Source organism: Spirochaetota bacterium, from assembly GCA_004297825.1.
In the GTDB taxonomy this organism is placed as follows: domain Bacteria; phylum Spirochaetota; class UBA4802; order UBA4802; family UBA5368; genus FW300-bin19.
On the sequence record SCSX01000084.1, the window covers coordinates 1 to 57,671 of the forward strand.

Sequence of the window (57,671 nt, forward strand, 5' to 3'; positions counted from 1 at the left end):
GGCGAGTATCTCAACCCCTACATCGAGAAGGTCGGGAAAAAGATCCTGATCATGTTCGACCTGAGCGAATGCACCTACCTGGACTCCACCTCGATCGGATTCATCGTGTCGCTTGCGCGCAAATGCGAGAAGTTTTCCCCCGAGCGCGTCGAGATCGTAAACCCGTCCCCCAAGAGCGAGGAGGCCCTCTCGAAGCTCTGCTGCCTGGACACGTTCGGGATCGTTCACGGCGCGAAGCTGCCCGGAATCCCCCTCTTCGAGCTTGAACCATCGGCGCAGGGATTCGGCAGCAGGAAGAACGTCGAGCTCATGTTCCGGGCGCATAAAAGTCTGAGCGAGCTGAGCGACTCCAACAGGGAGGCCTTCGCGGAGCTCCTCGCGGAACTCAAGGCGGTCCTGGATCGGGGGACCATGAGATGAATTTCACGGGAGCGTCAAAGGGCAGGGGGACGGATGCATGGCGCGTTCGCTGATACTCCACGGCAGGGTCCAAGGCGTGCTGTGCCGGCACTACTGCAGCCAGTACGGAAAGCTGATGGGACTTCACGGATCCGCCTCTAATCTGGAGGACGGAACGGTGCAGGTGCTGCTCGCGACTGAGGACGCGAAAAGGGCCGGGGAATACGCGCGGGCACTCGTCGATAACCCTTCGGGCGTGCGGTTTTTCGGAAAAATTGAGCGCGTGGAGATGGAGCCTTATTCGGGACCCATGGGCGGGGATTATACGTTTTAGGTCCCGCGCCCCTCAGCCTGAGAGCACGGGTTTGGGCATCTTGAGGCGCCTGCCGCGGATACGCCTGAACGCGCCCATGAGCCGCATGGAATCGAGCGATAGGAAATTGTAGTACGGGGTCCCCGCGATCCAGGCGTGAAATTCATTTAGATGTGCCTCGAACTGCCGGTCGAAGGACGCCCTCGATCCGCCGTGCGCCGCCTTCACCCTCGCCATGCGCCGTATGTCCCCGTCGAATCCCGGGCCGATATGATGCAATTCGTGAAAAATGACCCGGAGCTTTTCCTCCGGCGGCAGGTTGAAAAACCTGGGGAAGTAAAAATACACCACGTACAGCTGCTCGCGCGCGCCGCTCATGACGCGCGGCATCGTGTAGACGCGCCCCCGGTAGCGAAGCGTGGACGCCCCACCCTTGAAGCGCATCGGCACCAGCTTGCCGTAAATGGCGCCCCTTCCGCCCGCGCGGTTGGACGACATGCACACGAGCGTGCGCCCCGCGTCGATATGCGCGTACGCGGCGGATCGCGCGGCGATCTCCTGGATGATGCAGGTCAGCACGTCGGTGACGTTGATGGAATCGGCGACCCGCGGCGGGGCGAGGGGAGCGCTCATGGTCAGGGCTTTTTCTCCGCCAGGGAGACCAACTCCTCAGCGTGCTTCACGGAGAGCTCGGTAACCTTTTCGCCGGCGAGCATGCGGGCGACCTCGCGCACCTTTTCGGGGCGGGACAGAAGCTTCACCTGGGTCGTGACACGCCCGTTCGTGTTTTCCTTGAGCACCGAGAAATGGGAGTCCGACATGGCCGCGATCTGGGGCAGGTGCGTGACCACGAGCACCTGGCGTTCGGAGGCGAGGGACTTGAGCTTCCTTCCCACGACCTCGGCGATCTTGCCGCCCACGCCCGCGTCGACCTCGTCGAATATCAGGCTCTCCACGATGTCGGCGGCGAGTATTACCTTTTTAAGCGAGAGCATTATCCGCGACATCTCGCCGCCGGACGCGGCCTTGCGAAGCTGGCGCAAATCCTCGCCCGCGTTCGCCGAGAGCAGGAACTCGATCCGGTCCAGGCCGTGGGGGTAGAGCGCATAACGCTTGTTTTCGGTCTCGATCTCGCCGGTGTCGCTTATCTCCCGTTTGATGGAAATCCTGAACACGGTGCCCGCCATTCCCAGGTCCTTGAGCTCGCGCATGACACCTTCCTCGAGCGTCTGCGCCGCCTTGAGCCTCCTTGCAGAAAGGTCGAGGGCCGCCTCCTTTGCGGCCTTCACCGTCGCGCGGTATTCGGCGTTGAGCTTTTCGATCTGTTCCTCGGAGGACGAGAACGCCTCGAGCTCCCTCTTCGATTTGTCGTTGAAGTCCAGGATCTCGCGGATGGACCCGCCGTATTTTTTCCGGAGGCTCCCTATGAGCGCGAGCCGCTCCTCGACCTCGTTCACGCGCTCGGGCGAGAAGCTGATCGTCTTCTCGAAATCGCGCAGGCTCGCCGCGGCGTCCTCGAGCCCGTACAGCGATTCCTTCACGCTCTCGAGCACCCCGGATATCTTCGCGTCGAAATCCGATATCGAGGACAGGCTCGCGTCCACCTTCTTGAGCGCGGGAATGATCCCCCCGTCGCCCTTGAGGAGCGAAGCCGACGTCGCGAGCTCGCGGAAGAGCTTTTCCGAGTTCTGGAGGAGAATGGACTCGTTCTTGAGCGCCTCGTCCTCGCCGGGAACGAGCTTCGCCGTCTCGATCTCCCGGATCACGAACGAGAGATACTCGACCTTCCGTGCCTTCTCCTTCTCGTCCACCTCGAACGAGCTGATCCTGTCCTTGAGCTCCTGGAGCTTTTTATAGAGACCGCCTATGTTCTCGACGAGCGCGCCGTGGCCGGCGTAGCTGTCCAGGATCTCGCGGTGCTTGGCCACCTTCATGATGTTCTGGTGCTCGTTCTGGCCGTGTATGTCGACCAGGTACTCGCCGATCTCCTGGAGCCGGGAGATCGGGATTTGCGCGGAATTCGCGAAGCAGCGCCCCTTTCCGTTGGTGTAGATCTCGCGGCGCAGCACCAGCGTGTCGTCGTCGCAGTCGATGCCCGATTCGTCCAGGATGGACTTTATCTGCGGCAGCGCGGTCACGTCGAACACGCCTTCGAGCGTGGCCCGTTCGAAGCCGGATCGTATCTGGTCCGTGGTCATCTTGTCGCCCAGGACCCCGGAGAGGGCGTCTATGAGGATGGACTTGCCCGCCCCCGTCTCACCCGTGAGAATGTTGAGCCCCCGGCCGAACTGGATCTTCAGGTCGTCTATGATTACGAAGTTTTTTATGCGGAGCTCATTCAGCATGCGTGTTTCCTACTCGTTCAGGTTCCTGCCCCAGCCCAGCTTCCGGCGGAGTATCTCGTAGAAGTCCCGCTCGGGGTGGGGGATCAGGCTCACTTTAAGATGGGTTCCGTCGATAAGCACCTCGTCGCCGCCCACGATGGAAATCGCCTCCTGCCCGTCAATGGTGAGGAGCAGGTTCTCGAACGGGGAGATGATGCTCGCCTTCAGCGTTGTCGCGGAGGGGATCACCATGGGCCGCGCCGCGAGGGTGTGGGGGCAGATGGGATTTATAATATACACGTTGTCGATCGCGGGGCTCAGGATGGGTCCTCCCGCCGAGAGCGAATAGGCGGTGGAACCGGTCGCGGTGGCGATGATGAGGCCATCCCCGGCATAGCAGTTGAGAAAGCGGTTGTCGAGCTCCAGTTGTATCCGTATGGGACGCGAGAAGGCCCCCTTGGAAATCACCGCGTCGTTCAGGAACGGAGCCGTCTGGATCACGCGGCCTTCGCGCACATGCCTGGCTTGCAGCAGGGCGCGCGTCGCGATCGTGTACCTGCCCTCCAGCACGGGGCCTAGATATTTGAAGGCCTCCTCCTGGGAAAATTCGGTAAGGAAGCCGAGCCTTCCGCGGTTGATCCCGAAGAGCGGCACGTTCCCGGACGCGAAGAGCCGTGCGGCGCGCAGAAAGGTGCCGTCCCCGCCCACCACGACCACGAGCTTCGCGTCCTCGATGAATTCGCGGCCCCCGGCTACGTACCCGGCGAAATCGCGCGCCCTGAGCATGGAAAGCTCGGGCAACAGGGGTTTCGCCCCATGTGCTTCAAGGAAGCCGATCAATTCCCGAAGGAAGGGAAGGGAGGCCTCGTCGTCGGGCCGCAGGTGTATGGATACGGGGATGGTCATGGGACGCTTTTCAGGTACGACCAGCATGATATGTCACATGAGCGCGGCGTCAATTAAAAAACCCCGGTTTTCGTCAGTTCTTTTAGTCATAGCTGCGATACCACGGTCTCTATACGAATCTTCCGTTCAAAGTAAGGACAAAAAACACGGGGCGCAGGGCGGTTTTGCAGGCTTCTCCTACCAGGGCAGGAAGGCGCCGTCGCGGTATATGAGCTCGCCGTCGGCGAGGATCTCCCCGCCCCCGCGCATGTCCGCGATCAGGTCGATATGAACACCGGAGACGTTCTTCCCGCCCGTCTCGGGATAGGACGCGCCTATGGCCATGTGCACTGTCCCGCCTATCTTCTCGTCGAAAAGCATGTTCTTCATGAATCTGGTTATACCGGCATTTGTTCCGATAGCCGCCTCGCCGAAACGACGCGCCCCGGGCACCTCGAAGATGCGGTCCAGGAACTCCCTGCCCTCGCCGGCCTCCCAGCGCACGACCAGCCCGTCGCGCACCTCGAGCTCGACGTCGCGCACCTCCTGTCCCATGACGATCGCGGGAAAGCTGAACATGATCTTCCCGTTGACCGAGTCCTCGACCGGGGAGGTGAACACCTCTCCCGAGGGCATGTTCCTCCGGCCGTCGGAGTTGATCCATGTACGTCCCTTCACCGAAAAACTCACGTCGACGCCGGGCGCGCGGTAGTGGACGAGCCCCGCCCGGTTCAGCCGGTTTACCGCGCGCTCCTGGGCGTCATGGACGGCGCGCCACGCCGCGGCCGGGTCCTCCCGGTCCAGGAAGCACGCCGATTCCACGAACGCGGAAAGCTCATCGAGGGACATGCCCGATTCCTGGGCCTGGGCCTCCGTGGGAAATTCGCACAGGGTCCACCTGAGCGCGCCGGCGGCCGCGCGCCTCATGAACAGATCCTTGACGGGAGCCTGGGCCTCGCTCGCGGCGCGCTTCCTGTCCGGGTCGGCCGCGGCGAGCTCCTTCAAATTGTACGGCGCGCGGATGTTGAGGACGGCGTCATAGCGCTCGGTGACGAGCTGCCGGAGGGGCGATACGCGGGAAAGCTGTTCGGGACCGGCTTCGTCGAAGAATATTTTTTCCATTCCGGCGAGCTCGATCCACGTATCGGGATGGGCCCCCGCGCGCAGGGCGGCGCGGTATACCTCGCGGACGAGCGGCCCGGCGAGCGGGGTCGCATTGATCGCCAGGGCGTCGCCCTTCCCGAGCCCAAGGCAGTAATCGACGAGCAACGAAGCGTATTTTCGGTAATCCATCGCGGCGTGCCTCCCGGAAAAGTTGAACGCGCCCATGAAGGCGCGGAAACGCTTCCGCGCCTTCATGGGCGCGCCCGGTCGATCATTCGACCACGTCTATCACGATGAGGGTGAAATCGTCGTCAAGACGCGTCTGGGCACCTCCCCCCTTCCACGCGGTGACCGTTTCGAGCACGCGTTGGCTGAAATCCCTGCAGCCCATGTGCGCGCTTTCCTCGATGAGCCTGAAAAAGTTAGGGTAGCCGAAAAACTCGCCGGAGGCGTTGCGCGATTCGGGGATGCAGTCCGTGAAAAGTATCACGCGGTCCCCCTCGTCGATTTCGGTGCTCCGCGTCGTGTATTCGGAGGAAACGTCCACACCCAGCGGCCGTTCGTTCTGGCGTTCGTAGCGGACCTTGCGCTCGCGGCGCTTCATGACGATCATGGGGCAGTGGCCGGCGTTGGCATGGAGGATCCGCCTGTTGGCGAGGTCGAGCAGGCTGTAACAGGTGGTCGCGAACTGGCCGTGGGTATACGCCGACATGACGGTATTCATTCCCTTCATGAGCGTCGAAGGATCGCGTACGTCTTCCTTGTAGACCGAGTAGGTGGCCTGGAGCATCGCGCTCACGAAGGCCGCGGGGATACCGTGACCGGTAACGTCGGCGATGAGCACTCCCATCTCGGACGGGCCAAGCACGTTGAAATCGTAAAAGTCGCCACCCACCTCGTGCATGGGGCGGTAGAGCACGCTGGTCTCCAGTCCCTTCATGTAGGGCGCCTTTTCCGGGAGGAGCGTGCTCTGGATCTCCTGGGCCAGGCGCATCTCCCTCTGGAGCATGGAGAGGCGCTGGTGTTCTTTCATGGAGCTCTTTATGGTGATGAGGCTCCTCACGCGCGCGAGCAGCTCGGAGCGGTTGACCGGCTTGGTCAGATAATCGTTGGCGCCCGCCTCGATGCCGGTTACCATATCCTCGGCCTTGCTCTTGGCCGTGAGCATGAGCACGGGAAGCTCGTGGGGCGGATACTTCTGGCGGATTCTCTTGCAGACATCGTAGCCCGATACGAAGGGGAGCATGACGTCCAGGAGGATCAGGTCCGGCGAGAGCCCCTCCTCGAGCAACGCGAGGGCCTGGGGTCCGCTCGTCGCCGTCACCACCTGGTACCCCTCGAGGGTCAGGAAGTTGACGAGCACCTGGATGATGACCGGCTCGTCGTCCACCACGAGGATCTTCCTGCCCGAGCGCGACGCCTTTTCCGAGACCGTGGGATTGATAATCTCGCCATGCACGGACAGGGAGGGCGGCTCGGGAAGCGCGGCGCGCCCGGTTTCGGGCGGCTCGTGGGCGATTTTCTCGAACGAGCGCTTCAGGGTGAAATGGAAGGCCGAGCCCTTTCCCGGCTCGGATTCCGCCCAGATGGCGCCGCCGTGAAGCTCGACAAGCCGCTTGGTGATGGAGAGCCCCAGTCCCATCCCGCCGAACGCCCTGGTATCGGAGCCGTCCGCCTGCTCGAAATACTCGAAGATACCGGCGAGCCGCTCACGGGAAATGCCTATCCCCGTGTCCCGCACGGTGATGATCGTCATCCCCGGCCGCTCCGGGCTCTCCGAGGCCGAGATGGTGATGTCGCCCCGTTCGGTGAACTTGATCGCGTTGCCCACGAGGTTGACGAGCACCTGTTGCAGGCGGTTCCGGTCGCCGTACACGCGCGCGATATCGGGGGGGATCGTGTTGTGGAAGGCGATCTCCTTCTTCCGCCGCAGCGGCTCCAGCACCGAGATCACGAGCTGGCATATGGAATGAATGTTCACGGGTTCCATCGAAAGGATGATATCCTGATGCCTGAGCTGCGAAAAATCCAGGATATCATTCACCAGGTCCGAGAGCCGCCTGCCGCTCGCGGTGACGAGCGAGAGGTTGTGCCGGGCTTCCGGGTTGAGCTCGCCGGCGGAGCCTTCCAGGAGCGATTCGGCGATGCCTGTGATCCCGTAGAGCGGGGTGCGGATTTCGTGGGAGATATTGGCGAGGAATTCGTCCTTGAGCTCGTTCACGCGCCGCAGTTCCCTGTTCATGACCTCGAGACGGGCGATCTGCTGCTTGAGACCCTCGGCAAGATTATTGAAGGTCATCGCGAGGCTGCCTACCTCGTCGTGCGCCGTAACCTTTACCCGGTAGTCAAGGTCCCCTTTCTCGAATCGCTGGACGCCGGAGGTGAGATCCTGGATGGGTTTCGTGATGAGGTACCCGAACAGCAGGGCGAGGGCGCCCGCGAAGGCGATAATGACGACGAGAGAAAGGAGGACAATCGCGCGTATGCGGTATACCGGCTTGAGGGCGATACTGCGCGAAAAAATGAGGCGTCCGATGCAGAGCGAGGGGGTACGCGTGCCCGTTTCCAGGGAGGCATACTCGTAACAGGTGCCCTCGACCCCCGGCAGGGTCGTTTCGTTGGGCACGGGAAGCTTTTTCAAGCGATCAATCTCCGTGTTGTCCAGGCGGCCGGGGGCGACTTCTTTCCCCGCCAGTACGGTTGTCGAATAGCTCGCCAGCACCAGGCCGTGGAACTCCTCCCTTTTCGAGATGAGGATGGCATCCGCGTAGACCAGCCCGTATTCCCGGAGATTTTCGAGCATCGAGAGGGTGTCCTGTATATCGACGCGTGACGCCTCGATATCGCCCCCGTTCAGCAGCAGGGTGTTCGATGCCGACCGGGAGAGGATCCAGCTGTAATATTTGCCCTGCTGGGAAAGCGTGTCCAGGCTCTCGTTTTCCGCCTGGCTGAGTATGAACAGCCCGAAAGGGACGGTGGAAGCGACAATGATGAACACGAAAATGATTATGAGCTTATATTTTATTTTCATGAATAGCGTAAAAATCTTTACATATTCTGATTCAGTATACAGTATTAACCCAGGTGGGCGTTATTTCAACACTTTTATGCCAATAAAGGGCAGGGTTGAGCAACTTTTCTGCTTTACACGCGGGGTTCGATGAACGAAATTATTATAGAACTCGATCCACTCGAAGAGGTTCCACCCATGCAATACAATCTGGTTGAACACGCGGACTTCAATATTCTCGAAGTTGAAGATTACGTGAGTGTTTATAATATCGATGACTTCAAGCGTCTGCTGTTCGATGTCACGGGAGGCAAGCATAAGAACGTCGCCCTCGAACTCCAGATGAACGGCACCCACATGGATTCCAGCGTTATCAGCGCCCTGATATCGGCCCAAAAGAAGATGAAGGCGCTGGGGGGCCAGTTCGTGCTCCTCAACATAGCCGAAGAGCTCAAGAATATCTTTATCCTCGCCGGGCTAAGGGACTTTTTTACCATTTACAACAGCCGAAAGGAGCTCCTCTGATCCCTGGCCGGACTTCCCGCACACCATGATCGTCGCGATTCCCAGGGTCAGAGGCAGAATATCCACCTGGCCGTATCCATGCGCCCTGAGCCTTGCGGCGAGATCAACGGGATCGAAAAACGTTCCTATCGTCCCCGCCAGGTAACGGTAGGCGAGACGTTTCCCGGAAACAATCCCCCCGATGAACGGCAGCACCCTGGTGAGATAGACCGAATATAGTCCGCCCGCGAGCCGCGCGCGCGGCCTGGTAAGCTCCAGGATCACGAACACGCCGCCCGGTTCGAGGACCCGCAGGGTCTCGTCCATAAATGCGTCAAGGTCGGGGATGTTACGTATGCCGAAGGCCACCGTAAGGGCGGAAAACCGCGCATCGGCGAACGGCAGGACACTCGCGTCGGCAATCACGGCGCTTCCGGTGATGTTCCCCTTCGCGATTCCGCGGAGCACCATGGGGAGCGAAAAATCGAGGGAGACGGCCGATGCGCCGGCGCGGGCGAGGAGGCGCGAGACGTCGCCGGTGCCGCAGCAGAGGTCGAGCGCCCTCTTCCCGCGCATATCGCCCAGCAGGCGTACGGCTTTCTTCCTCCAGTGCGTGTCGATCCCGAGTGACAGGATGCGATTCAGCCGGTCGTAGGTGGGGACGATCGCGTCGAACAGGTCCCGGATAAAGCGCTTGCGCTCGCCCGGCGCGCGATCGTGGACTTCGTATTTTAAAAGGCTCAACGATCGAAGCCCCTGATTTCCCGGTAATCGGAGTCCCGTTCCACCGGTATCTTCCCCGCGGCGCGGATTACGTGTATGAGCTCCTCCCGATTGGTCTTCGCGCCCAGGCCGGTCGCCTTCACCACCACCTCCTCGGTGAGCACCCCTCCCATGTCGTTCGCGCCCATCGCCAGCGCGATCTGGGCGAGTTTGAGGCCCTCGGTAAGCCAGCCGGCCTGGATGTTCACGACGTTGTCCAGGTAGATGCGCGCGACGGCCACGGTCTTCAGATAGTCGATGCCGGTCGCCGGGGGGATATGCTCCATGCGGGTGCGGGCCGGCGAGAAGGACCAGGGTATGAAGGCGCGCAGGGCGCCGGTCTCGTCCTGGACCGCGCGCACGGTCTCCAGGTGGGAGATTCGTTCCGCGAGGGTTTCGCCCATCCCGTAGGTCATGGTCGCCGACGACTTCATGCCGTTATGCGCTATTGCACGGATGACGCCGACCCACTCGTCGCGCGTGAGCTTGGCCGGGCTCACCTCCCGCCGGATGCGGTCGATCAGGAGGTCCGATGCGCCCGGCATCGAATCGAGCCCCGCTTCCTTAAGCGCGGCGACGACCTGTTCCGGGGTGCGGTGTTCCTTCCCGGCGATATGGATCACCTCTGCCGGGGAAAAGGAGTGGAGATAGATTCCGGGGAAGCTCCCCTTTACCGCGCGCACCATTTCCACGTAATACGCAAGTGTGTATTCCGGGTGCAGTCCCCCCTGGAGCATCACCTGGGTCCCCCCGGCCGCGGCGAGCTCGCCGACCCTCGTTAAAATATCATCGAGGCTCATCTCGTAGGGCTCGATGGTGCCGGCGCGCGCGTGGTAGGCGCAGAAACGGCACATCGCATCGCAGCGGTTGGTGAAGTTGATGATCCTGTCGTGAATAAAGCCCACGCGCTCCGTGGGAACGGCGTGCCTGCGCCTGCGGTCCGCGGCCAGTCCGAGCGGGAGGATTTCCCATTCGAACAGGCGGAGCGCATCGTCCGCGGAGATCCGTTCTCCTGCGTCGATTTTACGAAGGAGGTTTTGATCGGCTTCGTTCATGGCTTTTATATGCGCACGGTTCGGTCGCGCTGCCGACCCGAGTATCGGCGAAAGCTCATACTCCCCCGGGGCCGGGTTTGCTTCAAGCATTTTTATGGAAGAGAGGTCCATTGGGCCGCTTCCACGAATTTCGCGGGGGGAGGTATAAATTGACGCGTATGTCCGGGCGGGCTATAATTATGGCGCCGGTCCGGACCGGCCCCGGCGGGTGTGCGGGGTTGCGAGCGGCATGGAGGACGAGGTGCGGAGAGCGTCGGGCGGTGAGCCCTTGAAAAAGCTGGTCCTGGTGGTCGAGGACGAGGCCGTGGTCGCCCTGGACATAAAGAACCGCATGGAACGCATGGGCTACCAGGTCCCGGAACCGGTCTCGACCGGGGAGGACGCGGTCCGATGCGCCGATGAGCTTCGCCCGGACCTTATACTCATGGATATACTTCTCGAGGGCCCCATGGACGGCATCCAGGCGGCCTCCCTTATCGGCGCGCGCATGAGCGTACCCGTCCTTTTTCTCACGGCGTCCAACGACGAGCAGACCCTCCGTCGCAGCCTTGCCGTGAACCCGTCGGGCTACCTCCACAAGCCGGTCGAACCCGCGACGCTCCGTTTCACCGTTGAGATGGCCCTCGCCAGGGGAGAGCTCGAATCGCGCCTTCGCGAGAGCGAGGAGCTCTACCGGACAACCATGGAAAATATCTCCGACGCGGTGTTCCTGACCGATGACCGGGGAGCCTTCGTCTTTATCTGTCCCACGGTCCACGTCGTGTTCGGCTACGACTATGGCGAGGTGTCGGGAATGGGCTCCATAGCCGCGCTCATGGGGGACGGGATTAAGCTTCATTTCCCCGGCCGCGAGAATGGCGAGATAACGAACCTGGAATACGAGATTACCGATAAACAGGGCGCGCGCCGCCTGCTGCTCGTCAATATCAAGCCCGTGGCGATCAGGGGGGCGACGATGCTGTTTACCTGCCGCGACGTAACGGAGCGCGCGCGTTCCGAGGAGGCAATGCGTCTGAGCGAGGAGAAATTCCAGCAGTTGCTCGACGAATCCACCGATCCCATTTTCAGCTTCGAGGAGGACGGATCCTACCGCTATGTCAACAGGGCATTCGCCGCGACGGTGGGAATGGATTCCGGGGATATCATCGGCAAACGGATATGGAATATCTTTCCGGGCGAGGAGGGGGACCGGCGCTATGCCGCGGTCGGGGCCTCGTTCAGGGACGGAGAGGTCAGGGTCATAGAGGTCCGTGTGCCGGGCCCTTCGGGCGATCTCTTCTTTATGACTTCGGTGAAGCCCGTACGTGACCACGCGGGAAACATTGCGACCGTCATCTGCATCTCGAAGGACATCACCCTGAGGAAGCGTGCGGAGGACGCGTTGCGCGAAAGCGAGGCGAGCTACCGGACCCTGTTCGATACCATGTTCCTGGGCGTGGTCTACCAGGATCGCGAGGGGCGCATCGTATCGGTGAATCCCGCGGCGGCCAAAATTCTCGGCCGGAGCAGGGAGGAGCTCCTGGGGCTCACCTCCGGGAACGCCGCGTGGAAATCGGTGCGCGATGACGGATCGGATTTTCCGGCGGATGAACATCCCTCGATGGCCGCGTTCAGGAGCGGCCGCGAGGTCCTGGACGTGCTCATGGGGGTATACAACCCGATTAAAAAGGAATACGCGTGGATAATCGTCAACGCGGTGCCCCAGTTCAAGCCGGGGGAAGAGACCCCGTTCCAGGTGTACACGACCTTCGAGGACATCACCTCGCGCCGTATCGCCGAAAAGGCGCTGCGTGAAAGCGAGGAGCGGAACCGCTCGCTCATAGACGCCAACCCCGACTTCATGTTCGTGATCACCGCGGAGGGCAGGATTATCGACAGCAACGTGGACAGGCTCCCGCTCCCGGGGAAAACCGGCACTCGTTTTTTAGGCAGGCTGGCATCGGAGGTGCTTCCGCCCGCGGTCGCGCAGCTCACTATGGAAAAGATCGCGCTGGTCGTCGAAACGGGAGAGATTGCCACCTATGACTATTTCCTGGACTTTGAAGGCCCCCGCCACTACGAGGCGAGGATGGTCCCCTACGGGAATAAGCAGGTTCTCGCCATCGTGCGCGACGAAACGGAGATGGTGCGCATGGAGCGGATGCTCCGGGGAGAGCGCGACAGGGCGCAGCAGCTTCTCGACATCGCGGGTGTCATGATACTGGCCCTGGACACCGATGCGACTGTCACGATGATCAACAGGCAGGGCCGCGAGATCCTGGGGATGGAAGAAAACGCGATCGTGGGATGCAACTGGATCGAGACCTTCATCCCCGCCGAGGACCGCGCGCGGGTCTGGGACGTGTTCAGGCGCCTGCTGGACGGCGACGGACACCGGAGCCCCTACGGGGAGAATCAGGTACTGTGCGGCGATGGATCGAAGAAGCTCATCGCCTGGCACAACACCCTGGTGCGTGACGCGGACGGACGGGTGTCCGGCTCGCTTTCCTCGGGGGAGGATATCACCGAGAGGAGAAAAGCCGAAGACGCGATCATCCGCTCGCTCGCGGAGAAAGAGGTGCTCATCAAGGAGATCCATCATCGCGTCAAGAACAACATGCAGGTCATATCGAGCCTGCTCGCACTGCAGTCGCACCAGGTGAAGGACGAGCAGGTGAAATCGCTGTTCAGGGACAGCCAGAACCGCATCTGGGCCATGGCGCAGGTGCACGAGCGCCTGTACCGGTCGGAGAACCTGGCCTCGATCAATTTTCATGAGTACGTAACGGGACTCATGCGGGAGCTCACCGCGACCTACAACTTCGATCCTTCGAGGGTGCTCATAGAGATTGGGAAGGAGGGGAACGTTATCGGCGTGGACGAGGCGGTTCCCTGCGGCCTCCTGGTGAACGAGCTCGTTTCGAACGCGATGAAGCACGCATTCGCCGGGGGCGTTATCGGCACCATCACCATATCATTTTCCACGGGCGATTCCGGGAGGAGACGGCTGGCGGTGCGCGACAACGGCCGCGGCCTTCCCGACGATTTCGAAACGCGCACGTCGGGATCCCTGGGGATGCGGCTCGTGCGTGCGCTCTCGACGCAGCTGGGAGGGGAGCTCTCCATCTCCGGCAAGGGCGGGACGTCGGTGGAGATCGTCTTCAAGGGCGAAGGGGCGCCATCTCCTTAACGCCGCTCGTAGTAGCGGACGGCGGGAACGTTTTCCAGGAGACCCAGCGATCCCGCCTCGCGGAAATAAAAATCCAGCGCGCCGTGCAGGTCCGGCGTGAATTCGAAACGCAGCAGCGAATAATAGGTGTCGATATCGTATGCGACGCTCGGGTACTTCGCGCGCGCGCGCGCGATGAGCGTCTCCCGCTCCGTGTGCAGGCACAGGAGCGATTTATTGTAGGATTCGATGACCCTTCGTATGTCGTCCATCCCGCGGGCGGCGGCGCGCGCCTGCACGGCGAAAACCGCGAAGACTACGGGATGTCCCGTCTTGCGCAGCCACAGGTCGCCCAGGTCGTACACGTAGGGGGTGGGTTCCCTTGAATTTTCCATGGCCTCGTTCCCGATCACGAGCGCCGCGTCTATGTCCTCGAGCGAGGGGGAGGGCGTCGTGGGCAGGTACACCGGCTCGATGCCGTAATATTTCCGGAGCAGCGTCTTCAACAGCACCACCGAGGTCTGCGACGCCGACGTGAGGCCAATCCGCCTCCCGTCCAGCTCTTCGATGGGGATGCGGCTCCACAGCACCACCGAGCGCACGTACCCCACCGAGCTCAGGCAGAAATCGGGAAGGACGAGGATGCGGTCCTGCATGTCGGCGTAGGCGGCCGACGAGATGGGGCTCATGTCCAGGGCGCCGCTCCGCATCATGTCGTTGAGCGCGCTCGGGTACGCCGGGACCACCTCGATGCCGGGAAGATGCTCCTTTTCGAGCATGTGGTAATAGAAGGGGTAGCAGTTGAGATAGTTGATGTATCCGAGCCTCATGATCCCGCCCTCCGTTTCACACAAGACCTGGATTCGGGTCGCGCACTTTTAGAAGGCCGTTGAAGGCGATGCGCAGTCCCTCGCGCACGGTATCCTCAATGGGAATTCCCATAATGCCCATGACGTTGCGCTGGTGCAGGAGGAAGAGCCCGTCCATGAGACCCCAGAGCGAGACCGTCGCGCGCGCGGTATCCAGGGGCAAAAACTCCCCGGACGCGATCCCCTCTTTAAGAACGGATTCGATGAGTCCCGTGAGCCCCGCCATCGCGGACTCGACGCTGCGCAGCATCGCGCGGTCGCGCGGAAAATCCTCCTGGCCAAGATGAAGGTAGGAGATGATCGAGTAGTAATCCTGGTGCTCCAGGTAGAATCTAAAGTAGGTGTCCGCGACGACGGTGAGCTTCGTTTTTCCCGCGGTGCCCGAGCGCGGCAGCGCCTCGCGGAGCATGTCGCCCAGGATCCGTATCCCCTCGATAGTGAGCTCGCGGTAGATCGCGGCCTTGCTCTTGAAATAAAGGTAGAAGGTCCCCGTCGCGAGACCCGCGCCCTCGGTGATCATCTCGACCGTGGTCTTCGCGTATCCCTGCTTTGGGAAAATGATCCTGGCGGAGTTCAGGAGCTTTTGCTTGCGGGCTTCCTTCTCCTCGACGGTTCGTGCGCGCTGTTTCATGGGCGTATCATAAATGAATCTTACTTCATGTACCCGCGTCGATGCGGTGCGTCAATGATTATTTGAAGGGGGAAGGAGAGGGGGCCGATATGCGTTGTGGCAATCATGGGACGCCTTCGTATGCAAGAACGCACACCATGAACGTGGAAGCGTCGTCAGCGAATTATCCGGACATCGTATTTCCGAAATTTCTCGTCACCGGTGACTATGACCGCCTGCTCCTTCAGGGCTGTTGCGATGATAAACCTGTCGGCGGGATCTTTGTGATGAAACGGCAGCTTGTTTGCCAGGCACAGGATCGAAACATCCAGAGGATACAGCGCTAAGGAATGCTTTTCCACGGCCAGATTGAACCATTTTTCTGCGTCCATGGGAAGGGTCAGTTGCTTGCGGGCGCATTTCAAACTGATCTCCCATGCCGAAATGGAGGACACGAATACAATTGACGCGTTTTCAATCTCCTGAAGCGCTAAAGGGGAAAGATCGCCGCTCCGGCTCACAAGCCAGAGCAGGGCGCAGGTATCCAGCACGATCTTCGACTCAAACATTTTCCCATTCCTCCTGGGTGGGTTCCGTGGGATCATACAGAATCCGTATGTTTTTTAGTTCCTTGTGGATTGCCGTCCTGCTTCCCCTGGGAAGCGGTACGATTTCGGCGACCGCGACGCCGTGCCGCATGATGATCACCTTTTCACCTTTTGTTTCAATGGTCCGGATCAGCGCGGAAAGCCTGGTCTTAGCCTCATGTATGCTTACGGTAATCATGACCGATCTCCAAAAAATATGATCTAATGGACTCAATTTAACCCAATAGACTATATTTGTCAAGCCTTTTGCCGGCTCGGCTGGAAAATAGAGTCCGGCATTCGGGTGTTCGAACCTGACGGATATTTCAAGGGCACGGTCCGTCAATGATTCTTTGGAGAGGGACGAAGGGGAGGGGGGCCGATACGCACGGCTGCAGTCGATGAGCGCGTTCGCGGGGAATTGCGCGGATGGCACACGTCGCTCAGTTCCAGATTCGCCGCACGCCCTTGTACAGGTCGAACTTCGCGTCGTCGCCCAGTATGTGCATTTTTTCACTCAGGGCGACCGCTACGATGAACCTGTCAAACGGATCCTTATGCTGTTCGTGCAATTTGAGCGATTCAAATTGAAGTATGTGGGCGTTATCCACGGGCAGCATGGTTATTCCCGCGTCTTTCGCAAGAATCATAACGTTTTTCAGGCCAATGGGAATGGTGAGCTTCCCAATGTTTATCTTAATCGCCAGTTCCCAGAAAGAAATCTGGCTTATGTAGATATCCGATTCGATGTCACGGTAAGCCCTGAGGGCTTTACGGCCGATTTTTTCGGCAGTGCCGCAGCCAATGTAAATGAGTACCTGGGTATCGAGCAGGTATTTCAAAGGTATTCCTCCATCCCCTCGATCGGGTCATGAAAGGAGGACATGTCTACATCGCACTGGAAAAAGCCCAGGGTTCTTTGCGCACGGTCATTTTCGGCGACCTGGGCGAATTGAAGTATGGGTTTGCCGTTTTTCGCTATTATGATCTTTTCCCCGGCCTGGAATTTTTCAATGAGCCTGGAGAGGTTCGTTTTTGCCTCATGAATATTGACGATCATGGTGCGCTACCCCTTAAATGACTAAGTTGCATAGACTAAGCTAAATATAGCAGCACGCACGTGTTCCGGCAAGAAAAATTCGTTGCGCGGATTAAAATAGCGATGGTGGAATCTTCTTTAATAGCGTGCCGTGCTCCTGACCGGTACGAATCCCGCGTTCTCAATGAGCCGCCGCAGGCCGGGCTCCGAACCGGCGTCCGGGGTGCGCGCGCCGGCCGCGTGCACGACCTTCTCGTAATGGTACGTTGCGCCGATGTCGTCCACGCCGAACGAGAGGAGGACCTGCGCCATCTTCTCGCCCACGTACATCCAGAGCGCCTTCACGTGCGGGACGTTATGCAGGAACACGCGCGCCGCCGCGTACACGCGAAGGTCGTCGAACCCGGTTACGGCACGCCTCGCGCGCACCTTCGTGTGCTCCTCGTGAAATGAAAGCGGCACGAACGTCTTAAATCCGCCGGTCTCGTCCTGTAAAGCGCGGATGCGCGCCATGTGGTCCACCAGGTGTTCGGTTTCCTCGACATGGCCGTAGAGCATCGTGGCGTTGGTCTTGAGTCCGGCGCGGTGCGCGGCGCGCATCACCTTGAGCCAGCGGTCCCCTGAGATTTTTTTTGGGGCGAGCACGGTGCGCACGCCCTCGTCGAAGATCTCGGCGCCCCCGCCGGGGATGGCGCCCAGGCCCGCATCCATGAATTTTTTAAAGAGCTCGTCCATGGTCATGCCGCCCAGCTTCGCGAAGTGGTCGTATTCCACGGCGGTGAAGGCCACGATGAAGAGATCGCTCTTCACGCGCTTGATGCGGCGCAGCATTTCGAAAAAATAATCCAGGGAGAGTGCGGGATTTATCCCCCCTACGATGTGTACTTCGTCGATCCCGAAGGCGACCGCCTCACGCACGCGCGCCTCGATCTCGTCCAGGCTGAAGGTGTAGGCGTCCGGGTCGCAGGCGTCGCGTGAAAACGCGCATAACGGGCATCGCAGCTCGCATACGTTCGTGTAGTTAAGGTTCATGTTCACGCCGTAGTACACGCGGTCCCCGTGGAGGGCGCGGCGCACGTGGTTCGCGATGAGCCCCAGTTCAAGGACGTCGCCCGTCGTGAGCATCGCGTGCGCATCGTCCACGCCCGCGGGCTCGCCGTCGAGCACCTTCCGGGCGATCGCGCGGAGCTTCGTGTTGGAGAATGCGGCAAGGTCCATCATGGGTGCGTGTTTCCTCCGGGGGCGCCGTCAATCGCCTGAAGGCGCATCGGCCCCCCATGTTTTATACAGGGAGTGCTCCACACCGAGTAACGTCAATATCTTTCCGGCGATGAAATCGATCACGTCGTCAAGGCTCTCCGGGTGCGTGTAGAAGGCGGGCGCGGGAATGACGATGTCGGCGCCGGCGAGCTTCACCGCGCGCATGTTTTCGATATGGATGAGCGAGAGCGGCGTCTCCCGGGGAAGAAGCACGAGGCGGCGGCGCTCCTTGAGGGCGACGTCGGCGGCGCGGGTGATGAGGGTGTTCGCGTAGCCGGAGGCGACGGCGGCGAGCGTCTTCATGGAACAGGGAGCGATGACCATCGCGTCGAACGGGAACGAGCCGCTCGCGGGGGGCGCGAACAGGTCATCATGTGCACACTCGCGCAGGAGCCCGGGAGGGACGCGAACGCCCCGCGCGTCAATCACCTCCGCGAGCGAAGCCGGATGGCTCTTTCCCCGGAAGAGCTCGTGCGCGATCGTCTTCCATCCCATCTCCGATACGATCCCGATGACGGGCTTTCCGCGCGCGAGAAGCGCCTCGATGAGGCGCACCCCTATTACGGCGCCGCTTGCGCCGGTGATGGCTATGACATGCATGCGCCCAGTGTACCGCTACTTGAAGAAGACGTCAACAAATGTTCCCGCGAAGAGGACCGGGGAGACGAATCGATTGAGCAGGAAAAATTCGTGTATCGCCGCCGCGGGATCGTCATGGCGCGCGAGCGACTGCTGCCGGTAAAAGATGATTGCGGTGGAGAACACCGCCGCCCAGTAGGGAATGCCCCGCGCGGTCATGAACCCGGCGAGCGCGAGGAGCCCCGTGGCGAGCACGTAGCACGCGATCGATATCGCGAGCGCCTTCTCCTTACCAAGGCGCGCGGGGATGGAGAAAAGCCCTTCCTTCCTGTCGAAGTCCACGTCCAGTATCGCGTACACCACGTCGAGCCCGGCGATCCAGAACAGGATCACCGCGCCCAGGATAAACGGGAGCATGTCGAACTCCCCGGTCACCGCGAGATAGCCGCCCACCGGCGCCGCCGCCTCCACGATGCCCAGATAAAAATGAGAGGCGGAGGTGAAGCGCTTGAAGTAGGAGTACGTGTACAGGAGCACGATCGCGGGGAAGGACAGATAGAAGCACAGGCTGTTCAGCATGAGCGCCGACACGACCAGGAGCGCCGATGAACCTACGCCCAGCATGAGCACGTCGCCCGGCTTCATGGCGCCGGCCGGGAGCGCCCTCCCGCTCGTGCGCGGGTTCTTTGCGTCGATCACGCGGTCGATGTAGCGATTGAAGGACATGCCCGCCGTACGCGCGGCGAACAGGGCGATGGTCGCCCATATCCATGTGATGAAGTCCCCGCCCCCGGCGAAGAGGATGCCCAGGTACGCGAAGGGCAGCGCGAAGAGCGTCTGTTCGATCATGATAAGCTCGGAGAACTTTTTAAAATCCATACTCTTTCCATCTCCTGGTCACAAGCTCCCGCATTTCGGGGCTCATGCGTATTTCCTGGGGCCAGTCGCGGCCCATTCCTTCCTCACGGGTCTTCCGCGTGGCGTCGATTCCCATCTTGCCCCCGAAGTTCGCGTAGGGGGCCGAATGATCGAGCGCGTCGAGGGGACCCTCCGCGAGCATGAGGTCGCGCCGCGGGTCCACGTTGTTCAACAGCTTCCAGAGCACGGTGCTCGAGTCGCGGAGGTCGATATCGGCGTCGAAGATTGCGATGAACTTGGTCGAGGCCATCTGCCCCAGGCCCCACAAGGCGCTTATCACCTTCTTGGCCTGTCCGGGGAACTCTTTGTGTATGGACACGAGCGCGCAGTTGTGGAACACACCCTCCAGGGGAAGCTCGATGTCCGCGATCTCCGGGACGACGAGCTTCATGAGCGGGAGGAAGATGCGCTCGGTGGCCTTCGCCATGTAGCAGTCCTCCATGGGGGGCTTGCCCACGATCGTGGCCGGGTACACGGCGTTCGCGCGGCAGGTGAGCGCCGTTATGTGGAACACGGGGTAGGTGTCGGCGGGCGAATAGAAGCCGGTGTGGTCTCCAAAGGGGCCCTCGATGCGTTCGTCGCCCGGGTCCACGTATCCCTCCAGGACGAAGTCGGACTCGGCGGGCACGTACAGGTCCACGGTTTTGCATTTCACGATCTCGATCGCGCTTCCCTCCAGCCAGCCGGCGAACATGAGCTCGTCGATATCCGGCGGGAGCGGCGCGGTCGCCGCGAAGGTGACCGCGGGCGAGCCGCCCAGCGCGACGGCGACGTCCATCCTGCGGCCCAGCTCCTTGTGGGCGCGGTAGTGGCGCGCCCCGTCCTTGTTGTACTGCCAGTGCATGCCGGTGCTCCGGCCGTCGAATTTCTGCATGCGGTACATGCCGTAGTTGTGCACGCCGTTCCCCGGGTCCTTCGTCGCCACGATGGGGAGCGTAATGAAGGGGCCGCCGTCGTGCGGCCAGCAGGTGAGTATGGGCAGCATGTCCAGGAGCGCTCCCTGCGAGTGCACACGCTCCTGGCAGGGGGCGCCCTTCACCTTTTTAGGGATGAGCCCGGCGATGTCCTTTAGCGTGAAAAGTACCTTCACCTTCTCCGCAAGCGTGCGGGGCGGGTGTATCTTTACGAGGGTTTCGATGCGCTTGCCGATCTCGTCGAAGGTTGCACATGAGAGGGCGCGCTGCATGCGCGGGAAGCTTCCGAACGCGTTTATGAGCAAGGGGAACGCGGAGCCTTCCACGTTTTCAAAGAGGAGCGCCGGTCCCGCGGGCTTGCTCATGCGGTCGGCGATCTCGGTGATCTCGAGACGGGGCGAGACCTTCGCCGGGACGCGCCTGAGCTCCCCGGCGGCGTCCAGGGCGCGGATGAATTCCATCAGGTTCTTATGCGGCATCTGTGCTCCTCAAAAAACTCAAAGACGTGTAAGAGTGGGAGAGGTGGGGATATCTCCATTTCCTTAAAGTCCCGTCCTGAAATAGTCAGCCTAGGCGCGGTGAGCTATTTTTCAACCAATTATTTGGTTGCAAAAGGGCCACGGTACGTCTTACCTATAAGGCGCGCACTTACATTATTATCGGCTAAATTACAGTGATACTCGTCATATTCGGCGGAATAGGCATTTTCCTCGTCGGGATGATCCTCATGACCGACGGGCTCAAGTCGGTGGGGGGCGATACCCTGCGCGCCTCGCTCACGCGCTTCACCGGGGGGCCCGTCTCCGCGATCGCGTCGGGCTTCGCGGTGACCTCGCTGTTGCAGGCGTCCGCGGCCACCATCCTCGCGACCATAGGCTTCGTGAGCGCCGGCTTCATAAGCTTCACGCAGGCCATCTTTATAATATTCGGTGCGAACCTGGGTACCAGTGTCACGGGCTGGATCGTGTCGCTCCTGGGTTTCCAGGTGAAGCTGGGAATCATGGCCATGCCGCTCGTGGGCGTCGGGGCGCTCATGATGCTCCTCCTCCACGGCAAGAACGCGTCCCGGGGTATGGTGCTCGCGGGCTTCGGGCTGCTGTTCGTGGGGATTGATACGCTGCAGCTCGGCATGAGGGACATGGCGCTCTACGCGGACGTGGGGACGTTTCCGGGAACGGGCTGGGCCGGGAGGCTCGCGCTCATCGGCATAGGGGTGCTCATGGCCGCGCTCATGCAGTCACAGAGCGCCGCCCTGGTCACCGCGCTTGCCGCGCTGAACACCGGGAACGTCTCGCTCGAGCAGGCCGCGGCGATAGTTATAGGCCAGAGCATCGGGAAGACCAGCACGGCGGCCATCGCTGCGTTTGGCGCATCGGTCCTGGCGCGGCGGGCGGCGCTCGTTCATATAAGCTTCAATTTCGCGGCGGCGGCGCTTGCCTACCTGCTCTTCCCACAGTTCATTCTGGCGGTCCGGGGGGCGCTGGGGACCGTAGGTGTATCGGACCCCGCCATACTCCTCTCCGCGTTTTTCACCATGTATTACCTCGCGGGCATCGTCGCGCTGTTCCCCCTGGTTCCGCGCTTGCGCGATTTCATAGAGCGCGTGCTCCCGGAAAGGGGATCCGGGCTCACGAGGAACCTTGACAGTAACGTCTCGCACGTGCCCGCGGTCGCCGTTGAGGCCGCCCGCCGCGCGACCGTGTCGATCGCCGCACATATAATGCTCTCGCTCCGGGGGCTCATGGACCCGGAAATTCGCTACCGCGAAATTGAGACACGCCTCGAGGAGTCCGAAAGGGCGCTCCGGGAGACGAGCCGGTTCCTGGGAGGCGTGCGTTCGCGGCCCGGCATGGCGGCCGTGCACCAGCGCCACCTTTCGCTCCTCCACGCGGTCGACCATCTCGACCGTATCGTCGACGCGTGCCGTGAAAAGGACGAGATCCGCACGGTCGCCCATGTCGGGGCGCTGCGCACCGTGGCCCTTGACAAACTCGCCCAGCTGGATTCGGTGATGGGCTGGCTGCAGGGCTACTCGAACGAGGCGCCGGTACCCATTCTCGAGGCCATGTCCCAGTCCCTCGCGGGTATCCGCAAGGCCCAACGCGCCGAGGTTTTGGAGCTGACCGCGACCGGGGCGATTGGCGCGGAGCACGCCCTGGAACAGCTCGAGGCCATGCGCTGGCTGGATCGCCTGGCCTACCATATCTGGAGGGCCATCTATCACCTGAGCGAAACGCTGCAGGAGAAGGTCGCCGCGCCGGCCGACGCGCCGCGGAGCCAGAACGGGCGCCGCCATGGCGGCCGCGGGATGGAAATTTAACTTCGCAAAAAAGTTGACAGGGCCGATACCTGAACTAGAGTAGCGGCGTCACCGTTCCGCATTTCCATGTACGCTTCAGGCGAGGTCATTATGAAATATCTGCTGGTGCGCCAGTTTTACAACAACTCGATAGATAATTTTTTCAACTTCTTCAACCGGATCGTGGACTTCGGCAAGCTTCTCGTCGAAACCTTCCTGGTCTTCATGGACATCTGGTATCAGTTTTTCATGATATTCATAAATATTTTCAGATACTTCTACTACCTGGTGCTCTTCGGCATCGATAAATCGACGGAATCCAGGTCGACCATCATTTTCTGGAGAAAGCTGCCCGAGCGCAATCCCTTCCAGCCGGGCCGCGTCTTCACGCGTGAAATCCACAATCCCATTCCCGCAGCCTACGGCCGTCACGCGGCCGCGGCGGTTTCCCAGGGAGCAACAGTCGCGGTGTCGGGCATCAGGGGCATCAGGGGCACCGTCGGCACGGTGGCCTCGGCGGCGAGCTCCGTTACCTCGGCGGGCGGAAAACTCCTGAAGCCGTCGGCAGGCGCGGCGAAGCGCTCGTTTGGAAAGGGATTCCTCCAGTTTTTCGCCGACCTCGCGTCCGGGATCAAGACGTTTTTCATGAAGCCGGCGCGCCTGATTGCCGACACGGTTATGCGCAGGATGAAACCCGTAAAGGACGAGGAGCCCGGGGTTGCGGGAAGCCTCATCGAGCAGTACCTCAAGGAGTACGAGAAAAAACGCAGGGCGTAACGCGCCGGGCAGGCCGTCATGAGCATTCTTCCGCGCCGTCTCGTGTCCCTCCCGCTCATGATCGTCCTTGCGAACGCGCTCCCGGTCGTCGAGGTCCTTAACGGCCGCATGCGCGTGTTCGACGTGGTGATGCTCTACTGGCTGGAAAGCGTCATCATAGGCGGATTCAACATCTTCAGGATCGCGCTCGCACGCGGCGGTCCTGCCGGGAAGCCAAAACTTTTCCTCGTCCCCTTCTTCATGTTCCATTACTTCGGGTTCATGCTCATCCAACTGGTCTTCATTATCGCGCTCGTGGGCGGGCAGGTGCGTGATTGGGGCGAAATCTCGCCGGGAGGCGGATGGTACGCAGCGGCACTTCTCGCCCTTGGGGCGGGACACGCGTACGATTTTTTCGCGGGGTACGTGGGGGAGGGCCGCTACCGGGACGCAAACCCCGCCTCCCAGATGTTCAGGCCGTATGTCCGCGTCGCGATACAGCAGGCGGTGATCCTGGGCGGGGCATTCCTCTCGGGCCGGCTGGGCATGGGGGATTCCATGGTGTATCTTGCCATACTCGTGGCGCTCAAGGTGGGTGCGGACCTGGCAGGTTACTATATAGAACGCCGCGCGGGCGCAGGGAAAAAGATCACCCGCCGGGAGTTCCTTTTTCCCGCATCCCTGCGGGGAAGGTGATGACGAAATGCGCGCCGCCCCGGTTGAATACCTGCAGGCTTCCCATGAGCTGCATGGTGAGCAGCTTGACGATGTACATTCCCATTGACGAGCAGCGCTCGATATCGAAATCCTCGGGGAGACCCACCCCGTCGTCCTTCACGCTGAACCGGTAGTTCCCGTCATCGAGGCCGCATTCCACCCACACGGTCCCGGTATGGTCCCCGGGGAACGCGTATTTGATCGCGTTGGAAACGAGCTCGCTTATTATCAGCCCGCAGGGCACCGCGATATTGACATTCAATTGAAATCCGCACGCGCTCGCCTCGAGCTTGATCCTCCGGCTCGAATATATCGACGACCCCGCCAGCATCTGCATAAGCCGCGGGAGATAATGCTCGAAATCGATGCGCCCAAGGTCGTTGGACTGATACAGGCTGTTGTGGATGAGCGCCATCGAGTGAATGCGGTTCTTCATGTCGTTGAATATCTCCACCACGGCGGGATCCCGCACCCCCTGCGCCTGGATATTCAGCAGGCTGGAAATTATCTGCATGTTGTTCTTCACGCGGTGGTGTATCTCTTTCAGGAGAATCTCCTTCTCGTGCAGGGACGCGATGACCTTCTCCTCCGCGATCCGGCGCTCGGTAACGTCGCGCGCGATTCCCTCGACGCCCAGGAGCTTACCCGCCCCGTCGACCACGGGAACGGTGACATGCTCCGTGAACGCGAATCCGCCCTCTTTCTTGCGCAGCCGCAGGATGATCGGTTTCGCGAACACGTCCGAGGAGGCCTGGATGTCCAGGAGCTGCGCGCGGTCCTCCTCATGAATGATGTCCGTATAGGAAACCGAATGGTCGTAAATTTCCCCGGGGGTATACCCGGTGACATCCTCAACCGAGGGGCTGATATAATCGAAACCGGGGAGGGGGCTCACGCGGTAGCGGTAAATAATGTCGCGCGAGCTTTCAATGAGCATCCTGAAACGCCGCTCACTGTCGGCAAGCTCCTCCTCTGCCCGCTTCTGCCTCGTGATGTCGTCCAGGTAGCAGACGAAACAGGTGGTGATCTTGTTCTGGTCGAAGATGGGCTTCACGGTCTTGTCGAAGTATTTCCAGGCCCCTTCCCGGTTTTTGATACGGCACTCGATTTTCCACTCGCCCAGGGTCCAGAGCACCTGGTTCGAGAAGAACTGTTCCATGGACTCCCTTTCGGCGGGATGCAGAAGGTCGAGCTCGTTTTCGCCGATGATATCGGCATCCGTGTAGTCGAGCACCCTTCCGACCGAGGGGCTTGCGTAGAGGATCGTGCCGTCGCCCGCGACGATGAGTATGACGTCCGAGATGTGCTCGATGAGCATCTCGTAGTAGTGTATCGTCTTGAGAAGGGTATTCTCGGATTTGGTGACCTCCGAGACGTCCTTGATGATGCCTATGGTTCCGTAGTAGCGGCGGTCGTCCTGTTCCTGCCCGCGCCGGTGAATCCCCACCGCGTACGCCTCGCCGTCCATCCCCGCGGAATCGCCTTCCGGATCGCGCTGCTCAAGACGCAGCTTAAGATTCCGCGTAACGCGACTTCCCGTCCTCCGTTCGTCGAAAAGCTTGGGCGCGGCCTCGTCCCCGGTTGCGGTGCCCCTGAGGAGGACCGTCGCGTGATCGTAGGATATGTCCCCGGCGGTCCCCTCCGGGAGGAGCGTGCTGAAATGCTTTCCCATGAGTTCCGCGGGGTCGTGCCCGAGCTTGCGCACGGCCTCGTTCACAAACGCGAAGTTCCCGCTGTCATCTATGATGTAGATGATGTCGGGAATTGCCTGGAGAAGCGACTGGTAGATAAGCGAGTCGCCCAGGAGGTCGTGTGAATGTGCGCTCATGTGGTGTGGTGAATGTTTAGATTTACTATATAAAGATTTTAAACGATTTTCAGAATATATTCAAGAAATAATAATAATAATCTCCAGTATCGCGGATTTCGCATGACGCGTGTTTGTTGCAGGGCCGTCGATGCGTGCCGGGGTAATCCGCCATAACTGCTGCGGATAACGCGCCTGCGGACAGACGGTGGCCGAAATACTTCAATTGAAAGGAAAAAACGAACCGGATGGACGGTGTTTATTTGTTAAGCTGATCCTGTGAAAGGTGTCCTTTCATTGGTTCGGCGTGTAAGAAAGGGAGAGGTGAACCCTCCCCCTTTCCGCGAGCAAGGTTCCACGACAAAGGCTAGAAGCGCGCCTCCACGCGCTCGCGTATCCCGTTCACCTTTTTGCGGTATTCGAGCTTGTTGAGCGCGTCCACGAAGGAGAGTATGCCCGCGACCGAGATGTCGATGTTCACCCCGTTGCCGGTGACGCGAAGTGGTTTTCCCTCGTACTCTTCCTCGACGGTGACCGTTACCTCGCACAGCGCGTCGGAACCGCCCGTTATGGCGACCAGGTTGAAGGTCTTGATCCGCGCGCTCGTGCCGGTGATCTTGATCACCGCGTTCACGCCCGCGTCCACGCCGCCGTTCCCGTGCGCAACGTCGAAGGTTTCGGCGCCGTCCCGCTCGCGGTCCTTCACGGTCACCAGGCTCATGGGCGGGGAATACATGCCCGTGGAAATCTGGACGTTAGTCACCTTGAAGCGGCCCTTCTCCTTGTAGAGGGCCTCGCCTATGAGCACCTCGAGGTCCTCGTCGAAGACCTGCTTTTTTACGTCGGCCAGCGCCTTGAAGTACTTGAAAAAGCGCTCGAGCTCCTCATCGTTCAAATTATAGCCGATCGCCTTGAGCCGGTCGATCACGGCATGACGCCCCGAGTGCTTGCCCAGCACCAGGGTGGAGTGGCTGATCCCCACGTCCTCGGGGTTCATGATCTCGTAGGTCATCGCGTTCTTGAGCACGCCGTCCTGGTGGATGCCCGATTCGTGTGCGAACGCGTTCGCGCCCACGACCGCCTTGTTCGGCTGGACGGTCACGCCCGTAATGTGCGTGAGAAGCTTGCTCGTGGGCATGATCTGCTTCGTGTTGATCCCGGTTGTGCAGTTGAATATCTGCGCCCGGGTCTTCACCGCCATCACTACCTCCTCGAGCGAGGTGTTGCCCGCGCGCTCGCCGATGCCGTTCACGGTACATTCGATCTGCCGCGCGCCGGCCTCGACCGCCGCGAGCGCGTTGGCCACCGCGAGCCCCAGGTCGTTGTGGCAGTGGACCGATATTACCGCCTTGTGGATGTTGCCTACGCGCTCGAAGAGGTAGCGTATGAGATCGTTGAACTCAGAGGGGATGCTGTACCCCACCGTGTCCGGGATATTCACCGTCGTCGCGCCCGCCTCAATGGTCGCCTCGACCATCTTTGCCAGATATTCCCGGTCGCTGCGCGTCGCGTCCATGGGCGAGAACTCCACGTTGGAGGTGTAGGATTTCGCGCGCTTCACCGCGGCGATCGCGAGATCGAGCACCTCTTCGCGCGTCTTCTTGAACTGGTGGACGATATGGATGTCCGAGCTCGAGATGAAGGTGTGAAGGCGCGGGTTCTCGGCGTTCTTTATCGCTTCCCAGGCTACGTCTATGTCTTCGAAATCGGCGCGCGCGAGTCCTGCAACCTGAACGCCCTTCACGCGTTCGGCGATGCGCTTCACCGATTCGAAATCGCCCTTGGACGAGCGGGGAAAGCCCGCCTCGATCACATCGACCCCGAGCCTGGTCAACTGGTCGGCAAAGTGAAGCTTCTCGTCCATATTCATTGAAAAGCCCGGCGACTGTTCCCCGTCGCGGAGCGTGGTATCGAAAATGATGATTTTATTGTCGTTCATTGCCTGAATCTCCTGTTCGTGTTTGTGCATATGCTCACACTTTTAGCCGCGCGCCAATCCGGCGCCGTCACGCTTTCTCGAGACTCCGCGGGATATTTTTCATTCCCTTACACCTCCGATGCCGCCAAAATAAAAAGGCCGTCGCGGTTTTCCGTGACGGCCTTTGGATATTCAAAGACAATAGCTATATCACGAAATCCGCGCGATGGATTCCTCCGTAAGTCGCAGCAACGATAGGGCGAGGCTTATGTTCAGATCTCGTGAATTCATTTCGTTTAATTGCATACAAGCTAAGCGCGCACGGCGAAACTGTCAATATTATTTACGGATTATTCGAGAAATAACAAAAGCGATTTCTTTCGGTAATTCTGAATCACAAAAACTGCCTCAGAAGGCCCCCTGAATCCCCCGGAGGGTATGGAAGCGTTTTTTTAACTTGGGAGACCGTTGGTCGAACGTTCAGGATGTGATTGACAGCGCGGTTTCCGATGATATAACGCGCTCATGAAGGGTGGCCCGCGAATCGGCGCCCGAACCCCGCCGTGCGCCGTGACTCTCCGGCGTGCCGATCGGCCGGGTACACATATGCTCCAGGGGGAACGCGATGCCCATTTACGAAGTCAACAACCGGAGGCCCAGGATTGGCGAGGGGACGTGGATCGCGCCGTCGGCGGAGATCATAGGGGACGTGACAATCGGGAAGAACTGCTACGTGGGATTCGGGGCGATCATCCGCGGCGATTACGGGACCATCACCATAGGCGACGAGACCGCGGTCGAGGAGGGGGTCACCATCCACGCGCGCCCCTTCGACAAGACCGATATCGGCACACGGGTGACGATCGGTCACATGGCGATGATACACAACTGCACCATCCACGACTTCGCCGTGATCGGCATGCTCTCGGTGATAAGCGACTATTCCACGGTGGGCGAATGGGCGATCATCGGGGAGCACTCCCTCGTGGTGAACCGCCAGGTGGTTCCAGGCGCGAAGGTCTACGCGGGAGCGCCTGCGAAGGAAAAGGGTGACGTCCAGCAGAAGCATCGCGATGTCTGGAACCTGGGCAAGCAGATATACGTGGACCTCACCTCGCAGTACCGGGAGAGCTTCAGGAGAATCGATTAGGGAGGGAAGGGCCGGGGGGCCGATGCGCTCGCGTGCCCCGGAGTGTGCTATGGCATAACGCGGCTATGCGCGGATGATTGAAAATCAATCTCGACCACAAAACCGCATCTGCAGCGGCATTTTTCCCGAAACACCTCAGTCCCCGAACACAATCCGGATGCAACCGACCCCGGTGCCGGGCCGCGTGCGGGGTTAACAGGTGGCGCATAACGGATTCCGGACGGAATCGTTCAAAATTCGTTGCGCTGCGTACCGGTCCCCAATGAGCGAAAAGGCGCGGGTCAACTAAATCGGTCCGGCCTACGCGTCGAAGAGCGTAACCTGGCGCTCCAGGTAATCGGCGAGCCGCGAGACTTCTTCGGCATGATTTTTTAGTACGTTCAGTATCTCGGAATTCGCCTGCGTAATCTCATTCACGGACGATATCGACTTCACGATCTCTTCCGACGCGGTCATCTGCTCGGCCGACGCGTACTTGATCTCGCTCGCGCGGTCCTTGACGATGGACGCCTGCTCGTTGACACCATGGTTGATCTCGTCCTGGCTGGCCATAACGCCGGCGATCTCGCTTATCCTCGCGTTCACCGCCCCCACGCCGTCGATGATCCTTCGTATGGTCAGCACCGCCGTGTCCATCGTCGTCGAGCCCCGCGCTATTTCGCCGATATTCAGCTTAATAAGGGAGTCGATTTCTTTCAGGCTCGATGCCGTCTGATCGGCAAGTTTGGATATCTCGTCGGCCACGACCGCGAACCCCCGGCCCGCGTCCCCGGCGCGCGCGGCCTCGATCGCCGCGTTGAGCGAAAGCAGGTTGATCTTGTCCGATATCGAATCGATGATCTCGACGATGCCCGTCATCCGGTCGGAGCCCTCGTGAATTTTAGTCATGCTCGATTGCATGGATTCCAGCGACGACTCGCCCGATTTCGCATGGACCGCGATATCGTTCACCACGGTCATGCTCTCCTTGATCTTCCCGCCGGTGCTGTCGACCATCCCCGACAGTACATTGAGCCGGTCGAGGAATCCCGTGACGGTCTCGAACTGCGCGGACGCGCTCCCGGCGTTGTGCTCCGTGGTGGACGAAACTTCCTCCATGGCGGCGGTGATTTCTTCGGCGGAGGAGGCCTGGCTCTGGAAATTGTCCATGAAACCGAGCGTGAGCGATTTCATCTCGCTGGACGAGCCCGCCAGGGTCTGCGACGAATCCTTCACCGATTCGAGCAGGGACTGGATTTTACGGTAATTGTCCCTGTTGGTTTTTGCTTCCCTGTCGGACCTCCTGATGGCGCCCTCCGTGATGGAGACGATGAGATATGAAAGCACCGTGACCAGGGCGAACGTGAAGACAGAGTCGACCACCCCGACGCGGGCCGCCTGGGATCCAAGCTCGTCCAGCCTGTCCCGTACCATGATGTAAAACGCGAGATCGCCCGCTATGAAGAACACCGAAACTCCGACCAGCAACTTTCTCTTACAGAAAAGGGCGGCCATCACCACTATGACAAGCATAAGATAGAAATACGAGGTATACCCGGTATGGGGATCCTTGGCGAGCTTCGCGAATTGCGCGAGCATCAGGAGGAGGGCCGTCCCCATGACAATGAAATTCGCGGCGGCGGTGTATCGCCCGCTTACCAGGATAAGCAGGGTGCCCAGTATCATGAAAATGAGCGTGCCGATGGCGATGACGGAACGCTCGTAGGATACGGGTTGGGCGACAAGGAAGATCGTTATCATGAGCAGGAGTATGGTGATCGTGCTCACGCTGAAGTAGTACAGCGCCCCCGCCTTTCGCTTCACCAGGTAAGAATCGTCGCCGAATTTATTTTTGATAAACGAGGGAGCGGTTTTAAATAACGCCATGGCGATCACCCTATGCCTCGATGCTCCCGCCTCATCCCGGGACGGGGCAAACCTCCATGCGTAGCGGATCGCGATGATTGTTCACCCCTTGGCCATACTGGATCGGAAGCGGGTCGTCGAATCTGTATGTTTTTGGTATGAAAATTTATCCATACAGTGGTCCCTGTATTATATTATGTCAATCGTTTTACGATGATGGGGATACGCCGCATAGCCGTGCATGGTGGTTATATCGGAGACTGTGGATAAAGGCCGGCGTTACAGGCCGGACGCATTCCCCATGCGAGCCGCATCCGCATCGCGCGGGAGCGGGAAATATCAGCCCCCAAATCATCCGGATTTTAGGATGGGACGATGCCCGGGGACTACCCGGGAGATCTGCGCCTATACCTTTTTTTTGAAATTCTTCCGCACGTACTCGTCCAGATAGTGCGATGGGTTGTCGATCGCCTCGCCCGGTATGCGGAAATTTTCGAGGCCCATGAGCTTGATGCCGTAAGGGTAGTCGTGGAACAGGTCCTCGCATACCTGGTTGACGCTCTTGTGATTGGCAATCGCGATTTCCTGAATACGCTCCGCGGCGTCCCTGTCGAACTCGATATAGATGCCGAATTTCACCAGGAAGTTTTTCTGGAAGCTCTTGATATTGTCGTTCAACAGCATCTTGCGCAGCGCCGCCTCGGGTTCGTCGACCACGCTTTTATCGACCTGAAGCTGGGTGATCTCGGTGGACGGGAGCGTCTTCTCGAACTTGATGAGCGCCTTTTCGAACACGGACAGCAGCCCGCGCGCCCCGGTCTTTTCCTTGTTCGCCCTGCCGGCGAGCACGCGCAGCGCCTCGTCGGTGAAATCGAGCTCGATCCCGTAGGACTTGAAGTCCATCTTTTTACCCAGCACCACGGTGGAGTACTTGTTTTTGAGTATCCTGAACAATCCGTCCTCGGACATTTCGTTCAGGACGACCGTGACGGGAAGCCTGCCCACGAACTCGGATTCGAACCCGAACTGGATGAGGTCCTCGGTCGTTACCTTTTTGAACAGGTTCTGGACGTCTTCCCGCCGTGCGCCCGCCTTCTCGAAGCCTATCGACTGCATGTTCATGCGGCGCCGGATGATTTCCGTAAGCCCGCCAAACGCGCCCGATACGATGAAGAGGATGTTCCTGGTATTGATTTTCTTACGGGTGACCTTGCCGGTGCGCTGCGCCTCCATGGCCGCCTCGACCTGCGAGGCGAGGTCGTGCGGTGTCTTTAAATCGACGTCGGATTCCTCCATGAGCTTGAGGAGGTTCCGCTGCACGCCGGTGCGCGATACGTCCGGTCCCACGAGGCTCCCGGACGACGCGATCTTGTCGATCTCGTCAAGGTAGATGATGCCGTACTCGGCACGGCTGATATCGCCGTCGGCCTCGTGCACCAGTTCCCTCACCAGGTCTTCCACGTCGCCGCCCACGTACCCGGTTTCGCTGAACTTGGTCGCGTCCGCCTTTACGAACGGCACGCCTATCTTCTTCGCGATGAGTTTTATGATGTAGGTCTTGCCTACGCCCGTGGGGCCTATGAGCAACATGTTGCTCTTGATGTTGCCCAGGATACGCTCTTCCTCGGGAATCGATTTCTCGAGCTTCATCCGGTTGAAGTGCGTGCACACCTTGGTCGCGATGATCTCGACCGCGCCCGCCTGATCCACCACGTACCGGTTAAGGTAGCTCTCCAGCTCTTCGGGCTTGATGCTGAAATTCACATCCCCCCGATGGCCCGCGGCGCCGGTTTTACCGCCCACCGTTTCCGCGCTGGGATTTGGGCCCTCGGTCAGGTCGCTTTTCAGGAGCTCCTCGAGATCCTTGTTGGTTTCATACGCTGGTTTCGTCATTTGTTCGTTTCCCCTGGCATCTGGCTCGCATCGTGTACTGCCGCCTATTCCCGTATCTATTCCTGCGGGATGTATAAAAATACAAAACAATTATGGGCCAAAAATAAAAAATTTCACTTTTTAAGAAAAAATGCTTGCCATATACTACACATAAATATACTATATATTTGTAAGGAACACGGAGGTGTAGTATGGTGTCTATCCAGGGCGAACTTATAATGAACCGACCTTCAGGGGAACAGGCGGTGTCCCTCAAGGTATGCCCCGAATGCGGCGCACGGCTGGTTCCCGAATCGGGCTGTTTCTACTGCAGATCGTGCGGCTATTCTCCGTGCAAAGTTTAAGGATGCGGATTGCAGATAATCAAATCGCAACTCTTAGAGAAGCGAAGCGTCAACGGATTTCGGGGTTCCGATAAAACCACAGGTTGATCGGGCTCAAGCGTCGGCCATGATTACAAGGCAGCGGGTGCACACTAAACGTCAACTACAGGAGCGATATGAACGGTTATGAATTCAATGCAACTGGTTTTCATGCTCAGGGTCCCGGGCCGCGGGCTGGATATCCGTATACTGCTCAGGGACAGGAAATTGCTCCTGGTCGTAAGGAGAACCGCTCCGCGCCCGAACCCGCGTTCCGCACCGTTGTCTCAATCTTTCGCGGTACGCTCGTCAACGGCGATGTAAAATCGTTCGACGCATGCGAGTCCTTTATGTTCTAGCTTAACACGAATACTATGGGACAGGGCTGTTACACATTCTCCCCTTTCGCCCCACCTTAACTCCCACCCCCCACTTAGAGCGATCCCTGTCTCTTTGTATACAAAGGGGAATCGGAAACGATTCCCCTATTTTTTTGGGTGCGCCCTTTATCCGGAAAGTGGACGCAATTTCCTGGATATTTAAATTAGTCAGTGACGAATCGCAGAAAAGTGCAATTGTTCTTGTGTGCAGTCAGGCCGCTGCCGGGTGCGCCTCAAAGACATGGATGATACCGATCTTCCGGTCGGACCCGCGTTCCTGGAGGTGCTCAGGGGGAAAATGTGATTTCGACGCACAGTTCATTCCCTGAGAAGCACATCTTGTTCCACGCCTATTGACAGACCGTGACCGGCAGTTTATTACTTTTTATCAACGAAGGCTCCATTCGGGGCCTTTTTATTTAAGTAATTGCGGGGTGCGGAGGATGTCCCCCAATCCGGCGGATCGTCCCCGATCCTGACCGGAATGGGAACTCGGATGGACGGTTTCATGGCAAACATAACTGTGTATGCGCTGCCCCGGTGTCTGCTGCTGCTGACGGGATTGTCGCTATTTAGCGTTGCCGTTACCAGGAGGAACCGGCGATCCGAAACGACAATGTTCGGACTTTTGTGCCTGTGGTCGTCTTTAACGGCATTTGATATTGTCCCCAATCTTTTCTTCAAGGGCGATACGGGTCGGATCGAGCGAATAGAGCGCGCCATTCACACCCTGTACGTGTTCGCACCCTGGATGGGGATTCTGTTCATTCATTCGGTGGCACGTTACAGGAACAGGGGGGTAACTGTCGCGGGTTTCGCCCTGAGCGCGGTCATATCGCTTTCTACATTTAGCGATTATTACATCTACGGCCTCCGGGAATCCCCATGGGGATACATTCCCAGGGCCGGCATCATGCTGCAGGTGTTCTTCGCATTCGCCCTGCTGACTATGATGTATGGAATCTTCATGTTATCGAGGAGAAACAAGAGCGCGGTCAATGAAAACGAGCGCGTCAAGCTCCGGCTCCTGGTGTTTTCCATAGTACTGTTTTTCCAGATGACGCTGGGCAGCCTCCCGGTGATGCACGGGATCGATTTCTATCCCGTGGGGAACTTCGTCTTCATCCCGCTGATTCTAATGGCCTGGGGCATATACCGATATGAATGGATTCCCGGTAAATCGTAATGACGCGGGCTTTAAATTGCAGATGTCGGAAAAAATTTTGTCAAATTTCAGACTTCATCTCGACTACTTCAACGAGAATATGGAGTTGATACTTTCTTATTTTAGGCGTTTGCCAAATCTATTCGCAAAATGCTCCCACTGGCTTCAGGCATGGGCGCGGTGTACAAAAAAATGGCGTGGTATTAAAATCTGCACCAGTCTCTTCGGGGGAATCACATGAACTACAGATTAGCAATGCGAGCGTTCTCACTCCTCACGGTCCTCTCCATGATGAACGTCGTTCAGTGCAGCAAATCCAGGGAGGCCAGGGCGGTCACGACCCTCGTCACCGGGCAGGTATCGGTCACCTACGACGGGCGTAAGCCGATCGCGCTCAACGTCGGCGACGAGGTAAGGCGCGGGGCCGTCGTCACGACCGAGGCAATGTCGTCGGCGACCATACAATTGAATGAAGTGGGAATAGTCCGTATCGCCGAGAATTCGCGGCTCGAACTGAAATCGATCATCGCCGAAAACGGGGCGACGGAGTTGAAGCTCGAAAGTGGGGCGATCTTCTCCCGCGTTTTAAAGAGGCCCGGAACGGAATACAGGGTGCAGACACCCACGCTGGTCGCATCCGTCCGCGGCACCGAATTCATGGTGACCTCGGACTGGTCGCGGGGCGGCGTGTTTGTGCGCGAGGGGACCGTTGCCGTATCCACGCCCGTGGACAAGACCGAGAAGCCCGTCACGGTGAAAAAGCGCGCCGCGGTCGGTAGTGACGGCCGCGCCGTGGTCGTCCCCCAGGTTCGCGTGGAGGAGCTCATCCTCGAGAAGCACGCGCTTCAGCCCTATATCGAGAATATCGAAACCAAAAAACCCGCCGAGATCGAGAAGGTGTTCAAGAAGATCGAGGTTGAGGAGCGGGCGATCGATCAGAAGATCGAGGACATTAAGCTCACGGCGCTGCAAAAGCTCAAAAAGCAGGGGAAGCCCCTGGTGAGGCTCTTTCTCAGGGACGGAAGCCAGATCATAGGTTCCGTCGAAGAAACGACCGCGGCCGGGCTCAAGCTCGACACGGGTGAGAGCGTCATAGAGATACCCAAGGGCGACATACGGCGCCGGGTGCCCGAGCAGCAATAGGAACCGGAAGGCGATTCGTGAACGAGGGAGATCGCTGATATGAGAGTCCAGGCGACACGAGCCATCCAGGCCGTCTCCATCCTTTTAGCGCTGTGTGCGGTCTTCGGGATGACGCACAACGCGGCGGCCGAGATCGTCTACCTGAAAAACGGCAGCGTCGTCAAGGGGACGATTGTCCGGGAAACCAGGACCGGGATCACGCTGAAAGACGGCGACCGCGAGCGGGAGATTCCCAACGCGGACATCACGCGGGTGATGTACGGGAACATGGACATGGAAGAGGTCTATATCCTGGGCATGGACGGTTCAATAACCAGGGAATACATGGTGGACCAGGACAAGGACGCGATCACCGTGCGTGACAAGCCCGACTCCCCGGCCGAGCGGACCATTTTGAGAAGGGACATCAGGGAGATTTCACGGGACGCCCACTATCCCGTGGACCTGGAGTTTTATATGAAACCCGCCGCCTTCGTGCCGCTTGATTCCGGCAGGGCCGATCTTAAGACGACGGGACAGTATACGCTCGGAATGGGATTCAATTCCATGATGGCGCCCAACCTCAGATTAATGTTCGAAACGGGCTTTCTCCGTTCGGAGAGCGGAACGAATTCCGGCCAGTCCCTGAGGATCGTTCCCGTCACCTTGAGTCTGGCCTACAACTATTTCCTCGCCCGGGAGTTCACGCTGATCCCGAAGCTGGGAGGGGGTCTGGGCATCTCGCAGTTTGAAACCGGCGAGGGGGACGTCATGAAGTCGAACCTGCTTGCGGCGACCGCGGGATGCGGACTGATGTATCGCCCGAACCGCGGCGCGTACTCCTTCGGGCTGTGGGCCGAATACGCGTTCTTCTTCGATGGCGCGAGCGTCTTCCAGGCCGGGGTAATAGGCATGTCGTGCGGATACAGGTTGTAGGGAAATGGGAAACACGATAAGGGCATTCCTGGCCGGGATATTTGCCGCATCAGCGGCGCTCGGCGGAGCCGGCTGCGGTGAGTCTTATATCGCCGATATGAAAAGCTTCGAAAAAAACGAGTCCCCGGTGATCGATACGTTTACGTCGAATATCGACCCCCTTGCCGTCGAGATCTATCCCGGCATGGAGATGCTGCTCACGGTGAAGGCACATGACATCGAGGGCGATCCCATCACCTATGCCTTCAAATCCGCGCAGGGGACGATGCGCAATCTGGTGCATACCGCCGACGGGTGCACCGTGGATTATTTCATAAAATCCACGTGCGGCAGCAGCGATTCAATCCCCATCACGGTCATCGCCACGGACGATAAAGGCGCGTCGTCCTCGCGCACCATCGACATGGGAGACGGCACGACCGGTCCTGTCTTTTCGTCATCGACCTGGACCGGCAGCACCACGCTCGCGTCCGGCGGCACCATGAGTGTCGACTTTTCAGTCGATCGCTCGGGATTCTACCAGGTGAGGTTTCAGAATTCGCTGGTCAGCACAATCGATTTTGATATGTCTCATGCTTCCTTTTTTTATACGGCCGGTGACCCGAAGACGGTCATATTCCATGCGCTAACCGGAACAGATGAGAACACAAACCTGCCGGCGGCGGGCACCTACAATGTCTATGTCCTGTTGCTCGATAAGTTCAATCGGCTGTCCTGCGTTTCGAATACGGTCACCGTCATTGATTAGGTCCGGGGATTAGAGGATACACTATGAGAACGCGATTAATAAATATTTTTGGTTTATTTCTCCTCCTTCCCTTCCTTCTCGCATCCGGCTGCAGCGAGGTGGTGGGCCCGCTCAAGGACTTCACCCCGAACAAGGCGCCATCCATCATCAGCTTCACCGACGACCTCGTTCCCGCGACGCCCATTGTCCCGGGCCTGACCTCCCTCCTCGCGGTGGAGGCGAGCGACCCCGAGGGCGAGGCGCTCCACTTTGAGTACAGCTCCGCCGACGGGAGCTTCTCCGACCAGACGGACACGAAGTCCGGGAGCACGGTTACCTTCCACGCGGGAAGCCATATCATCCCCCTGCAGCCGGTGAGCGTGAAGGTGACGGTCAGTGACGACCGGAAAGGAAAGGCGTCGCAGGAAATTGTCCTGGGGACGACGGCAAGTGGTCCCGCCCTTACCTCGATAGGGGATATCCCCGTCTATACCGCCTCGAGCGGGCAGGTCAACTACACCTTCACCGCCAACACCTCCGGGCTCTACCAAGTGCAGGCCGTAGCCGGCACCGGGGCCGTTGCGCCGGCCTACGACATGGGCCTGGCGAATTACTATTACCACGCCGGCAGCGAGGTCACGGTCAGCGTAGACGGGCCCGACTGGCTCGGCATCGAGGGCGACGTAAGGGTTTCTGTGAGCGCGCAGAGCAGGGTATGGGTGCTGCTCAAGGACTCCATGGATGCCGTGGGAACCGCGTCGTTCATCCTGACGCTCGACGACGGGAAGCCCTCCTCGACGGTGAGCGTGCCGGACGGGACGGAGGCGCTGAGCGCCTTTCAGGTGGCCATAACGGCAAGCGACGCGTTATCCGGCGTGTCGCGGATCAGCTACACGGTGAATGGGGGCGACCCGGACTTTACCGGCACCGGCACGGTGGTGACGGGAGCCTCGGCCGTCGCGACCATAGGGGCAGGAGGCTACGGCACTTACACCTTGAAATATCGCGCTATCGACGCGGTGGGGAACACGGAGGATGTGAAGAGTGTAACCTACACGGTGGTGAGCGGAGACCATACGCCGCCGGTTTCCACCGTGAATCCTGCCAACGGTCAAATATCCAAGAGCTCGTTCACGGCGACCATAAGCGCGACCGACAATCTCGTGGGCGTATCGAGGATCAGCTACGTAGTGAATAGTGCCGCGATCCCGGATTTTTCCGGCAACAACGGGACGATAGTGACGGGAAGCACGGCAAATGTGCCCATTGGCAGCTCCGGCGACGGCACCTACGAGCTCAAATACCGCGCCATCGACAAAGAGGATAACCTGGAGGATGTGAAGACCGCAACCTACATCGTCGACGGCGTCAAACCCTCCACGACCGTGAATCCCGCGAACCTGCACAGGTCGACGACGCAATTCACGGTGGACATAAGCGCATCCGATTCGGTTTCCGGCGTATCGCGGATACGCTACACTCTGGACGGAAGCGATCCTCTGACCTCCGGAACAGCGACGGTCGTGTATGCCGATACGACCCAGGCGGTCATAGGCCCGGCGGAAGGCACCTATGAGCTCAAGTACCAGGCCATCGACAACGCGGAAAACATGGAAGATGTACGGACGGCTAATTACGCAATCGACCAGACGGCGCCGGGCGAGGTGAACCTTTCAGTCGTGAGCGCCGGCGGCGAAAGCATTACGGTGCAGTGGACGCCGCCCGGAGACTCCGACCTGAAAGACTATCTGCTCACCATCGATTCCGAATCCGGCGGCCCAACGGTAGAGGTCGTTACAGTGATGACGTACATCTTCAGCGGCCTCACCAATGGCACGGAGTACACCATCAAGGTGCAGACAAGGGACATCGTGGACAATACCTCGACGGGCGTGAGCATCAAAGTCACCCCGCCCGCTGAGTCCAAGACGGTGTACACAGTCTCGGGCCCTGCCGACCTCATCCAGGTAAGCGAGACTCCAGCCCGGTGGAACGGCTACATCGTGCTTTCGGGCGACATCGATGTGACCGGACAGACATGGACGCCAATTGGTAATTCAACGGTGTGGTTCACCGGTATCTTTGACGGGAACGGCCATGCGGTGACCGGGCTTGAAATGAGCGATAGCACCCATTCGGGGCTTATAGGCTATGCGAACGGCGCGACCATCAGGAATACCGATGTAACGGGCTGCTCCATTCAGAATGCAGATTACTATTCAGGAGCGCTGGTTGGGATAGCCGACTCAACCACCATTTCCGATTGCCATGTAACGGGCATTCTCGATGCCACCGCCACCGCCACGGGAGTGGGAGGGTTCGCCGGATCGTTAATGAGCTCAACGGTCACGGGGTGCACGGCCGACGTGGACGTGACCGACGGAGATTCATCCGTAGGTGGTTTTGCCGGATCCGTGGTTTCATCCACAATAAGCGACTGTATAGTTACAGGAAGCGTGGTTTCGTACGACGGCAACTGTATCGCAGGCGTGGCCGGGTATGTTTCAGGAAGTTCAAGCTTTACAGGCTGCCTGTTTTCGGGAACTGTCGTGGGGGCTAATGTAACTGGGGGAATTCTCGGCCATGGGGAGGGTCTGGTAAGCAGATGCAGATCGACGGGGACGGTAACAAGCAGTGGTGATCATGCCGGGGGTATTGTGGGCGAGACGACTAATATCACAATAACCGAGAGTTGGGCGACCGGGGACGTGCGTGGCACCTATAATTTTGGCGGGCTCGTTGGCTGGATCAGTGTGAGTTCCACATGCGAAATCAGCAATTGCTATGCACGTGGAAATGTTACACACACCGGGAGCGGAGACAACTTTGGCGGACTGTTAGGATACGGCATCGGTTCGGCGCTGACGATCATAAACTGCTATGCCACGGGAGCTGTTACACAATCGGGGACCACTTATGGCGGCTTTGTGGGGTATATCGACGGCCCGACGATTACGAATTGCTTTTATTATCAGCCGCCGAAAAACCCCGCTGTAGGGGATGCGGGGGGTTATTACACGACGCAGGCACTTATGCTGCAGCAGTCCACCTATACCGGATGGGACTTCACGAATACCTGGAACATAGACGGTACCAACGACGGCTTCCCGTATCTGCGGGAGAACCCGCCGTTGCCGTAACGGGAAGATGACCCGACGGGAATGCGGGGATATAAATCAAGGAACGAGGCGCCGTCCGGATGCGGGCGATATCAGACCTCAGAGCCTTAAAGGAGAACCGATGAGCACCTTTAAATACAATGCGATCAACCCATTCATCGCAATCCTTGCGGGAGCGTTTCTGCTGGGCGTGCTTTCCTTCACGAGTCGCGCCCTCGCCGAAATCATCTCCCTCCATGACGGGCAGGTGATCAACGGCGAGATCATTCAGCGCGGCGACGGCTACATCACCGTCAAGACGAAATACCAGACGCGGCAGATCAACCTGGGCGAGGTGAAGAGCATAGAGAAGGAGCGCAAGGGATTCGAGCGCGTGTACATCCTCACACGCGAGAACGCGGTCATATCCGGCTACCTCGTGGAGGAGGACGCGCTTCGCGTGGTGTACCGGGAGGGCCAGGACGCGCCGGACAAGACCCTGTCGAAGCTCAACATCGTGAAAATGTCGGGCGAGGAGATCAGTCCCGTGGACCTGGAGTTCCGCTTCATGCCGGGGGCGTTCATCCCGCTGAACACGGGGGGCTCCCATCTGGGTCCCGCGACCTCCTACATGGGGAGCGCCGGCTTTAACGCCTTATTCGTGCCGCGAATGCGCCTGCTCCTGGACGCGGGATACGCTAAGAGCGTGAACGGAGAGCACTCCGAGCGCTATCTCCAGGTGATACCGGTCATCGCGAGCGCGGTCTACCCCTTCCGCGCGACCTCGCGGCTCGAGATCATTCCCCGCCTGGGACTGGGTTTTACGAGGCTGGAATATTATGACGGCGAGAAGGACGAGCTGAGCACCATGGCCATGACCACGGTCGCGGGACTGTCGCTCTCGTTCTCGTTCGTGCCCCGGCGCTTCTACCTGGGCTTGTTCGCCGATTACATGATGCTCTACGATTTTTCGGCCGCGCTCCACGCCGTGGTCGCGGGCGTATTCGCGGGGTTCAGGCTTTAAATATTCGCGGCATCCTGCCGCATCTGGCGCACGCGTTACCGGCATGGGGCGTGCGTTTCGGCCCGTATTTTATAGTCTTGCGGAGAAAGTCGACAGGGCCCGGTACGAATTCGCGCTTTCAAGATGATGATAAAAATTAAACATCTATGTTGACAACATTCCTCCATGAAGTAATCGTAACCCCTTCCCTTTCATAACTTTTATTGCCACCATAAACGATGTAAGAAGGCCCCGCGTTTTTATTCAAGGTTTTGAAGAAATTCAGGCCCTTGAGAAAATCACTCGCGACCGTCATGCCGGATTTTATTTCAATCTGCCCGGTTTCGGATCCCCGATCCATTATAATGTCGACCTCGTTCCCCGTGTTGTCTCTGAAGTAATACAGATTGTCGGTTTTAACCGCGTTATACCTTTTCTTGATAAGCTCGGATACGACAAGGGATTCAAAAATCGCGCCTCGGAGAGGATGATTCATCAAATGATCCGGGTCATTGATGCCAAGGAGATAACAGACAAGACCGGAATCAAGGAAATAAAGTTTTGGTGATTTGATAAGTCTTTTGTTGAAGTTTTTATAGTATGGCCGGAGAAGTTTTAAGATGCCGCTGGCTTCAAGTATGGATACCCAGTTTTTTACCGTAGCGTGGTTTATGCCGCAGTCATTCCCAATAGATGACAAATTCAGAATCTGGCCGCATCTTCCCGCGCAGAGTTTCAAGAATCTGTCGAACACGGAAAGGTCTTTAATGTTAATAATATTTCTCAGATCTCCTTCAATATAGGTATTTACATAAAAGGATAACGCCTCGGTGGGGTTCAGCTTCTGGTCATGAATGCGGGGATAGAAGCCGGTGTAAAGGACCGTATCAATGTCCGGAGTTTTTTTGGGTGCATAAATCTCATCAATAGTGAAGGGAAGAAGGTTTATGAGCGCCGTTCGTCCGGCGAGAGACTGGGTTACTGAACTCAGCAGGTCAAATTGGTGGCTCCCGGTTAGTATGAATCTGCCGTTTCCCTTTTTGCCGTCGACCGCGGTCTGGATATATGAAAGCAGGCCGGGGACACGTTGGACCTCGTCGATCACTACCCCGTTGGGAAATTGTTTCAGAAAACCCCTTGGGTCATTTCTGGCATACTCCCGGTTGTCAATATCCTCCAGAGATATATACTCCCTGTGTTTAAAAAGGGCCCTGCAAAGGGTCGTTTTACCTGATTGCCGTGGACCGGTGATGGTAATTACCGGATACTGATCCGCAAGCTGGAGAACCTTCCCGGATATGGCGCGTTTTATCATTCGAAATTCCCCCGCCGCGTGACTTTACAGATTGTGAATTGTATTCACAATATGTAAAGAACTTTTTCTTCCCCATAGTGCGAATCTTTTGCTTGAGTTTGATTGTATCCTGGGTAAGTATATTCAAGTTTGATTTTTTCGAATAAACCGCCGTCGCGTAAGCATCGAGGAAGCCCATGCCGGTATGTTCATTCAAGAATAAGATCCCCGTGATAGGGAAAGGTACCTGGATCGCGCCCAACGCGTATGTTATCGGCGATGTACGTATCGGCAGGGATTGTTTCATCGGCTTTGGTGCGACCATCCGCGCCGATTTCGGCACCATAATAATTGGAAATGCGAGCGCCGTGGAAGAGGGCGTGGTGATCCACGGCCCGGGGCTTACCGAGATCGGTAACTCGGTCATCCTGGGCCACCTGGCGATGGTGCACGCGTCGATCGTCCGGGACTTCGCCCTCATCGGTATGCAGGCGCTCATCACCGATAATTCCCTCGTGGAGGAGTGGGCCATCGTGGCGGAAAAGTCCCATGTAAGGAAGAAACAGGTGATACCGTCCGGAACCATCTTCGGGGGAATTCCCGCTGAGGAGGTCGGCAAGGTGACACAGCGCCATCGCGATCTGCTGGCCTTGGGCCAGCAGGCCTACAAAGACCTGGCGGCACAATATACGGAGACTTACAGGGAAATTGAGTGGATTCCATCTCCATGAAGCGAATTTAAAAAATGGCGGATTAGACTCATTTCAGCATTCCCAATCGCTATGCACACAAAAATACTGATCATTGCCGATATAGAAGGGAGCTCGGGGTGCCGGGACTATGAATCATCGGCATTCAAAACCAAAAAATGGGCCGGGGCGTGCGTTGAAATGTCAAAGGACGTCAATGCGCTCGTGAAGGCCCTGCTGGACGCGGGCGCGGAACAAATCTTCGTAAAGGACTTCCATAGAACGGGATTCAATCTCTTTCCGGAACTGATAGACCCAAGGGCTCGGATTATACCAGGCTACATAAACGGCATGGTTCCCGGCATTGGCGATCCTCCCGAAGTGACCGGCCTCATGATGACGGGGATGCACGCATCGTCGGGATCGGGCGGATTCCTCGCGCATACCCTGACTTCGAGAATAGAGAGGCTCACGGTAAACGGAACCCCCATGGCCGAGGTGGAGCTTTTTTCATCGGCCCTTGCACCTTTTAACATACGCCCCATATTCTTTTCAGGCTGCCCGGTGGCGTGCGCGGAGGCGCAGCGCGCTATAAAAAACATTACGGTCCACGCCATCGATAAGGCAGGGAACAATAGATTCAATTCGGATGCGTGGAGAACACAACTTGCCGCAAGGGGCGTGGAATCGCTCATGAACGATAAGACCATACCATGCCTGTTGACAGGACCATTCAGCGCAAAGGTTGTAATGCGTGATGGGCCAATGTACGCGAAGAAGCTGGCCGAACGATGGGGATTCAAGTACAAGGGGAATACGGTATTCCTGGAGGAAAAGGAGATTCGGGATCTGTACCACAACCTGATCAGGCTTTGCTACCTGACACCATTCGTTGAAAAGATACTCCCGCTGGGATTACCGCTTTATAATCTATACGGATTATGGGGACGCAAATGGGCTATGAAGCACTCTGATTATCGCCGCCATACATGGATGAGATCTCATTTTTAAAGCGTTCCGTGATATTCTTCCTTTTAATCTTCAACGTCGGCGTGATCTCTCCCTCTTCCTGCAAGAATTCCCGCGGAAGGACGATGAATTTTTTAATGCTTTCATATTTCGCAAGATTTTCATTTATCCGATCAATCCCTTTCTGGACCGCCCGCAGTATATCATGCGATAGGATCAAATTCTCAAATCTTTCGCCCGGGATATTGTGCCGCTTCGCATAGTCTTTCGTGTCCGCCATGTCGAGCGTGATAAGCGCGGTAAGATAATTTTTTCTGTCCCCGTAAACCATCGCATTGGAAACCATGGGAATTTTTTTGAGCATATTCTCGATGTTCTGGGGAGATATCTTTTTCCCTCCCGATGTTACAATGAGGTCTTTTTTCCTGTCGTTGATCACCAGGAAGCCGTCAGCGTCCCAGTATCCTATGTCGCCGGTATAACACCAGCCGCCCTGTAGTATCTCTTTCGTGAGGGAAGGCTTGTTGCAGTACCCGAGGAAGTTGTTGCCGTGTATTAATATCTCGCCGTCATCGGCGATTTTAACCTCGAAACCGGGCATGGGCATCCCCACCGTGCCGTAACGGCATTTTTCGAATGTGGTCATCGTTCCTCCAAGGGTCTCCGTGAGGCCGTAAAACTCGATCACCTGTATTCCAATGCTGTGAATAAATTCTCCCACCGCAGCCGAGAGCGGAGCTCCCGCCGATACGGCAAACCGGAGCTGCCCGCCCAGCAGGTCCCGTATCTTTTTGAAAACGAGCAGATCGGCCAGCGAAAATGCAAGACTCAATAGTATGGAAACATGTCCCTTTGAGTTCATCCCCCTGCTTCTCATCGTTCCGATCGTCACCGCGAAGGAGAATATCATCCGCTTCAACGGGGATCCCTGTTTCACGTTGTTCAGTATCCTGCCGTGGACCTTTTCAAATATGCGGGGCACGCTGGTAAAATATGTGGGGCGGACTTCCATCATATTTTTTGCCAAAGTATCAATCGATTCGGCGACGGCAAACGGGACGTTTTTGAAAATATTGTAGTAGTAGCCGGATATCCTCGGATAGAAATGCGAGAGGGGGAGCACCATCAGGGACAGGTTCGACTCCGGATCAATGCGGATCAGGTCATCGATCGATTTCAGGACATAGACGGTATTCCCGTGACTCACCATGCACCCCTTCGGGGGGCCGGTAGTTCCGGAGGTATAGACGATAGTCGCCATTTTCGATGGATCGATCGATCGGGCGATTTTTTCAATTCTGCCGCCAAGAGCATTGAAACTTTTTCTGCCGATTTCAAGAAGGTCGGAGTATGAAATGACATTTTTCTGTTTAGGCCGCTTTCCGTGTATGAGGATGATCTTTTTCAAACCGAGCCCTTTCCCTTTTGACAGGACCTTGGCGAGCTGCAGCTCATCTTCCACCACGACATACTTTGATCCTGAATCCCTAATGATATAGGCGCATTGATCGGGGGTATTCGTGTGATATACCGGCACGTCGGCTCCACCCATCATCATGCATCCCAGGTCGGCGATGATCCATTCATAGCGGTTTGACGAGAGTATCGCCATCCTGTCGGCGGTCTTCATGCCCAGCTTTGCAAGGCCGCATGCAAAGGCCATCGTCGTCTCCCTCAATTCCTTCCAGGTTACGTCGCTATAGTCAGCCCCTTTATTCTTTTTAAACTTGAGGATAGTCGTATGAGGATATGCCAGAGCGTTATCCAGAAATATGTCGATGATTGTATCTCCGCCCATAGTCTGCCCCCGAATATTTTATGATATGGTCTACTTCTTCTGTAACAGCATTTCCATGAAGGCATCCGCCCTCGTCTGGAACTGCGCCATGGAAAAATTTCTCTCGTCCATATGATCGCCGTCTATCACGAGTGACGGTATCCCGAGATCCTTTTCAAGGGCCCTCTTGATATCCATCTGGCCCAGGGTGATGGGATGGCATGATTTATTGCTGTGCAGTATTGCCCCGTCGATGTGATATTCCCTGCATGCCTTAAGCACCATCTCCTTTCGTTTTTTGATGGAGACGCAGGAGACCATTGGGTACGACATCAGGCTCTTCATGGCCAGCGTCTCTATCGGGTTCTTCACATCAAGCCTCAGGGACCATGCCGCCGAATAGGTTTCCGCCACCATGACTCCTCCCATGGTTTCGAAATAATTCAGCAGGCCCATGTTGTACCAGGGAGGAATATTGTCCCAGAAAAGGCGCACTTTTTCGTTTTCGATAACCCCGATTTTCGAAAGGGCCCTCTCCCTCACTTCGTCCCTCACCCTGGTCAGGTAATCCACCGCGGTTTGCGTTCCCTGACGGGTGACCATGACGAACATAATGCCGATCTCGGCCGCCGAAAAAGGCGTGGGGATGCTTTTTCTGTAGGCCATGATCTCATCCCAGAGCGCGCACGCCCGGTCGGAGAGCATGACGACTTCCGCCAGCCTGTCACGATCGAGCGTGCGTCCCGTCGCTTCGGTGAGGAATTCGATGAGCCGGTTTATTTCGCTCACCGCATATCTCAGGTGATCCTCTCTAATATCTTCTACGGCGACTTGAGGAAGATCGGCCCTGAATACTTTTGCATCGGGGAAGCGCTCTTCCATGATGTGGAAAATTTTCATGACGGGGATGCATCCGGCCCCGGGGGAGATTATAAGATCCGGCTCTGGGAGGCCGCCCAGGGGGCCTCCCCCGTTCTTCATCAGGCCGTACACATATCCGTTGATGTTTCGAAGATAGCCGCAGAGGTCCCGCGAATATCCCATCTCCTCGGTGACGCGAAAATTTTCCGGCGTGAGCCCGAAGGCGGCGCAGATGGGAGACCAGTTTTCCGGAAACACCGGCTGGAGGTCCATGGCGTAAAATATCTCAATTCCCCCGTTCATCGGGGGCATCCACCCTACGGGTTTCCCCATGCCCCTGGCCTGGTTGCATTCCTGGTAATACTCGATAATTATCCTGCTGAGCTCCTTTGCGGTAGTGAGTCTTTTCTTGGATTTGCCGGATTTTTCCATTCCGATACCCCGACTAGTTGATAATATGTAACGTGCGTGTGAAGGGCTTGCCGATCATATTTGTCGGCGCCTATTTTAAAATCTCCAAGAAGCTTTCGATTCGGGTCATAAATTGACCGTCTACATCGGGTGACTCCGCGATCTCGATGGCCAGGGACGGAATGCCCTTTGCATTCAGCTCGCGCGCCAGTACGGGGTGGTCCGCAAGATGCGGGGTGCAGAATTTTTGAAAGAGAAACAGTACGCCTTTGGCGCCGGACGCCTGTATAAGATCCGCGAGGTGTGGCAGGCGCTCCAGAACCCTGCTCCTCGAGGGGCAGGGAAACCGGTTCATATATCGATCGATCAGCGCATCGACCGCATCCTTGCCGGAACCCGAGGGCGGGGAAAAATTACGATAACCGGTGCAGAGATCATCAGCGACGATCCTTCCCCCGCGGTCCTCTACTATTTCAAACAACCGGGTATTTTCGATGATGCTGCCGGAAACAAGGATCGGAACACCGTCCGGTTTTCGCGTCGCTGTCGTAGTGAAGGTCGATACAAGGGTTTTAAGCATCGCCAGGTAATCCGCGGGAGGGGTAATGAATCCGGCGAGTACCACGTACAGGAAGTCGCCGGCCGACAAGGGAAGACTCCCGCGATATCTCATCGTATACATGTCGAGCATTGCCTGGCGGATCTCCCCGTATAATTCAAGGGACGATCTCAACTTGCCTTCCTGAAAATCACCCCCGATGGATTCGAGCATTTTCACCAGGTCCATCATGCGGGCGCGCATGAATTCCCCGGAAGCGGCCGATTTATTGTAGGGGAGCGGCATTGAGTAGAAGAGTTTCCCCCCGATATTCTCTTCCCAGATGTTCACGATGCCGCAGGCGGCGTCGCAGGTGTATCCCTGGATGATGCCGGAAAGGAAATTATATTCTCCGCCAAGGCCCTTTTCAAGCGCGCCTCTCACGTAGGGACAGATAAAGCTTGGCACGAGGGAATAGGCTTTATCCGTCTGCCGTGAGCTGCCGGTCAATCGTACCGGGACGATTCCCATGGAGTGGATCAGCTCAAGGGGCGTATAGGTGCAGAAATATCCGATAATCGCCTTGCCGCGCGAGGCAATTTCAGTCAGATACGCTTGTTCGTTTCGAACAATTTCAACGAAGGGCTCGACCATTTTAGATCTCATGATAATTTTCCATATTGTAGTTCAACTGTCAGGCATAGCTTGCAAAATATTAAAGGCCTGTAACAACATCGAGCGACAGCCGCATATCATGCGGAACCGGCCATGATCTTTCTAAGGTCCTTCTTTAAAATCTTGCCGACAGTGCTCAAGGGGAGCTGGTCCAGGAACTCAATCCGTTTGGGAATTTTATAGGGGGCCAGTTTCGATTCTAAGAATGAAATAATATCGGCCCTCATTGTATCGTTCCCTTCGCGATCCGGTTTCAGAACAATCGCCGAGGCGACGATCTCGGAGCCGGGCCTCCTGGGATCGGGAAGGCCCACCGTTGCCGCCATGGCAATATCGGTATGCTCAAGAAGGACTTCATCCACCACGCGCGTAAACACCTTGAATCCCGAAACGTTCACCATGTCCTTTATCCTGTCGACGATATACAGGTATCCCTCTTCGTCCATCGTACCGACATCGCCCGTACGGAACCAGCCGTTATTCAAAGCATTGGCCGTCTCCTCCGATTGCCTATGGTATCCGGTGAATATCTGCGGGCCTTTCACCACCACCTCTCCCGGTTCGCCTGCGGGCATGAGCGCGCCCGTTTCCGGATCCAGGATTTTTATTTCCGTATCCGATATCGGAACCCCTACCGATCCGACTTTCCTCTTGCCTTTTACCGGGGGTGCCGCCACGCATGTGGTAGTTTCGGTCAGGCCGTAGGTTTCAATTATGGTTCCACCGACGAGCTTTTCAAACTGCTTGATGGTCTCGGCCGGGAAGGGCGCGGATCCGCTCAGGTAATAGTTCACGTTCGACAGGTCGAGGGAGCAGAATTCCTTGTATTTCATGAGTTCGATGTATATCGTCGGTACCGCTATTATCGAAGTGGGCTTGTGCTTTTTTATCAGGGAGATCGTGAATTTCATATCCCGTGGGTTTGGAATAAGTATATATGAGCTCCCAATGGAAAAATGACCCATTGAGATGAAGCATCCGGCCATGTGAAACATGGGGTAGGGACAGAGTGTCGTCTCGTTCCATTTGTTGAAATTGTACCAGGCGTTATTCTGAATCATATGATTAACGAGGTTGCTCTGAGACAGCAGCGCTCCCTTGGGCTTGCCGGTAGTTCCGCCCGTATAGACCATGATGCAGGGACTTTGCGGATCGACCTTCACCAGTATTGAATCCCCCGACATGCCTTTCAGCATTTCCTGGAATCGTACTACCTTGATAACGGGTAATGGATGTATTTTCCCCGTGGGTATCTTTTTTAGGAGAAGGCCGGGTATTTTTTTCATCACGGGCATATAATCGGCTATGGAGGTTACGAGTGCCCACCGAACACCTGTATTTTGCAGCGTTGCCTTGAATTTATCGAACAGCAGGTCGATCGTTACCACAAACCTCGTCCCTGAATCGTTCAACTGATATTCGAACTCCTCGGCGGTAAGAAGGGGGCTGAGTCCCTGATATACACAGCCGGCTTTTTGAATTCCGATAAGGCTGATAAAGCAGGCAGGAATATTGGGAAGGTTAACCGCGACGAAATCGCCCGGCGTGCATCCGTTCCTGACCAGGAAATGCGCAAACCTATTTGAAAGTTCATCCAGTTCCCGGTAGGTTATTCCTTTCCCCATGTAATAAAGGGCTACTCGATCGGGTACCTTGCTGAATGCCTCGCGGAGATATTCGGCGTAGCTGATTTTTGGATAATCAAGTTCGGGCGCTACATCGGGATCATAATGCCGTAACCATGGTTTTGCCGAATAAAAATCATCCATTGGGACCCCCTTTTTCCTGGTGAACATTGATTACCTTATATCTGTCATATGTCGACAATTATATATATATTAGTATTTGTCAAGTTATAAATATTTCCGAAATTAAGGCCTGTCTTTCCGGGAACAGGAAGCCGGTAAAATTTTCTTGATTATTTGTTCGTAAAGCACAGCAAATGCATTTTTCGGAGAAACACTGGTATGAACTTTACCCTATCGGAAAACCTTTCCAGCCAGATAACGCACTACCTCACTGAAAGAATAATCAGCGGAGATCTCAGGCCGGGCGAACGCATCCAGGAAATACCCCTGGCGGCGGAGCTCGGCGTCAGCCGCGCGCCGATTCGCGAAGCCCTTCAGATACTGCGCAGGAACAGACTGGTCGAGCTAACCCCCCGGCACGGCGCACGCGTCACGCCCCTTTCGCGGGAGTACGTAGAATGGCTCTACGAGATCCTGGTCGAGCTGTACTCAATCGTCGTCCGCCAGCTCATAACCAGGCCCGATAAAGAGCGATTGTCCAGGTTCGAGGTCGCACTTGAAAAGATAGAGGCCATGTCCCGGGAGGGAGAGGAGCGGGCCTATTATAACGCCCGGATGGAGTATGCGCTGATAGGGCTCGAGGGGAGCAGCAACCTGTTGCTGAAGGAGACGATGTACGATTTTATTCCCAGCGTCATGAGGGTACAGCATCTCGCCCTGACGAAACGCCTGGGCAACATAAAAATGACAATGCAGTACCTGAAGACCTTCAACGACGCCATGAAAACGGGGGAGGTCGACCGGGGCGTGACGGCAATACGCGACTTGCTTCAATGCGACAAGGAATTCGCCATCAGGGCGATAGGGGAAGAGCAGCAGTGATCGTCGGATCGCCCGTGCGTCAAGGTCTCTGCTTACTTTGACCGGCGCACTATCCTTACAACTACACTGAAGACTGTCCTCCAGGGAAGGCTGGGAAAACCTCCCCCATTATACTATTTGACATATCCGATTTCCCGTGCATAAGGAATGCTCCGGTCCGTTTTTCCACGACGGATTATTCCTGAAAATTCCATGCGGCAACTGGATGAGGTCCCTTCATGAAAAAAGTCACCTTCGCCGACAGGCTCAGATACGCCTTTGACAATACGCTCGCCAAGGGCACTCCCGCCCTCATCGCCTGGCTTTTCGCCGTCTCGCTCCTCATGATATTATTCTTTTCTATACTGGTATGGATTGCCGGGGCCCTTCCCGACGAAGCGGAAGGAAATTTCTTTCAACTGGTCTGGATGAGCCTGATGCGGTCGATCGACTCCGGCACCATGGGGGGAGACAAGGGTCTGTACAGCATTTTCATGCTGGGACTCACCTTCGGGGGGATATTCATCGTCAGCACGCTCATCGGCGTGATAAATTCCGGCATCGAGCGGAGGATCGAGCAGCTTCGCAAGGGGCGGTCGATGGTGGTGGAGAAAAACCATACGGTCATCCTGGGATGGTCGGAGCATATTTACTCGATAATATCGGAACTTGTGATCGCGAATAAAAATCAGCGCTACTCGTGCATCGTCATAATGGGAGACATGGACAAGGTCGAGATGGATGAGGCGGTGCGCAGCCACGCGGGCCCCACCGGACGGACCAGGATCGTATGCAGGACCGGGAGCCCCAGCGATATAAACGACCTTGAGATCGCGGGCGTCGATATGGCCAGGTCCATCATCGTGGTATCGCCCCGCGATGAAGACCCGGACGCCGAGGTCTTAAAAACGCTGCTTGCCCTGACCAACAACCCGAAGCGAAAAAGGGAGCCGTACCATATCGTCGCCGAGATACGCGATCCCAAAAACATGGACATCGCTGCCATAGTCGGGAAGGACGAGGTCGAGCTTGTGCTGGTGGGCGATCTCATCGCGCGCATCATCGCCCAGACCAGCCGGCAGGCCGGGCTTTCTGTCGTCTACACCGAGCTTCTCGATTTCGGCGGCGACGAAATTTATTTCAAAGAGGAGCCGTCACTGGCCGGAAAGACATTCCGCGAAGCGTTGTTCATGTACGAGGATTCGGCGGTCATCGGGATCGCGCCGCGCGGCGGGAAATCCCATCTCAATCCGCCCATGGGCAGGATCATTGCCGAAGGCGACAGGCTGATCGTCATCTCGGAAGACGACGATACTATCAAGCCTTCCGAGATGAAGGAATTCAACATTGCCGGGGACATGATAAGCCCGGGATCGGTTTCGATAAGCGAGCCGGAATCACTGCTCATCATGGGGTGGAACTGGCGTGCACCCATCATCATTAAAGAACTCGACAACTACGTGGCCCAGGGATCCTCGGTGACGGTCGTTGCCGATATCGCTCCCGAAGAGAAGGAGTCCATCGCAAAGCGACTTGCGGGATTTAACAAGAAGCAGACTATTAAGCTCATGGCGGCAGATACCACGGACCGGTCGGTACTCAACAGGCTGAATGTCCAAACATACAGCCATATAATAATTCTCTGCTACTCCGATACGCTTTCAATGCAGCAGGCGGATGCGCGGACCTTGAAGACCCTGCTGCACCTTCGCGACATATCCGAAAAAACGGGGAACGAACTGTCGGTGATAAGCGAGATGATGGATGTGAAGAACAGGGACCTGGCGCAGGTGGCCAGGGTAAACGATTTTATCGTCAGTGACAAGCTAATCAGCCTTCTTATGGCGCAGGTCTCCGAAAACAAGCAGCTCAACGGCGTCTTCATCGACCTCTTCGATCCGGAGGGGTCGGAGCTTTACCTTAAGCCGGTCGCAGACTACATCGTTCCCGGCTCCGAGGTCAATTTTTACACGATACTCGAAGCAGCCGCGCGGCGGAACGAGATCGCCATCGGGTACAAGATCGCGGCCGACGCCTACCGGGAGGAGCTTTCCTTTGGCGTGGTGGTGAATCCGGACAAATCTAAAAAAGTATCCTTTGCGTCAGGGGACATGGTTATCCTTCTCGCCGAATCTTAGCAGTCCGCTCACGTCGCTGAAGGCCGGACTTTCTTTCGCGGCGTCCTTGGGGAAGTGCTCATTGTAATCGAAGGCGATGTTTCCTTCGATCTAAATCTCCAGCGCCTTTCCGCGGAATTCCCCGGGGACCTGCGCAACCAGTGGGCGCTTCCCGCTCCCCGGGAAATGGACCACTTAAAAATTAAATTGACATTTCAGGCGCCGCTTCATGCATGTGAGTAAAATCATGTGGAAAATATGAAGGCATTATTCAGAAACCATAATTGCGGTTCCGCGAAGCGCATTCCCAACACGCTCGCCTGGATGGCCGTTACCGTGATGCTCGTGCACGCGGCGCTGTTTATCCTGTCCGTGACGGCGCTCACGGTGGTCGCGTCGCAGTCGGCGAGCAGGTTCGCGGGTCTCGCGCTTGAGCATCACAAGACGTTCCTCTTCTGGACGAATATCGACCTCCTTCGCGGATACGCGCTGGTCTCCCTGGGGTACGTGCTCCTGGGTTATCCCGTCGTACGGCTCTGGATGGGCAGCCGGGAATGCGTGACCCGCTGGGCTATAAGCTGGCGCACCCTGGCACTCACCGGCGTGATCATGGCCTATTGCGTGCTGCGCCTCGTGCACGCGCGCCCGTACTTCCTGAACGCCGCAAGCTATGATCACTGGTATTTCAAGCTCCTCTCCGGACTTCCCGAAGGGGTACGGCCCCACGTATTTTTCGCGCTCTTCACCGCGCTTCCCGTGGCGGCGGGATTCTCGGCGGCGGTATATTACGGGACGGTCCTCATCCGGCGCCTCCTGCCGGCATGGCGGCCCGGGCGCGCGGCGGGCGTTTCCACGGCGGCCGGGGCGCTGATACTCTCCGTATGGGTGGCGGCGCCCCTCGTAAGGGGAGACGAGCCGGTCGCGCTCGGCCGGCAGGGACCGCCCAACGTGCTCATGCTGGTTTCTGATTCCCTGCGCGGGGACCGTCTTTCGTGCAACGGGTATTATCGGCCCACCACGCCGCACATAGACGAGCTTGCCGCAAAATCGGTGAACTTCCAGCGCATGATGACCCCGGTCGCTTCCACGCTCGAATCCATGACCACGATCATGACTGGGCAGTACCCGCACACGCACGGGTTCCGTCACATGTACCCCTCCCGGGAGCGCGTGGACGCGACGCTCGCGCAGTCGCCCACGCTCGCCGGCGCGCTCGCCGCGCGCGGATACGAGACCGCCGCGATGGGGGACTGGTGCGCGGGGATTTTCAACGTGGTGCCGCTCGGGTTCCGGGAGGTGCAGGCGAGCGATTTCGACGACTTCAAGCTCTACATGGCCCAGGCGGTTTACATCGCGCACTTCATAATTCCTCTCTATTTCGACAACGAGCTGGGCTACCGCATGTTTCCCCGGCTCCAGTCTTTCGCCACGTACGTCACGCCGGACGTGGTCACGGACCGCCTCGTGGAAAGGCTCGATCGCGCGGCGCGCGGCGGCGATCCGTTCTTCATTACGGCCTTCTACTCGTGCACGCACATTCCGTATTACTGCCCGCCGCCCTATCACGAGCTGTACGCCGATCCCGCATATAATGGAAGGAACAAGTTCAAGATGGACTTCAACGTGGACTCGTTCATTCGCGGCGCGGGAATCGAGAAGGAGTTCGCCGGCATGCCCCCGCACGAGGTGCGCCAGATACGCGATCTCTACGACGGCGCCGTGAATTTTTTCGACAGCCAGGTGGGACGCGTGCTCGCGGGCCTGGAGCGCGCCGGCCTCGCGGAAAACACCATCGTGATCGTGACCTCCGATCACGGGGACGACCTGTTCGAGCCCAACACGAGCTTCAGCCACGGGCTCTCGTTCAACGGTGGCGACCAGACGAACCGCATCCCGTTCGTCATGTACGTGCCCGGCGGACGGTTCGCGCCCGCGAAGGTGGCGCAGCTGACCCGCACGATCGATATCGCGCCCACGGTGCTCGAGGTACTCGATGTCCCGCGCGCGCCGGGGATGGAGGGGACGAGCCTTCTTCCCTACCTCGAAGGAACGAGCACGGACCTCTCGCTCGCGTTCTTCGGCGAGACGAGCTACCTGTTTTTCAGGCGGCAGGTCCCCGGAGAGGAGCCGCTCTGGATCGCGCCCCTCGAGGAAACGACGGCGATCGATCCGGATTTCGATTTCCATTTCGTGCTCCAGAAAAAATACGAGGCCGACGTGCTGCGCACCAAGGAGCGTTGCATCAGCACGCGGGACTGGAAACTCGTTCACACGCCGGGAGTTCACAGGGACATATGGCGCCTCTTCCACCTGCCCACCGATCCCCACTGCGAGCGCGATGTGAAGCGCGCCTACCCGCGGGTATGGAGGGCGATGCAGGCGAAGCTTCGCATGTGGGCGGACGAGCGGCGCGAGAGCCGCGTGTGCGAGATTTTCCCTTCCGATGACGGGGGCGCACCGTGGGAAGGCAAGGAACAGGAAACGCCGGAAGGCAAAGGCGGTAGGATCGCATCGGTGGAGGACGCGTTCCTGGATCGCTGATGCGGCTTCGCCTGTGCGCGCACAAAGCGGCTGCGCGGAAACTTCACCTCATGACACGCGCTTCCCGCGAAGCACGGAGATTCGAACGGGCAGGGAGCGCGAAACCCGGTCCGTGGGCGTATCGGCCCCCATGCCGAAACGCCGTGCGTATTCGATCCGTCTATAAAGCGCGTACATGATCCCAACCAAGAACCATCGCTTCATCCGGACGGGATGGTCCGATTCGCATTGCATAAAGACCACACTGTATTCCGTTAACCGGACACAAACCCCGCGGGAGTGCCCCGGAGGCCCCTGAAAACAATCGCGCGCGCAACTAAATCATTGACAGAATGCGCGCCGTGATTTTGAATTCTTGAAACTTGAACGAGGGGACACGCATGAAAATAGAAAACGCCGTTGCAATCGTAACCGGAGGCGCGTCGGGGCTGGGCGAGGCCGCGCTGCGGGGCATACTCGCGCGCGGGGGCAAAGCCGCGATCCTGGATATCGCCGACGACAAGGGCGCGCGCCTGGTGGCGGAGCTCGGGGCCTCCGTGATCTACTGCCGTACGGACGTCGCGAACGAAGACGACGTGGCGAAGGCGGTGGCCGCAACGGCCGCGAAGTTTGGAACCGTGAACGTCGCGGTGAACGCGGCGGGAATCGCGCCGTCCGCGCGCACGGTCGGGAAGAAGGGCCCGGCCGGTCTGGCCGATTTCGAGCGGGTCGTACGCGTGAACCTTACGGGAACCTTCAACGTAATACGGCTCGCGGCGGCCAGGATGATCGAAAACGCCCCGGACGCGGACGGCGAGCGCGGCGTGATCGTGAACACGGCCTCGATCGCGGCCTTCGAGGGGCAGATAGGGCAGGCGGCGTACGCGGCCTCGAAGGCGGGCGTGGTGGGCATGACGCTCCCCGTTGCGCGCGATCTCGCGGGCTACGGGATACGCAACGTGACGATCGCCCCGGGCATTTTCGATACGCCCATGATGGCGACGATCGCGCCCGATATCCGGGAAGCACTGGGCAAGAGCGTCCCGTTTCCGCAGCGCCTGGGGAGGCCGGACGAGTTCGGCGCCATGGTTGTGCATGTAATAGAAAACAGCATGCTGAACGGGGAAACGATACGACTGGACGGCGCCATGCGCATGGCGGCGAAGTAGGAGACAAGGAGACCAACATGAAAGAAGTGGTAATCGTAAGCGCATGCAGGACGGCGCTGGGGTCATATAACGGGTCGCTTGCCGGGATCGGCGGGACGAAGCTGGGCGCGATCGTGATCGAAGAGGCGGTGAAGCGCGCGGGGATAAAAAAGGAGCACGTGAACGAGGCCATCATGGGCATGGTGCTTCCCTGCGGCTACGGCCAGAACCCGGCGAAGCAGGCGGTCGTGCAGGCCGGCATGCCCTGGGAGGTCGAGGCGATCACGGTGAACAAGGTATGCGGGTCCGGCCTCAAGGCCGTGATGCTGGGTGCGCAGGCCATCCAGGCCGGGGACGCGGACGTCGTCGTCGCCGGGGGCATGGAAAACATGAGCATGGCCCCGTACTACCTCGAGAAGGCGCGCTTTGGCTACCGCATGGGGAACGAGAAGATCAGGGACCACATGGTTCACGACGGCCTGTGGGACGTGGTGAACGATTTCCACATGGGCGGCTCCAACGAGCTTTGCGCGGAGCGCTACAAGGTGAGCCGCGAGGACCAGGACCGGTTCGCGGCCGAATCCTACCGCAAGGCTCTTGAAGCA

Annotated in this window: 46 protein-coding genes (1 of these 46 running past the window's edge); 20 read left to right on the plus strand and 26 right to left on the minus strand. The window is 58.1% G+C overall.

The features are described 5' to 3' along the window. The first annotated feature begins 457 nt into the window (after positions 1–457). Positions 458–733 (plus strand): acylphosphatase, encoded by a 276-nt coding sequence (locus EPN93_18450; GenBank protein ID TAL31006.1) that lies wholly within the window; start codon positions 458–460, stop codon positions 731–733. A 12-nt stretch (positions 734–745) separates the two neighbouring features. On the opposite strand, the gene EPN93_18455 is transcribed toward EPN93_18450, so the two are convergent. From EPN93_18455 to EPN93_18475, 5 genes are all read right to left on the minus strand, one after another. After that, positions 746–1,345, minus strand: a complete 600-nt coding sequence (locus EPN93_18455) for a hypothetical protein (GenBank protein ID TAL31007.1) — start codon at positions 1,343–1,345, stop codon at positions 746–748. A 2-nt stretch (positions 1,346–1,347) separates the two neighbouring features. Next, complete coding sequence (gene recN / locus EPN93_18460; GenBank protein ID TAL31008.1) at positions 1,348–3,057, minus strand: DNA repair protein RecN; 1,710 nt, start codon at positions 3,055–3,057, stop codon at positions 1,348–1,350. Between the two features lie 9 nt (positions 3,058–3,066). Then, positions 3,067–3,969: an NAD(+) kinase gene (locus EPN93_18465; GenBank protein TAL31009.1), complete on the minus strand. Its 903-nt coding sequence runs from the start codon at positions 3,967–3,969 to the stop codon at positions 3,067–3,069. A gap of 150 nt (positions 3,970–4,119) precedes the next feature. After that, positions 4,120–5,214: an aminopeptidase gene (locus EPN93_18470; protein TAL31099.1), complete on the minus strand. Its 1,095-nt coding sequence runs from the start codon at positions 5,212–5,214 to the stop codon at positions 4,120–4,122. 82 nt (positions 5,215–5,296) lie between these two features. Further along, entirely contained in the window at positions 5,297–8,056 is a 2,760-nt protein-coding gene (locus tag EPN93_18475; GenBank protein ID TAL31010.1) for a response regulator, read from the minus strand. 129 nt (positions 8,057–8,185) lie between these two features. Between EPN93_18475 and EPN93_18480 the strand changes: the two genes are divergently transcribed. Then, positions 8,186–8,560, plus strand: a complete 375-nt coding sequence (locus EPN93_18480) for an anti-sigma factor antagonist (protein TAL31011.1) — start codon at positions 8,186–8,188, stop codon at positions 8,558–8,560. On the opposite strand, the gene EPN93_18485 is transcribed toward EPN93_18480, so the two are convergent. Next, on the minus strand, positions 8,513–9,283 hold the full coding sequence (locus EPN93_18485) for a ubiquinone/menaquinone biosynthesis methyltransferase (protein TAL31012.1): 771 nt from the start codon (positions 9,281–9,283) through the stop codon (positions 8,513–8,515). The genes EPN93_18480 and EPN93_18485 overlap by 48 nt on opposite strands. Continuing rightward, entirely contained in the window at positions 9,280–10,467 is a 1,188-nt protein-coding gene (locus tag EPN93_18490) for a CofH family radical SAM protein (GenBank protein ID TAL31013.1), read from the minus strand. The genes EPN93_18485 and EPN93_18490 overlap by 4 nt, the downstream gene beginning before the upstream one ends. A 118-nt stretch (positions 10,468–10,585) precedes the next feature. On the opposite strand from EPN93_18490, the gene EPN93_18495 reads away from it, so the two are divergent. Beyond that, complete coding sequence (locus EPN93_18495; protein ID TAL31014.1) at positions 10,586–13,525, plus strand: PAS domain S-box protein; 2,940 nt, start codon at positions 10,586–10,588, stop codon at positions 13,523–13,525. On the opposite strand, the gene EPN93_18500 is transcribed toward EPN93_18495, so the two are convergent. The 10 genes from EPN93_18500 to EPN93_18545 form a co-directional block, all read right to left on the minus strand. Then, positions 13,522–14,334, minus strand: coding sequence for a hypothetical protein (locus EPN93_18500; protein TAL31015.1), 813 nt, complete (start codon positions 14,332–14,334; stop codon positions 13,522–13,524). The two genes, EPN93_18495 and EPN93_18500, sit on opposite strands and share 4 nt — an antisense overlap. A 16-nt stretch (positions 14,335–14,350) precedes the next feature. Further along, positions 14,351–15,004 (minus strand): TetR/AcrR family transcriptional regulator, encoded by a 654-nt coding sequence (locus tag EPN93_18505; protein TAL31016.1) that lies wholly within the window; start codon positions 15,002–15,004, stop codon positions 14,351–14,353. Positions 15,005–15,159: 155 nt separating this feature from the next. Beyond that, a complete protein-coding gene (locus EPN93_18510) occupies positions 15,160–15,588 on the minus strand; it encodes a type II toxin-antitoxin system VapC family toxin (protein ID TAL31017.1) in 429 nt (142 codons plus the stop codon). Continuing rightward, positions 15,545–15,769, minus strand: coding sequence for a type II toxin-antitoxin system prevent-host-death family antitoxin (locus tag EPN93_18515; GenBank protein ID TAL31018.1), 225 nt, complete (start codon positions 15,767–15,769; stop codon positions 15,545–15,547). Before EPN93_18515 ends, EPN93_18510 begins: the two co-directional genes overlap by 44 nt. Before the next feature lie 244 nt (positions 15,770–16,013). Then, the gene (locus EPN93_18520) at positions 16,014–16,418 is read right to left on the minus strand and encodes a type II toxin-antitoxin system VapC family toxin (GenBank protein TAL31019.1); all 405 of its coding nucleotides are present in this window, start codon (positions 16,416–16,418) and stop codon (positions 16,014–16,016) included. Next, positions 16,409–16,630 carry a type II toxin-antitoxin system prevent-host-death family antitoxin gene (locus EPN93_18525; protein ID TAL31020.1) on the minus strand — a complete coding sequence of 74 codons (222 nt, stop codon included), beginning with the start codon at positions 16,628–16,630 and terminating at the stop codon, positions 16,409–16,411. Before EPN93_18525 ends, EPN93_18520 begins: the two co-directional genes overlap by 10 nt. A gap of 117 nt (positions 16,631–16,747) precedes the next feature. After that, complete coding sequence (locus tag EPN93_18530; GenBank protein TAL31021.1) at positions 16,748–17,830, minus strand: CofH family radical SAM protein; 1,083 nt, start codon at positions 17,828–17,830, stop codon at positions 16,748–16,750. 27 nt (positions 17,831–17,857) lie between these two features. After that, positions 17,858–18,469, minus strand: coding sequence for a UbiX family flavin prenyltransferase (locus EPN93_18535; GenBank protein ID TAL31022.1), 612 nt, complete (start codon positions 18,467–18,469; stop codon positions 17,858–17,860). A 15-nt stretch (positions 18,470–18,484) separates the two neighbouring features. After that, positions 18,485–19,327, minus strand: coding sequence for a 4-hydroxybenzoate octaprenyltransferase (locus tag EPN93_18540; protein TAL31023.1), 843 nt, complete (start codon positions 19,325–19,327; stop codon positions 18,485–18,487). Further along, positions 19,317–20,759 (minus strand): menaquinone biosynthesis decarboxylase, encoded by a 1,443-nt coding sequence (locus tag EPN93_18545; protein ID TAL31024.1) that lies wholly within the window; start codon positions 20,757–20,759, stop codon positions 19,317–19,319. The genes EPN93_18540 and EPN93_18545 overlap by 11 nt, the downstream gene beginning before the upstream one ends. Positions 20,760–20,953: 194 nt before the next feature. Here EPN93_18545 and EPN93_18550 point away from each other — a divergent pair, with 194 nt between their 5' ends. The 3 genes from EPN93_18550 (at position 20,954) to EPN93_18560 (ending at position 24,031) form a co-directional block, all read left to right on the plus strand. Further along, on the plus strand, positions 20,954–22,600 hold the full coding sequence (locus EPN93_18550; protein TAL31025.1) for a Na/Pi cotransporter family protein: 1,647 nt from the start codon (positions 20,954–20,956) through the stop codon (positions 22,598–22,600). Between the two features lie 90 nt (positions 22,601–22,690). After that, positions 22,691–23,356, plus strand: a complete 666-nt coding sequence (locus EPN93_18555) for a hypothetical protein (GenBank protein ID TAL31026.1) — start codon at positions 22,691–22,693, stop codon at positions 23,354–23,356. 18 nt (positions 23,357–23,374) lie between these two features. Then, positions 23,375–24,031 carry a hypothetical protein gene (locus EPN93_18560; protein TAL31027.1) on the plus strand — a complete coding sequence of 219 codons (657 nt, stop codon included), beginning with the start codon at positions 23,375–23,377 and terminating at the stop codon, positions 24,029–24,031. On the opposite strand, the gene EPN93_18565 is transcribed toward EPN93_18560, so the two are convergent. Both EPN93_18565 and EPN93_18570 read right to left on the minus strand, forming a co-directional pair. Beyond that, positions 23,985–25,880, minus strand: a complete 1,896-nt coding sequence (locus EPN93_18565; protein ID TAL31028.1) for a PAS domain S-box protein — start codon at positions 25,878–25,880, stop codon at positions 23,985–23,987. The two genes, EPN93_18560 and EPN93_18565, sit on opposite strands and share 47 nt — an antisense overlap. A 346-nt stretch (positions 25,881–26,226) precedes the next feature. Then, complete coding sequence (locus EPN93_18570; protein ID TAL31100.1) at positions 26,227–27,798, minus strand: 2-isopropylmalate synthase; 1,572 nt, start codon at positions 27,796–27,798, stop codon at positions 26,227–26,229. A 604-nt stretch (positions 27,799–28,402) separates the two neighbouring features. On the opposite strand from EPN93_18570, the gene EPN93_18575 reads away from it, so the two are divergent. Continuing rightward, on the plus strand, positions 28,403–28,927 hold the full coding sequence (locus tag EPN93_18575) for a gamma carbonic anhydrase family protein (GenBank protein ID TAL31029.1): 525 nt from the start codon (positions 28,403–28,405) through the stop codon (positions 28,925–28,927). Between the two features lie 300 nt (positions 28,928–29,227). Here EPN93_18575 and EPN93_18580 read toward each other — a convergent pair whose 3' ends face one another. After that, positions 29,228–30,793 carry a hypothetical protein gene (locus EPN93_18580; GenBank protein TAL31030.1) on the minus strand — a complete coding sequence of 522 codons (1,566 nt, stop codon included), beginning with the start codon at positions 30,791–30,793 and terminating at the stop codon, positions 29,228–29,230. Between the two features lie 384 nt (positions 30,794–31,177). Continuing rightward, a complete protein-coding gene (locus EPN93_18585) occupies positions 31,178–32,665 on the minus strand; it encodes an AAA family ATPase (protein ID TAL31031.1) in 1,488 nt (495 codons plus the stop codon). A gap of 1,250 nt (positions 32,666–33,915) precedes the next feature. Here EPN93_18585 and EPN93_18590 point away from each other — a divergent pair. From EPN93_18590 to EPN93_18615, 6 genes are all read left to right on the plus strand, one after another. Beyond that, entirely contained in the window at positions 33,916–34,593 is a 678-nt protein-coding gene (locus tag EPN93_18590) for a hypothetical protein (protein ID TAL31032.1), read from the plus strand. Between the two features lie 216 nt (positions 34,594–34,809). Beyond that, a complete protein-coding gene (locus EPN93_18595; protein ID TAL31033.1) occupies positions 34,810–35,715 on the plus strand; it encodes a hypothetical protein in 906 nt (301 codons plus the stop codon). Positions 35,716–35,754: 39 nt separating this feature from the next. Beyond that, positions 35,755–36,630, plus strand: a complete 876-nt coding sequence (locus EPN93_18600; protein TAL31034.1) for a hypothetical protein — start codon at positions 35,755–35,757, stop codon at positions 36,628–36,630. 4 nt (positions 36,631–36,634) lie between these two features. Further along, complete coding sequence (locus EPN93_18605; protein ID TAL31035.1) at positions 36,635–37,378, plus strand: hypothetical protein; 744 nt, start codon at positions 36,635–36,637, stop codon at positions 37,376–37,378. Positions 37,379–37,401: 23 nt separating this feature from the next. After that, a complete protein-coding gene (locus EPN93_18610; protein TAL31036.1) occupies positions 37,402–40,497 on the plus strand; it encodes a hypothetical protein in 3,096 nt (1,031 codons plus the stop codon). 100 nt (positions 40,498–40,597) lie between these two features. Then, the gene (locus EPN93_18615; GenBank protein TAL31037.1) at positions 40,598–41,479 is read left to right on the plus strand and encodes a hypothetical protein; all 882 of its coding nucleotides are present in this window, start codon (positions 40,598–40,600) and stop codon (positions 41,477–41,479) included. A gap of 136 nt (positions 41,480–41,615) precedes the next feature. Here the strand turns inward: EPN93_18615 and EPN93_18620 are convergent, their stop codons facing one another. Continuing rightward, positions 41,616–42,773 carry an ATP-binding protein gene (locus EPN93_18620; protein TAL31038.1) on the minus strand — a complete coding sequence of 386 codons (1,158 nt, stop codon included), beginning with the start codon at positions 42,771–42,773 and terminating at the stop codon, positions 41,616–41,618. Between the two features lie 176 nt (positions 42,774–42,949). Between EPN93_18620 and EPN93_18625 the strand changes: the two genes are divergently transcribed. Continuing rightward, positions 42,950–43,483 carry a gamma carbonic anhydrase family protein gene (locus tag EPN93_18625; protein ID TAL31039.1) on the plus strand — a complete coding sequence of 178 codons (534 nt, stop codon included), beginning with the start codon at positions 42,950–42,952 and terminating at the stop codon, positions 43,481–43,483. 51 nt (positions 43,484–43,534) lie between these two features. Then, on the plus strand, positions 43,535–44,452 hold the full coding sequence (locus EPN93_18630) for a hypothetical protein (protein TAL31040.1): 918 nt from the start codon (positions 43,535–43,537) through the stop codon (positions 44,450–44,452). On the opposite strand, the gene EPN93_18635 is transcribed toward EPN93_18630, so the two are convergent. From EPN93_18635 to EPN93_18650, 4 genes are all read right to left on the minus strand, one after another. Further along, complete coding sequence (locus EPN93_18635) at positions 44,400–46,208, minus strand: long-chain fatty acid--CoA ligase (protein TAL31041.1); 1,809 nt, start codon at positions 46,206–46,208, stop codon at positions 44,400–44,402. The genes EPN93_18630 and EPN93_18635 overlap by 53 nt on opposite strands. A gap of 30 nt (positions 46,209–46,238) precedes the next feature. Then, positions 46,239–47,480: a 2-hydroxyacyl-CoA dehydratase gene (locus tag EPN93_18640; protein TAL31042.1), complete on the minus strand. Its 1,242-nt coding sequence runs from the start codon at positions 47,478–47,480 to the stop codon at positions 46,239–46,241. 70 nt (positions 47,481–47,550) lie between these two features. Next, a complete protein-coding gene (locus tag EPN93_18645) occupies positions 47,551–48,663 on the minus strand; it encodes a 2-hydroxyacyl-CoA dehydratase (GenBank protein ID TAL31043.1) in 1,113 nt (370 codons plus the stop codon). A gap of 86 nt (positions 48,664–48,749) precedes the next feature. Further along, a complete protein-coding gene (locus EPN93_18650) occupies positions 48,750–50,468 on the minus strand; it encodes an AMP-dependent synthetase (protein TAL31044.1) in 1,719 nt (572 codons plus the stop codon). Positions 50,469–50,639: 171 nt separating this feature from the next. Between EPN93_18650 and EPN93_18655 the strand changes: the two genes are divergently transcribed. From EPN93_18655 to EPN93_18675, 5 genes are all read left to right on the plus strand, one after another. Then, the gene (locus EPN93_18655; GenBank protein ID TAL31045.1) at positions 50,640–51,302 is read left to right on the plus strand and encodes a GntR family transcriptional regulator; all 663 of its coding nucleotides are present in this window, start codon (positions 50,640–50,642) and stop codon (positions 51,300–51,302) included. 218 nt (positions 51,303–51,520) lie between these two features. Then, positions 51,521–53,419 (plus strand): potassium transporter TrkA, encoded by a 1,899-nt coding sequence (locus EPN93_18660; protein TAL31046.1) that lies wholly within the window; start codon positions 51,521–51,523, stop codon positions 53,417–53,419. 237 nt (positions 53,420–53,656) lie between these two features. Beyond that, positions 53,657–55,939: a hypothetical protein gene (locus tag EPN93_18665; GenBank protein TAL31047.1), complete on the plus strand. Its 2,283-nt coding sequence runs from the start codon at positions 53,657–53,659 to the stop codon at positions 55,937–55,939. A gap of 380 nt (positions 55,940–56,319) precedes the next feature. After that, positions 56,320–57,087 (plus strand): SDR family NAD(P)-dependent oxidoreductase, encoded by a 768-nt coding sequence (locus tag EPN93_18670; GenBank protein ID TAL31048.1) that lies wholly within the window; start codon positions 56,320–56,322, stop codon positions 57,085–57,087. 17 nt (positions 57,088–57,104) lie between these two features. Continuing rightward, on the plus strand, positions 57,105–57,671 hold the 5' end (the start) of the coding sequence (locus EPN93_18675; protein TAL31049.1) for an acetyl-CoA C-acetyltransferase. The gene runs 606 nt beyond the window's last position; 567 of the gene's 1,173 nt are visible here — the first part of the coding sequence; it begins with the start codon at positions 57,105–57,107; the stop codon falls past the right edge of the window.

Coding starts and splice junctions, on each gene's coding strand:
- EPN93_18625 (TAL31039.1), top strand. CDS start 42,950: ATGCCGGTATGTTCATTCAAGAATAAGATCCCCGTGATAGGGAAAGGT.
- EPN93_18670 (TAL31048.1), top strand. CDS start 56,320: ATGAAAATAGAAAACGCCGTTGCAATCGTAACCGGAGGCGCGTCGGGG.
- EPN93_18515 (TAL31018.1), bottom strand. CDS start 15,769: ATGATTACCGTAAGCATACATGAGGCTAAGACCAGGCTTTCCGCGCTG.
- EPN93_18565 (TAL31028.1), bottom strand. CDS start 25,880: ATGAGCGCACATTCACACGACCTCCTGGGCGACTCGCTTATCTACCAG.
- EPN93_18580 (TAL31030.1), bottom strand. CDS start 30,793: ATGGCGTTATTTAAAACCGCTCCCTCGTTTATCAAAAATAAATTCGGC.
- EPN93_18490 (TAL31013.1), bottom strand. CDS start 10,467: ATGGACCTCTCTTCCATAAAAATGCTTGAAGCAAACCCGGCCCCGGGG.
- EPN93_18540 (TAL31023.1), bottom strand. CDS start 19,327: ATGGATTTTAAAAAGTTCTCCGAGCTTATCATGATCGAACAGACGCTC.
- EPN93_18555 (TAL31026.1), top strand. CDS start 22,691: ATGAAATATCTGCTGGTGCGCCAGTTTTACAACAACTCGATAGATAAT.
- EPN93_18500 (TAL31015.1), bottom strand. CDS start 14,334: ATGAGGCTCGGATACATCAACTATCTCAACTGCTACCCCTTCTATTAC.
- recN (TAL31008.1), bottom strand. CDS start 3,057: ATGCTGAATGAGCTCCGCATAAAAAACTTCGTAATCATAGACGACCTG.
- EPN93_18470 (TAL31099.1), bottom strand. CDS start 5,214: ATGGATTACCGAAAATACGCTTCGTTGCTCGTCGATTACTGCCTTGGG.
- EPN93_18480 (TAL31011.1), top strand. CDS start 8,186: ATGAACGAAATTATTATAGAACTCGATCCACTCGAAGAGGTTCCACCC.
- EPN93_18645 (TAL31043.1), bottom strand. CDS start 48,663: ATGAGATCTAAAATGGTCGAGCCCTTCGTTGAAATTGTTCGAAACGAA.
- EPN93_18570 (TAL31100.1), bottom strand. CDS start 27,798: ATGAACGACAATAAAATCATCATTTTCGATACCACGCTCCGCGACGGG.
- EPN93_18560 (TAL31027.1), top strand. CDS start 23,375: ATGAGCATTCTTCCGCGCCGTCTCGTGTCCCTCCCGCTCATGATCGTC.
- EPN93_18530 (TAL31021.1), bottom strand. CDS start 17,830: ATGATGGACCTTGCCGCATTCTCCAACACGAAGCTCCGCGCGATCGCC.
- EPN93_18585 (TAL31031.1), bottom strand. CDS start 32,665: ATGACGAAACCAGCGTATGAAACCAACAAGGATCTCGAGGAGCTCCTG.
- EPN93_18640 (TAL31042.1), bottom strand. CDS start 47,480: ATGGAAAAATCCGGCAAATCCAAGAAAAGACTCACTACCGCAAAGGAG.
- EPN93_18660 (TAL31046.1), top strand. CDS start 51,521: ATGAAAAAAGTCACCTTCGCCGACAGGCTCAGATACGCCTTTGACAAT.
- EPN93_18475 (TAL31010.1), bottom strand. CDS start 8,056: ATGAAAATAAAATATAAGCTCATAATCATTTTCGTGTTCATCATTGTC.
- EPN93_18650 (TAL31044.1), bottom strand. CDS start 50,468: ATGTTCACCAGGAAAAAGGGGGTCCCAATGGATGATTTTTATTCGGCA.
- EPN93_18510 (TAL31017.1), bottom strand. CDS start 15,588: ATGATCCCACGGAACCCACCCAGGAGGAATGGGAAAATGTTTGAGTCG.
- EPN93_18455 (TAL31007.1), bottom strand. CDS start 1,345: ATGAGCGCTCCCCTCGCCCCGCCGCGGGTCGCCGATTCCATCAACGTC.
- EPN93_18465 (TAL31009.1), bottom strand. CDS start 3,969: ATGCTGGTCGTACCTGAAAAGCGTCCCATGACCATCCCCGTATCCATA.
- EPN93_18575 (TAL31029.1), top strand. CDS start 28,403: ATGCCCATTTACGAAGTCAACAACCGGAGGCCCAGGATTGGCGAGGGG.
- EPN93_18630 (TAL31040.1), top strand. CDS start 43,535: ATGCACACAAAAATACTGATCATTGCCGATATAGAAGGGAGCTCGGGG.
- EPN93_18525 (TAL31020.1), bottom strand. CDS start 16,630: ATGATCGTCAATATTCATGAGGCAAAAACGAACCTCTCCAGGCTCATT.
- EPN93_18655 (TAL31045.1), top strand. CDS start 50,640: ATGAACTTTACCCTATCGGAAAACCTTTCCAGCCAGATAACGCACTAC.
- EPN93_18535 (TAL31022.1), bottom strand. CDS start 18,469: ATGCATGTCATAGCCATCACCGGCGCAAGCGGCGCCGTAATAGGGGTG.
- EPN93_18505 (TAL31016.1), bottom strand. CDS start 15,004: ATGAAACAGCGCGCACGAACCGTCGAGGAGAAGGAAGCCCGCAAGCAA.
- EPN93_18495 (TAL31014.1), top strand. CDS start 10,586: ATGGAGGACGAGGTGCGGAGAGCGTCGGGCGGTGAGCCCTTGAAAAAG.
- EPN93_18615 (TAL31037.1), top strand. CDS start 40,598: ATGAGCACCTTTAAATACAATGCGATCAACCCATTCATCGCAATCCTT.
- EPN93_18595 (TAL31033.1), top strand. CDS start 34,810: ATGAACTACAGATTAGCAATGCGAGCGTTCTCACTCCTCACGGTCCTC.
- EPN93_18545 (TAL31024.1), bottom strand. CDS start 20,759: ATGCCGCATAAGAACCTGATGGAATTCATCCGCGCCCTGGACGCCGCC.
- EPN93_18635 (TAL31041.1), bottom strand. CDS start 46,208: ATGGGCGGAGATACAATCATCGACATATTTCTGGATAACGCTCTGGCA.
- EPN93_18590 (TAL31032.1), top strand. CDS start 33,916: ATGGCAAACATAACTGTGTATGCGCTGCCCCGGTGTCTGCTGCTGCTG.
- EPN93_18605 (TAL31035.1), top strand. CDS start 36,635: ATGGGAAACACGATAAGGGCATTCCTGGCCGGGATATTTGCCGCATCA.
- EPN93_18610 (TAL31036.1), top strand. CDS start 37,402: ATGAGAACGCGATTAATAAATATTTTTGGTTTATTTCTCCTCCTTCCC.
- EPN93_18665 (TAL31047.1), top strand. CDS start 53,657: ATGAAGGCATTATTCAGAAACCATAATTGCGGTTCCGCGAAGCGCATT.
- EPN93_18450 (TAL31006.1), top strand. CDS start 458: ATGGCGCGTTCGCTGATACTCCACGGCAGGGTCCAAGGCGTGCTGTGC.
- EPN93_18600 (TAL31034.1), top strand. CDS start 35,755: ATGAGAGTCCAGGCGACACGAGCCATCCAGGCCGTCTCCATCCTTTTA.
- EPN93_18620 (TAL31038.1), bottom strand. CDS start 42,773: ATGATAAAACGCGCCATATCCGGGAAGGTTCTCCAGCTTGCGGATCAG.